This is a genomic window from Streptomyces sp. NPDC006487, from assembly GCF_042870555.1.
Taxonomy (GTDB): domain Bacteria; phylum Actinomycetota; class Actinomycetes; order Streptomycetales; family Streptomycetaceae; genus Streptomyces.
On the sequence record NZ_JBIAHN010000030.1, the window covers coordinates 1 to 56,915 of the forward strand.

Annotated in this window: 43 protein-coding genes and 1 riboswitch; of the genes, 21 read left to right on the forward strand and 22 right to left on the reverse strand. The window is 73.4% G+C overall.

The window, feature by feature from the left end; all coding sequences use genetic code 11:
- Nucleotides 1-295 precede the first annotated feature (295 nt).
- Nucleotides 296-1,627: an NAD(P)/FAD-dependent oxidoreductase gene (locus ACFYM0_RS36215; RefSeq protein WP_388509461.1), complete on the forward strand. Its 1,332-nt coding sequence runs from the start codon at nt 296-298 to the stop codon at nt 1,625-1,627.
- Between the two features lie 14 nt (nt 1,628-1,641).
- Here ACFYM0_RS36215 and ACFYM0_RS36220 read toward each other — a convergent pair whose 3' ends face one another.
- Together ACFYM0_RS36220 and ACFYM0_RS36225 are read right to left on the reverse strand one after the other, a co-directional pair.
- Nucleotides 1,642-2,835 carry a sensor histidine kinase gene (locus ACFYM0_RS36220; RefSeq protein WP_388509464.1) on the reverse strand — a complete coding sequence of 398 codons (1,194 nt, stop codon included), beginning with the start codon at nt 2,833-2,835 and terminating at the stop codon, nt 1,642-1,644.
- Complete coding sequence (locus ACFYM0_RS36225; RefSeq protein WP_388509467.1) at nt 2,832-3,488, reverse strand: response regulator transcription factor; 657 nt, start codon at nt 3,486-3,488, stop codon at nt 2,832-2,834. Before ACFYM0_RS36225 ends, ACFYM0_RS36220 begins: the two co-directional genes overlap by 4 nt.
- Before the next feature lie 232 nt (nt 3,489-3,720).
- Here ACFYM0_RS36225 and ACFYM0_RS36230 point away from each other — a divergent pair, with 232 nt between their 5' ends.
- The 5 genes from ACFYM0_RS36230 (at nt 3,721) to ACFYM0_RS36250 (ending at nt 9,976) form a co-directional block, all read left to right on the forward strand.
- Nucleotides 3,721-4,236 carry a hypothetical protein gene (locus tag ACFYM0_RS36230; protein ID WP_388509470.1) on the forward strand — a complete coding sequence of 172 codons (516 nt, stop codon included), beginning with the start codon at nt 3,721-3,723 and terminating at the stop codon, nt 4,234-4,236.
- Between the two features lie 2 nt (nt 4,237-4,238).
- Nucleotides 4,239-5,405 (forward strand): peptidoglycan-binding protein, encoded by a 1,167-nt coding sequence (locus tag ACFYM0_RS36235; protein WP_388509474.1) that lies wholly within the window; start codon nt 4,239-4,241, stop codon nt 5,403-5,405.
- Nucleotides 5,402-6,145, forward strand: a complete 744-nt coding sequence (locus tag ACFYM0_RS36240) for an ABC transporter ATP-binding protein (protein WP_388509477.1) — start codon at nt 5,402-5,404, stop codon at nt 6,143-6,145. The genes ACFYM0_RS36235 and ACFYM0_RS36240 overlap by 4 nt, the downstream gene beginning before the upstream one ends.
- 41 nt (nt 6,146-6,186) lie before the next feature.
- On the forward strand, nt 6,187-7,374 hold the full coding sequence (locus ACFYM0_RS36245) for an ABC transporter permease (RefSeq protein WP_388509480.1): 1,188 nt from the start codon (nt 6,187-6,189) through the stop codon (nt 7,372-7,374).
- 100 nt (nt 7,375-7,474) lie between these two features.
- On the forward strand, nt 7,475-9,976 hold the full coding sequence (locus ACFYM0_RS36250) for a protein kinase (RefSeq protein ID WP_388509483.1): 2,502 nt from the start codon (nt 7,475-7,477) through the stop codon (nt 9,974-9,976).
- A 95-nt stretch (nt 9,977-10,071) separates the two neighbouring features.
- Here the strand turns inward: ACFYM0_RS36250 and ACFYM0_RS36255 are convergent, their stop codons facing one another.
- The gene (locus ACFYM0_RS36255) at nt 10,072-11,118 is read right to left on the reverse strand and encodes a M4 family metallopeptidase (protein ID WP_388509486.1); all 1,047 of its coding nucleotides are present in this window, start codon (nt 11,116-11,118) and stop codon (nt 10,072-10,074) included.
- Nucleotides 11,119-11,374: 256 nt separating this feature from the next.
- Here ACFYM0_RS36255 and ACFYM0_RS36260 point away from each other — a divergent pair, with 256 nt between their 5' ends.
- The 3 genes from ACFYM0_RS36260 to ACFYM0_RS36270 all read left to right on the forward strand — a co-directional run bounded on the left by ACFYM0_RS36260 (nt 11,375) and on the right by ACFYM0_RS36270 (nt 14,390).
- Nucleotides 11,375-12,133 carry an RNA polymerase sigma factor gene (locus ACFYM0_RS36260; protein WP_388509575.1) on the forward strand — a complete coding sequence of 253 codons (759 nt, stop codon included), beginning with the start codon at nt 11,375-11,377 and terminating at the stop codon, nt 12,131-12,133.
- Nucleotides 12,130-13,041: a hypothetical protein gene (locus ACFYM0_RS36265; RefSeq protein WP_388509489.1), complete on the forward strand. Its 912-nt coding sequence runs from the start codon at nt 12,130-12,132 to the stop codon at nt 13,039-13,041. Before ACFYM0_RS36260 ends, ACFYM0_RS36265 begins: the two co-directional genes overlap by 4 nt.
- A gap of 233 nt (nt 13,042-13,274) precedes the next feature.
- Nucleotides 13,275-14,390, forward strand: coding sequence for a TDT family transporter (locus ACFYM0_RS36270; RefSeq protein WP_388509493.1), 1,116 nt, complete (start codon nt 13,275-13,277; stop codon nt 14,388-14,390).
- A 101-nt stretch (nt 14,391-14,491) separates the two neighbouring features.
- On the opposite strand, the gene ACFYM0_RS36275 is transcribed toward ACFYM0_RS36270, so the two are convergent.
- Genes ACFYM0_RS36275 through ACFYM0_RS36285 form a run of 3 tightly spaced genes read right to left on the reverse strand, consistent with a single transcriptional unit; the run spans nt 14,492 to nt 16,375 of the window.
- Nucleotides 14,492-15,157, reverse strand: coding sequence for a disulfide bond formation protein B (locus ACFYM0_RS36275; RefSeq protein WP_388509496.1), 666 nt, complete (start codon nt 15,155-15,157; stop codon nt 14,492-14,494).
- A 26-nt stretch (nt 15,158-15,183) separates the two neighbouring features.
- Nucleotides 15,184-15,342: a hypothetical protein gene (locus ACFYM0_RS36280; protein WP_388509499.1), complete on the reverse strand. Its 159-nt coding sequence runs from the start codon at nt 15,340-15,342 to the stop codon at nt 15,184-15,186.
- 31 nt (nt 15,343-15,373) lie between these two features.
- The gene (locus ACFYM0_RS36285) at nt 15,374-16,375 is read right to left on the reverse strand and encodes a LysR family transcriptional regulator (RefSeq protein ID WP_388509502.1); all 1,002 of its coding nucleotides are present in this window, start codon (nt 16,373-16,375) and stop codon (nt 15,374-15,376) included.
- A 109-nt stretch (nt 16,376-16,484) separates the two neighbouring features.
- Between ACFYM0_RS36285 and ACFYM0_RS36290 the strand changes: the two genes are divergently transcribed.
- The 3 genes from ACFYM0_RS36290 (at nt 16,485) to ACFYM0_RS36300 (ending at nt 19,433) form a co-directional block, all read left to right on the forward strand.
- Entirely contained in the window at nt 16,485-17,747 is a 1,263-nt protein-coding gene (locus ACFYM0_RS36290) for a VWA domain-containing protein (protein WP_388509505.1), read from the forward strand.
- Nucleotides 17,747-18,529, forward strand: coding sequence for a hypothetical protein (locus tag ACFYM0_RS36295; protein WP_388509508.1), 783 nt, complete (start codon nt 17,747-17,749; stop codon nt 18,527-18,529). Before ACFYM0_RS36290 ends, ACFYM0_RS36295 begins: the two co-directional genes overlap by 1 nt.
- A 130-nt stretch (nt 18,530-18,659) precedes the next feature.
- Nucleotides 18,660-19,433, forward strand: coding sequence for a class I SAM-dependent methyltransferase (locus tag ACFYM0_RS36300; RefSeq protein WP_388509510.1), 774 nt, complete (start codon nt 18,660-18,662; stop codon nt 19,431-19,433).
- Nucleotides 19,434-19,445: 12 nt separating this feature from the next.
- Here ACFYM0_RS36300 and ACFYM0_RS36305 read toward each other — a convergent pair whose 3' ends face one another.
- The 4 genes from ACFYM0_RS36305 to ACFYM0_RS36320 all read right to left on the reverse strand — a co-directional run bounded on the left by ACFYM0_RS36305 (nt 19,446) and on the right by ACFYM0_RS36320 (nt 27,615).
- Complete coding sequence (locus tag ACFYM0_RS36305; protein ID WP_388509513.1) at nt 19,446-23,111, reverse strand: SAV_2336 N-terminal domain-related protein; 3,666 nt, start codon at nt 23,109-23,111, stop codon at nt 19,446-19,448.
- Nucleotides 23,108-24,172, reverse strand: coding sequence for an AAA family ATPase (locus tag ACFYM0_RS36310; protein WP_388509578.1), 1,065 nt, complete (start codon nt 24,170-24,172; stop codon nt 23,108-23,110). Before ACFYM0_RS36310 ends, ACFYM0_RS36305 begins: the two co-directional genes overlap by 4 nt.
- A 93-nt stretch (nt 24,173-24,265) precedes the next feature.
- On the reverse strand, nt 24,266-26,353 hold the full coding sequence (locus ACFYM0_RS36315) for a hypothetical protein (RefSeq protein ID WP_388509516.1): 2,088 nt from the start codon (nt 26,351-26,353) through the stop codon (nt 24,266-24,268).
- The gene (locus ACFYM0_RS36320; RefSeq protein WP_388509518.1) at nt 26,350-27,615 is read right to left on the reverse strand and encodes a hypothetical protein; all 1,266 of its coding nucleotides are present in this window, start codon (nt 27,613-27,615) and stop codon (nt 26,350-26,352) included. Before ACFYM0_RS36320 ends, ACFYM0_RS36315 begins: the two co-directional genes overlap by 4 nt.
- Before the next feature lie 323 nt (nt 27,616-27,938).
- On the opposite strand from ACFYM0_RS36320, the gene ACFYM0_RS36325 reads away from it, so the two are divergent.
- Complete coding sequence (locus tag ACFYM0_RS36325) at nt 27,939-30,290, forward strand: immune inhibitor A domain-containing protein (RefSeq protein ID WP_388509521.1); 2,352 nt, start codon at nt 27,939-27,941, stop codon at nt 30,288-30,290.
- Between the two features lie 39 nt (nt 30,291-30,329).
- Here ACFYM0_RS36325 and ACFYM0_RS36330 read toward each other — a convergent pair whose 3' ends face one another.
- The 4 genes from ACFYM0_RS36330 to ACFYM0_RS36345 all read right to left on the reverse strand — a co-directional run bounded on the left by ACFYM0_RS36330 (nt 30,330) and on the right by ACFYM0_RS36345 (nt 35,122).
- Entirely contained in the window at nt 30,330-30,707 is a 378-nt protein-coding gene (locus ACFYM0_RS36330) for a VOC family protein (RefSeq protein ID WP_388509525.1), read from the reverse strand.
- Between the two features lie 58 nt (nt 30,708-30,765).
- Nucleotides 30,766-32,262, reverse strand: coding sequence for an NAD(P)/FAD-dependent oxidoreductase (locus ACFYM0_RS36335; protein ID WP_388509528.1), 1,497 nt, complete (start codon nt 32,260-32,262; stop codon nt 30,766-30,768).
- 223 nt (nt 32,263-32,485) lie between these two features.
- Nucleotides 32,486-34,078: an esterase/lipase family protein gene (locus ACFYM0_RS36340; RefSeq protein ID WP_388509531.1), complete on the reverse strand. Its 1,593-nt coding sequence runs from the start codon at nt 34,076-34,078 to the stop codon at nt 32,486-32,488.
- Nucleotides 34,079-34,162: 84 nt separating this feature from the next.
- Nucleotides 34,163-35,122, reverse strand: a complete 960-nt coding sequence (locus ACFYM0_RS36345) for an oxidoreductase (RefSeq protein WP_388509534.1) — start codon at nt 35,120-35,122, stop codon at nt 34,163-34,165.
- Nucleotides 35,123-35,709: 587 nt separating this feature from the next.
- Between ACFYM0_RS36345 and cbiE the strand changes: the two genes are divergently transcribed.
- The 4 genes from cbiE (at nt 35,710) to ACFYM0_RS36365 (ending at nt 39,007) form a co-directional block, all read left to right on the forward strand.
- Nucleotides 35,710-37,008 carry a precorrin-6y C5,15-methyltransferase (decarboxylating) subunit CbiE gene (cbiE, locus tag ACFYM0_RS36350; RefSeq protein ID WP_388509537.1) on the forward strand — a complete coding sequence of 433 codons (1,299 nt, stop codon included), beginning with the start codon at nt 35,710-35,712 and terminating at the stop codon, nt 37,006-37,008.
- A complete protein-coding gene (gene cobM, locus ACFYM0_RS36355; protein ID WP_266903575.1) occupies nt 37,005-37,754 on the forward strand; it encodes a precorrin-4 C(11)-methyltransferase in 750 nt (249 codons plus the stop codon). Before cbiE ends, cobM begins: the two co-directional genes overlap by 4 nt.
- Nucleotides 37,744-38,505, forward strand: a complete 762-nt coding sequence (locus ACFYM0_RS36360; protein ID WP_388509540.1) for a cobalt-precorrin-6A reductase — start codon at nt 37,744-37,746, stop codon at nt 38,503-38,505. Before cobM ends, ACFYM0_RS36360 begins: the two co-directional genes overlap by 11 nt.
- A 145-nt stretch (nt 38,506-38,650) precedes the next feature.
- On the forward strand, nt 38,651-39,007 hold the full coding sequence (locus tag ACFYM0_RS36365) for a hypothetical protein (protein WP_388509543.1): 357 nt from the start codon (nt 38,651-38,653) through the stop codon (nt 39,005-39,007).
- Between the two features lie 133 nt (nt 39,008-39,140).
- On the opposite strand, the gene ACFYM0_RS36370 is transcribed toward ACFYM0_RS36365, so the two are convergent.
- From ACFYM0_RS36370 to ACFYM0_RS36380, 3 genes are read right to left on the reverse strand one after another with little or no spacing between them, the layout of a single operon-like run.
- A complete protein-coding gene (locus tag ACFYM0_RS36370) occupies nt 39,141-40,628 on the reverse strand; it encodes a precorrin-2 C(20)-methyltransferase (RefSeq protein WP_388509545.1) in 1,488 nt (495 codons plus the stop codon).
- Nucleotides 40,625-41,272, reverse strand: coding sequence for a precorrin-8X methylmutase (locus ACFYM0_RS36375; protein ID WP_243338785.1), 648 nt, complete (start codon nt 41,270-41,272; stop codon nt 40,625-40,627). The genes ACFYM0_RS36370 and ACFYM0_RS36375 overlap by 4 nt, the downstream gene beginning before the upstream one ends.
- Nucleotides 41,269-42,630 (reverse strand): cobalamin biosynthesis protein CobG, encoded by a 1,362-nt coding sequence (locus ACFYM0_RS36380; protein WP_388509548.1) that lies wholly within the window; start codon nt 42,628-42,630, stop codon nt 41,269-41,271. The genes ACFYM0_RS36375 and ACFYM0_RS36380 overlap by 4 nt, the downstream gene beginning before the upstream one ends.
- A gap of 383 nt (nt 42,631-43,013) precedes the next feature.
- Nucleotides 43,014-43,095: riboswitch (cobalamin riboswitch) on the forward strand.
- A gap of 53 nt (nt 43,096-43,148) precedes the next feature.
- On the opposite strand from ACFYM0_RS36380, the gene cobN reads away from it, so the two are divergent.
- Both cobN and ACFYM0_RS36390 read left to right on the forward strand, forming a co-directional pair.
- Nucleotides 43,149-46,766, forward strand: coding sequence for a cobaltochelatase subunit CobN (gene cobN, locus ACFYM0_RS36385; protein ID WP_388509551.1), 3,618 nt, complete (start codon nt 43,149-43,151; stop codon nt 46,764-46,766).
- A 30-nt stretch (nt 46,767-46,796) separates the two neighbouring features.
- Complete coding sequence (locus tag ACFYM0_RS36390; RefSeq protein WP_388509553.1) at nt 46,797-47,270, forward strand: hemerythrin domain-containing protein; 474 nt, start codon at nt 46,797-46,799, stop codon at nt 47,268-47,270.
- A 31-nt stretch (nt 47,271-47,301) separates the two neighbouring features.
- Here ACFYM0_RS36390 and ACFYM0_RS36395 read toward each other — a convergent pair whose 3' ends face one another.
- A complete protein-coding gene (locus tag ACFYM0_RS36395; RefSeq protein WP_243338778.1) occupies nt 47,302-47,520 on the reverse strand; it encodes a hypothetical protein in 219 nt (72 codons plus the stop codon).
- A 233-nt stretch (nt 47,521-47,753) separates the two neighbouring features.
- Between ACFYM0_RS36395 and aroD the strand changes: the two genes are divergently transcribed.
- On the forward strand, nt 47,754-48,491 hold the full coding sequence (aroD, locus tag ACFYM0_RS36400; protein WP_388509557.1) for a type I 3-dehydroquinate dehydratase: 738 nt from the start codon (nt 47,754-47,756) through the stop codon (nt 48,489-48,491).
- Between the two features lie 211 nt (nt 48,492-48,702).
- Nucleotides 48,703-50,922: a germacradienol/geosmin synthase gene (locus tag ACFYM0_RS36405; RefSeq protein WP_388509560.1), complete on the forward strand. Its 2,220-nt coding sequence runs from the start codon at nt 48,703-48,705 to the stop codon at nt 50,920-50,922.
- Nucleotides 50,923-50,965: 43 nt separating this feature from the next.
- Here ACFYM0_RS36405 and ACFYM0_RS36410 read toward each other — a convergent pair whose 3' ends face one another.
- The 4 genes from ACFYM0_RS36410 to ACFYM0_RS36425 all read right to left on the reverse strand — a co-directional run bounded on the left by ACFYM0_RS36410 (nt 50,966) and on the right by ACFYM0_RS36425 (nt 56,453).
- Entirely contained in the window at nt 50,966-52,237 is a 1,272-nt protein-coding gene (locus ACFYM0_RS36410) for a GNAT family N-acetyltransferase (RefSeq protein WP_388509563.1), read from the reverse strand.
- A 72-nt stretch (nt 52,238-52,309) separates the two neighbouring features.
- Nucleotides 52,310-53,608 (reverse strand): YncE family protein, encoded by a 1,299-nt coding sequence (locus ACFYM0_RS36415; protein ID WP_388509566.1) that lies wholly within the window; start codon nt 53,606-53,608, stop codon nt 52,310-52,312.
- Between the two features lie 120 nt (nt 53,609-53,728).
- Nucleotides 53,729-54,892: an XdhC family protein gene (locus ACFYM0_RS36420; protein WP_388509569.1), complete on the reverse strand. Its 1,164-nt coding sequence runs from the start codon at nt 54,890-54,892 to the stop codon at nt 53,729-53,731.
- Nucleotides 54,893-54,989: 97 nt separating this feature from the next.
- Entirely contained in the window at nt 54,990-56,453 is a 1,464-nt protein-coding gene (locus tag ACFYM0_RS36425) for an NCS2 family permease (RefSeq protein WP_388509572.1), read from the reverse strand.
- Nucleotides 56,454-56,915: the final 462 nt, after the last annotated feature.

The window sequence follows — 56,915 nt, forward strand, 5'->3', positions numbered from 1 at the left end:
GGCCATGGACAGGACGTTCTCGAAGCCCAGGGACTCGGCGAACGCCTGACCCGGACCCCCCAGGTCCAGCTCCGCCGCGACCGAGGTCCGGCCGTGGGGGGGGGGGGGGGGGGGGGGGGCGCCCCCCCCCCCCCCCCCCCCCCCCCCCCCCCCCCCCCGCCCCGCCCCGGCCCCGCCCGCCCGGTCTCCGTGATCGGCACGATCTTGACAACCCTTCATGGGCATGACACCTGTGGGGTGCTGCACCACTCCCACTCCCGTCAGCGGCACCCACCCCGAAGGGGGCGATCAGCGCATGCCCATGCCTGAGAACGCGGAATACGACTACGACGTCGTCATCAGCGGAGCCAGTCTCGCCGGCAGCGCCGCGGCGATCCTGCTCGCTCGACGCGGGGTCCGCGTCGCCCTGCTGGAACGCCGCTCGGACCCCGAGGCGTACAAGGTGCTGTGCACCCACTCCATCACCGCCAACGCCCGTCCGGTGCTGGACGAACTCGGCCTCGCCCCTGCCCTGGAGGAGGCGGGAGCCCTCACCAACGCGGCCCGCTGGTACACCCGTTGGGGATGGATCACACCGAAGGCGGCGCCGGGCGGGCCCGCGTTGCCGTACGGGTACAACGTCCGGCGCAGCACCCTCGACCCCTTGATCAGGTCCCGCGCGGACCAGACCCCCGGCGTCGACCTGCTTCTCGGGCACCGCGTGACCGGGCTGCTCCGGGAAGCCGGACGGATCGCCGGGGTCCGCGCGTCGACCCCGCACGGCGAGCGCGAGATCCGGGCCCGCCTGGTCGTCGGCGCCGACGGAAAGGACTCGGCCGTGGCGGAGTTCGCCGGGCTCCGCACCTGGAAGTACGAGAACACGCGGTTCGGCTACCTCGCGCACTACCGCGGCCTTCCGCTGCCCGGCGGGGTCGGCCAGACCTGGTTCCTCGAACCCGACATGGCGTACGCGTTCCCGAACGACGACGGGGTGACGGTCATCGCGGTGCTCCCGGACAAGGAGAAGCTCCCGGCCTTCCGGGAAGACCTGGAGGGCAGCTTCTCCGCGTTCGTCCGCGCCCTGCCCGAAGCGCCGCCCATCGACTCCGCCGAGCGCGTTTCGAAGATCATCGGCGCGGTCGACTACCCCCTCCTCATGCGCAAGCCGACCGCACCGGGCCTGGCCCTCGTCGGCGACGCCGCCCTCACCGGCGACCCCCTGTGGGGCGTGGGATGCGGGTGGGCCCTGCAGAGCGCGCAGTGGCTGGCCGAGGCCGTCGCCCCGGCCCTGACCGGCCGGGGCAAGCTCGACAGATCGCTCGCACGGTACGCGCGCAGACACCAGTGGCGGCTTAGCGGCCACCAGCAACTGGCCGTCGACTTCGCCAAGGCCCGTCCGTTCAATCCCGTGGAGGAGCTGGTGTTCTCGGCGGCGGCCCGCGATGCGGCGATGGCGCGGCACATGCACCTGTTCGCCTCCCGCCTGATCGGCCCGGTGCGCTTCCTGAACCCCCTGACGCTGGCCAAGGCCGTGGTCGTCAACATCAGACATCGCGAGGCGCCCGTACCGCCGGACGCCCCGCGGGACGACTCACCGAACGGGTCACGGAACGGCCACGGCGCGCAGGACGCCCGGGAGACCGCCTGAGACGGCCCGGCCGATCAGCTCCCTTGTGCACCACGCCTGTTGCGGGCCGGCAGGAGGACGCGGACCGTCAGTCCCCCGCCCGGGCGGGGCGTGGCCGCGACCTCGCCGTGGTGCGTGGCGGTGATCGCCCGGACCACGGCGAGTCCGAGTCCGAACCCGCTGCCGCGCTCCCGGCCCTGGTGGAACGGCGCGAACAGGGCCGGAACCTCCTCCGGAGGCAGGACGGGGCCGGTGTTGGAGACCTCCAGGAACACCGTGCCGCCCGCGGCGCCGGTCGTGATCGCGGCGGTGCCGTCGCGGTGGTTGTGGCGTACCGCGTTGGCCAGCAGGTTGAGCGCGACCTGCCGGAGCAGTGCGGGATCCCCGTCCACCGGCGCGGTCCCCGCGTCGAGCGTGACCCGGACCCCGGCGCTGCGGGCCTCCTCGGCCAGCTCCCGCGTCGCGGCCCGGGCGGCGTCCGCCAGATCCGTCGACCGCAGCGCCAGCGCGGCGGTCTCGGCGCGCGCCAGGGTCAGCAGGGCTGCGATCAACCGCTCGATCCGCACGTTGGCGTCCAGCGCGCGGAGCACCGAGGGGCGCAGGTCGTCCGGGACCCGCCCCCGGGCCAAGGGGATCTCCAGCGCGGTGCGCAGTACGGTCAGCGGGGTGCGCAGCTCGTGCGAAGCGTGCGCGGTGAAGCTGCGCTGGGCCGTGAAGCTGCGGTCGAGCCGGTCGAGCATGGCGTCGAAGGTGTCGCCGAGTTCGCGGATCTCGTCGTACGGACCGTCCAGTGCGAGCCGCTCGTCCAGGCTGCTGCCGGTGCTGATCCGCCGTGCGGCCGCGGTCACCTGGTGGAGCCTGAGCAGGGAGCGGTGGCTCGCCCACCAGGCCAGCAGGGCGGCCAGCGCCGTGAAGACGGTGAGCAGCAGCACGGAGCGGGTCAGCAGGTCGCCCAGGATGGCGTTCTGGAAGTGGTCGAAGGCCCGTGCCGGGGTCGTGAGGACGGCCTCGGTGGATCCCGGGGGCAGGTCGGCGGGCGCCGGGTCGGGGAGCGGCGGTTCCGGAATCCCGACGGCCTGCGTGATGAGGTCGCGGTTGGCCTCGATGAGCTGGCGTGAGCTGAGCCAGTTCAGCGCCAGCACCCCGCAGCCGAGTACGGCGAAGACGGCCGTGGTCACCAGGGTCAGCCGGCCGCGCAGCGGCAGGCGGCCGGGGCCGAAGCGGCTCACAGCCGGTATCCGTAACCGGTGTCGTGCACGATCAGCGGCGGGTCGCCGATCTTTCGGCGCAGCGCGTGCACGGTGACGCGGACCGCCGTGGTGGCCGGGTCGAGTCCCGTGTCCCACAGCCGTTCCCGCAGCTCCTCGGTGGTGACCGGGGCGCCGTCCGCGGCCAGCAGCAGTTCCAGGACGCCCAGTTCCTTGGGCGTCAGGTGCAGCGGGCGGCCGTCGCGTTCGGCGACTCGGCGCACCGTGTCGAGGCTGATTCCGCGCCGGGTGAGCACGACCTCGGCCCGGCCGGGCGCGGAGCGGCGGCCGAGCGCACGCAGCCGGGCGACGAGCTCCAGGTAGGAGAAGGGCTTGGTCATGTAGTCGTCGGCTCCCTGGCCGAGGCCTTCGACCAGGTCGGACAGGGTGTCCGCGGCGGTGAGCATCAGGATCCGGGCGGGATGGCCCATCGCGGCGAGCGCGCGGCACACGGCGTCGCCGCCCAGTCCGGGCAGGTCCCGGTCCAGGATCACCACGTCGTAGTCGGCCTCGCCGGTCCGCCGGAGCGCCTCCAGGCCGTCGTGGGCGAGGTCGCAGAGCATCCCCTCGTCGCGGAGCCCTTCGGCGAGCATCACGGCCAGTTCCCGCTCGTCCTCGACAATCAGCACCCGCATCGCGTCCCGCTCCGTTCGCCCGTGCCGCCGCTGTTCCTTCCGGGCCGGCGCCGGAGACCAGCCTGCCCGCAGGCGGGTTAGCCGGTGGTTAGGCGCGCGATCACAGGTGGCTCACCGCGCGGCCCGTAGAACTTGGGCGTTCATCGGGAACGCCCAGGGAGTGTGGGACATGCGAAGCTCATCCGCCGCGATACGCGAACGGTCCGGACGAGGGCCACGAGGGCCACGAGGCGTGCGCGCGCTGCCCGCCGCGGCCGCCGCGGCGGTGGTGGTGCTGGCCCTGGCAGGCTGCTCGGCCTCCGCCCCGGTGCCCGAGGTCGCCGGAGGCGAGCGCGGGGGGCAGGTCAAGCCACAGGACGACAACGCGGTCCGCCGGGCCTGGGTGGACTGCATGCACCAGCAGGGGCAGACGAGCGTCGAGCAGGACAAGGACGGCAACATCGGCTTTCCGGCCGCGAGCACGGACTCGGGCATGCCGTCCGGGTACGACGCCGCCGCCCGGCTGTGCGACGAGAAGGTGCCCGGCATCCACCAGGTCCAGCAGGCCGACAACGCCAAGTTCCTGGAGATGGCCCGCAAGTGGGTCGAATGCGCGCGCAAGAACGGATACGCCGACATGCCGGACCCGGACCCCAAGGAGGGAACGGTCATCGTCCCGCGCGCCCTGTTCGACGCAGTCAAGTGGGATGCCGCCTCGCGCGCCTGCGAGGCAAAGTTCCCGCTGCCCGGCTACCGGATCGGTGAGTGAGCGTGACCCGCACGGTGGAGCCCCTTGAACCCCTCGAACCCCTTCGGACCGCGGCACCCGCGGAACCCGTAGCGCGCGGGAAGAAGCGCGGCAGGGTCCTCGTCCCGCTGCTGCTCGTCGCCGTGGTGGCCGGGGCCGGGGCTGTCGCCGTCGCCCGCCCGTGGGACCGCGGCACCGGGGGGACCGAGCGGGACGGCGTGGAGTACGGCCTCGCACCGGTGGAGCAGGGCTCGCTGTCCAGCAGCATCCAGCTCACCGGCTCGCTCGTGTACGACGCGCCCGCCCCCGTCCTCCCGGCCGCCAAGGGCACCCTCACGGGGCTCCCGGCCGTCGGCGCCCTCGTCAGGGCCGGACAGAAGCTCTACGAGGTGGACGGACAGCCGGTGGTCCTGATGGTCGGCGACCGCCCGATGTGGCGCGATCTGGGCCCCGGTGTTCCCGCCGGCTCCGACGTGGAGCAGCTCGAGCGCAACCTGCTCCGGCTGGGCCACGCCAAGGGACTCGGCCTGACCGCAGACCAGAAGTTCACCCCGGACACCGCCACCGCCGTGAAGCGGTGGCAGAAGTCCCTGGGTCTGAAGGAGACCGGCACGGTCCCCCTCGGCGGCATCACGATGCTGCCGCAGGAATCCGTACGCGTGCAGCAGGTCGGGGCGCAGCTCGGCGCGGCCCTGGGCGGTTCCTCGATCATGACCGTCACCCGCGAGGATCTCGTGGTCACCGCTCGGCCGGCCGAGAACCAGCTCTCCCGGTTCAAGCCGGACGGGCGGGTCCGGGTCAAACTGGCCGACGGCTCCGCCGTCGAGGGCCACATCCGTTCGCTGATCCGAGGCTCCGGCTCCGGCTCCGGCGGGGAGGACGGGTCCGGCGAGGGCCAGGGTCAGGGCGGAGCCAAGACCACCGTGACGATCGTGCTCGACGGCCAGGAACAGGCGCAGCGGGCGGGGCAGTCCGCGGTCACCGTCACCGTGGTGGGCGACACCGCCGAGCACGCGCTCATCGTTCCGGTCACCGCGTTGCTCGCCCTGGACGGCGGCGGCTACGGCGTACGGGTCTCCGACGGCCCCGCCCCCCGGCTGGTCAGAGTCCAGCTCGGCCTGATCGCCGACGCCAAGGCGCAGATCACCGGCGACGTCCGGCCCGGCGCGCAGGTGGTGATCCCGAAGTGACGGCTCCCCTCGCGGCGAACGCCGCCCCCGTCCTGGAGTTGTCCGCCATCGTCAAGGAGTACCCGGGCACGCCCCCACTGCGCGTCCTGCACGGCATCGACCTCACCGTCGAAGCCGGTGAACTCCTCGCCGTCGTCGGCCCGTCCGGCTCCGGGAAGTCCACCCTCCTCGCGCTGTTCGGCTCGCTCGACCGGGCCACCTCGGGCCGTCTCCGCTTCGAGGGCCGCGATCTGGCCGGTCTTTCCGACCGGGAGCTGGCCGCACTGCGGGCGCACCGGATCGGCTTCGTGTTCCAGCAGTTCTTCCTGCTGTCGGGGCTCACCACCGTCGAGAACGTCGCGACCGGGCTGCTGTACGCCGGGGCGCCGGTCTCCGAACGGCGCGCGCGGGCCGTCGAGGCGCTGCGCTCGGTGGGGCTCGGGCACCGGCTGGACCACCGCCCCGACCAGCTCTCCGGCGGCGAGAAGCAGCGCGTGGCGATCGCCCGCGCGCTGATCGGCCGTCCGGCACTGCTGCTCGCCGACGAGCCCACCGGGGCGCTGGACAGCGTTTCCGGCGCCGCCGTGGTCGAGCTGCTGCGCACCCTGAACGCGGACGGCACCACGGTGGTGGTCATCACCCACGACCGTGCGCTGGCCTCGTCGTTCCCCCGGCGGGTCGGCATCCATGACGGCCGCATCGAGTTCGACGAACGTGTCCCGGAGCCCGTCGGAGCCGGTCGGGAAAGGGCCGACCGATGAAGGGCCGAGCCGTGAAGGGCTCAGCGATGAAGGGCTCAGCGATGAAGACGCCTCGTACCCGGCTGCGCCCCACGGACCTGCTGCGCCTGGGCATGATCGGGCCGCGCACCCGCAAGGTGCGTACCGCCTTGTCCGCACTGGGCATCTCGCTGGGCATCGCCGCCGTGGTCGCCGTCACCGGCATCTCGAACTCCAACCAGCAGCACCTGCTGGCACGGCTGGACCAGCTCGGCTCCAACCTGATCACCGTGGCGCCCGGCAAGGGGCCCGACCAGCAGCCGGTGCCGCTCCCGCTCACCGCGGAGAAGATGCTCTCCGCCATCGCGCCCGTGCAGCGGACCACCGCCACCGGGGCCACCAAGGCCCAGGTGTACCGCAACGACCTGGTGCCGGCGCAGCAGACCGGCAGCCTCACCGTGCTGGCCGCGCGCCTGAACCTGCTGGAGGTGCTGCGCGCCGAACTGCACAGCGGACGTTGGCTGGACGCCGCGAGCGAGAACCTCCCGGTGACCGTGCTCGGCGGCCGGGCCGCCCAGCGCCTCGGCGTCACCGGGCCGGGCGAGCGGGTGTGGCTGGGCGGGCAGTGGTACCGGGTGCTCGGCCTCCTGGCCCCGAACGAACTCGCCCCCGAGCTGGGCACCGCGGCCCTGGTCGGCTGGCCCCAGGCGGTCGCCCACCTGGGGGCGGACGGGAGCGCCGCGACCGTCTACCTGCGGTCGCACTCCGAACGCGTGCCCCAGGTCCAGGCGGTGGCCGCGGCCAGTGCGAACCCCAGCACCCCGACCATGGTCGCGGTGAGCCGGCCCTCCGATCTCCTCCTGGCCCGCACCGAGACGGAGAACAGCCTCACCGCGCTCGTACTCGTCCTGGCGGGCGTGGCGTTGCTGGTGGGCGGCGTGGGGATCGCCAACACCATGGTCGTCGGCGTGATGGAACGCCGGGGCGAAATCGGGCTGCGCCGCGCCCTGGGCGCCCGGGGCGGCCAGATCTCGGCGCAATTCCTGCTGGAGGCCGTGCTGATGGGCTTCATCGGCGGAATGGGCGGGCTGCTCCTCGGCAGCCTGACCGTGTACGGCTACGCGCTGGTCCAGGGCTGGCCGGCGGCCATCCCGCCCTACACCCTGGTCGCCGGCCCCTCGGTCTCGGTGGGGGTGGCCGCGCTCGCCGGGCTCTACCCCGCACTGCGGGCCGCCCGGGCCTCTCCCACGGACGCCTTGCGCTCGGCGTGACGCATGCGGTTCGGCGCGTGCCCGGTGCCTTCACCTTGTGATTGCGCAGGTCCGGGGTAGGGTGCCGCCGACGGACGTACTCGGGTGGGCGGGACGGGACATGACACTGCGGGACGGGGATCCGCGCGCGATCGGCGGGTATGTCCTGATCGCCCGGCTGGGTTCCGGCGGGATGGGGACGGTGTACTCGGGGCGGGCCGCTTCGGGGCGGCTCGTCGCGGTGAAGCTGGTGCACCAGCAGTTCGCGGACGACCCGGAGTTCCGGACCCGGTTCCGGCAGGAAGTGGCCGCCGCCCGGCGGGTGAGCGGGGCCTTCACCGCCGCGGTGGTGGATGCCGACCCGGACGCGGAGCGGCCCTGGATGGCCACCCAGCTGGTGCCGGGGTGGACCCTGGGCGCGCGGGTGAAGGCGGACGGGCCGCTGCGCGGGAGCGAACTGCGCGTGCTCGCGCTGGGACTGGTGGAGGCGCTGCGCGAGCTGCACACCACCGGGGTGATCCACCGGGACCTGAAGCCCGACAACGTCATGCTGACGGACGACGGGCCGCGGGTCATCGACTTCGGGATCTCGCGGGCGGCCGGGCAGCAGACCCTGACCTCGACCGGGCAGATCCTGGGGACGCCGCCGTACATGTCGCCCGAGCAGTTGTCGGCTCCGGCCCGGGTGCGGGCCTCCTCGGACGTGTTCTCGCTGGGGTCGGTGCTGGTGTTCGCGGCGACCGGGCGGGGGCCCTTCGACGCGGAGTCGCACTACATGACGGCCTACCGCGTGGTGTCGGAGGCGCCGGACATCGCGGGGCTGGCCGATGCGCTACGGGCCGTGGTCGGGGCGTGCCTGGCCAAGGAGGCGGCAGACCGGCCGGGACCGGACGAGCTGTTGGCCGCGCTGGCACGGATCCCGGCGGCCGACTGGGAGAACCCGCACCGCGAGGACGGTGACCCGGACGGGGAGGACCGTAAACCCCGCGGAGCCGGTACCTGGACCGGCTCGCGGGCAGGCGCCGAAGCGGAGCCGGCGGCCGGTGCCGTCGCGCGAGCCGGCTCAAGGGCGGACGCGGACGGAACCAGGGGCCCCGCGGGCTCGACCGCCGCGCCCCCGGAGGGGGCCGAGGACCTCGAAGGGCTGCTCACCCGGCCGTCGGGGCCACCGACCGGCCCCGCCGCAGACCCGGCGGGCCTGCGGCTCCGGCGGGTGTCCGGGCCGCGCAGACGCGCCCTGCTCACCGGGCTGCTCGTGGCCTCGCTGCTGGTCGGCGGCGGCTACTTCCTGGGGTTCGCCCCGCGGGACGGCGGCACGCGGGACGACGCCAAGGCCCCCGCGTCGTCCACCGGGCCCTCCGTGTCCCCCGGCGCCTCCGGCCCCGCCACGCGTACGCCCTCCCGGCCGTCTGTCACCGGGACCCTGGCCCCCTACGTGGCCACCGACGGCGGCAGCCCGGCCGGCAGCCGGGCCTACGCGGACACGCCCGCCCGGCGCCCCGCCGGATGGCGGGCCTGGGACGGCGCGAAGGACGAGGGGGCCTGCGTGTACGCGGACTCCTCACTGGTGTGTACGCAGCCCCGTCCCGCCAAGGAGCTTCCGGGCGACGGACTCAGCCGGTTCAACGCGGCGACCGGCGAGCTCCTGTGGGGGCAGCTGCTGCAGGACTCCGTGGAAGGGCAGGCCCCCCTCGTGGCCCCCGGCGCGGTCACCGGCACCCACACGGTGATCGTGCCCGGCAGCAAGGCGTTCACCGCGCTGGACCTCGTCGACGGCACGCCCCGCTGGGAGTTCCCCACCAAGGAGAAGCTGAAGCGGGCGGTCCTGGACTCGGCCGGCAGCCGCGTGTTCGCCGTCTCCGCGTCCGGCACGGTCACCGCCCTGGAGACCCGGTACGGGAAGCTCCTGTGGCAGCAGGCTGTGTCCGGGTCCGAGGACGGTTACCCGGCGCTGCGCGTCGACGGGGACCGGGTGTACGTACAAGGGCGGACCCAGAAGCCCGACATGGGCTTCCAGACCTTCGTGACCGCCCTCGACGGGGCCACGGGCAAGAAGCTGCCGTTCGGGACGCCCCAGGACGGCACCCGCTTCGCGATGCCGGGGACGTGCGAGACCCGCGGACTGACGCTGGCAAGGGACTTGTACGAGGCCACCGTCTTCCTGTGCAGCAAGGAGAACGGAGCGGGCGTGCTGCGCGGTGAGCCGGCCCAGCGGCGGAGCGCCGACCTGCCGTACGCCGGAACGACCCTGTCCGGGCCCGCCGCGGCCGGGGACAAGGTGTACCTGATGGCGACCGCGGCGGGCGGCGAACCGGGCTTCATGGAGCTCAACCAGGAGTCCGGCGGCGCCGTGTGGCGGATTCCGCTGGCGAAGGAGTGCACCGACCCGGAGCGCCCGGAGGCCGCGAACGCGGTGGTGGTGACCGACGGGCTGGCGTACGTACGCTGCCGGACCGCGGGGGTGGTCATCGACCTGGCCTCCCGCAAGCAGACGGGCCGCTTCACCGTCCCGGGCGGCGTCCGCCCCGGGACGGACGGCCCGTCCGGCTTCCTGGTGGTGGGCGGAATCGTCTTCACTCCCACCGCCAAGGGGTGGTCCTCGGTCGAACCCTCCCCGGTCTAGGGTCGAACGGCAACGGGACGAGGCGATTCCCGGTGACCGGGCCTGGTCCCCGGTCCTCGGTCCCCGGTCCTCGGCCCTCGGTCCTCGGAGACTGCCTAGCCGATTCCGGGGATCCGGCGGTCCCTGAACGCCGTCCGGACTGCATCCGCGGCGCTCGTCCCGTACATGCTCCGCGCGGTGGCGATCGTGGCGAGCGCCGCGTCCCGGAAGCTGGTGTCGGGGGCGAAGTCGAACTGTGCGTTGACGATGATGCGGTCGGCCGTCCTGGCACCCAGGGCCCCGCGGATGTCGAGGAGGGCTCGGGACCAGATCTCGCCGTCCTCGTGCACCTCGCCGGTGCGGTCCGCGTAGACCTTGTCGCCGTCGATGCGGCGCAGGCAGTGCGGGGCCGCGCTGTAGCCGACCGAATCCCAGTCGGCCACGCACGCCGGGTCCGTCCCGCGCGGCCAGCCGCGGACGGCCGCGGCGTGGTCGCCGACCGAGACGGCCAGGTAGTCGCCGAAGGCCTCGCCTATCGCCCCGGCCTCCGGGGAAGTGCCGAAGCCGGGGACCTGCGCGTGGTGCACCGCGTGCCCGTACTCGTGGACGATGACCTCCGCGTCCTCGGCGTCGTCGACGCCGCCCTTGCCGAAGCGGATCTCGGCCTTCTTGTCGGTGAAGAAGGAGTTGTCGGCGCCCCACTGGTTGATGCGGACCGGCTGGGCGCGGTCGTTGGCCCCGGGCAGTTCGCTGCCGAAGCCGAGGCCTTGCAGGTACTCCTGCGCCTCGTTGACCCAGAAGTAGGCCATGACCTGCTCGAACCCGTCGTCGGCGCGGTTGTAGCGGCCCGCGTCCTGGGCGGCCGCGGGCGCTCCGGTCTCCGACCTGATGTACGCCCACCGGCCGGAGAGGGCCCCGCTGCCGTCCAGGTTGCGGAGCGCGGCCGAGGCGTAGGCGGAGTCGGGTACGGCGGCGGCCGAGTCCTTGGCGTCGACGAGCGTCTGATCACCGGTGGACTGGACGGGGTTCACCATGAAGACGCGCCCTTGGGGCAGACCCGACGCGGGCGCCGAGGCGTCGGCCGAGGCCGGTACGGCCAGACCGAGCAGGGTCAGGGACGCGATCACGGCAGCGGTACGGCCGCGGGAGGTACGGCGGGGCATGGACATCCTCCTGTGAGGGACGTGTGATGCCGGAAGAACGTGCGGGGTGAGGTGCGGACGCGATCCTTGCTCAACGTCCCCGCCTTTGACCAGCCCTGGAGCGAGCCAACTGATCCGCCGCGTCCCCCGGGCGACGGCGGCCGGGTTACGGCCGGGGCTACGGCGGGGCCGGAAGCGGGGCCGGAAGGCGGGCCGGAAGCCCGGCCGGAAGCGGGCCGTCGCGACCGGGATGAGACCCCGGCCCGTGTGGCGCATGATGTCCCGCGTGCACAGTGCGGAGGAGTTCGGCGGAGCCGACAGCGGAGCGGGCATACCGGGGACCCGGGGTGCCCCGGGAACCCAGGGCTCCCCGGGAGACATGACGAGCGCCGTCCTGGCGGCGCAGCAGGGGGACGAGGCGGCCTTCCAGGCCCTGTTCCGTGCGGTACAGCCCGTGCTCCTGCGCTACCTGACCGTCCTGGTCGGCGAGGACGCGGAGGACGTGGCGTCCGAGGCCTGGCTCCAGATCTCCCGGGATCTGGGCTCGTTCACCGGGGACTTCGACGGGTTCCGCGGCTGGGTGTCGACGATCGGCCGGAACCGGGCCATGGACCTGCTGCGGCGACGCCGCCGCAGGCCGGCCGTGAGCGTACCGGTCGAGTACCTGCACGACCGGGCGGCCACGGAGGACACCGAGGGGGCGGCGCTGACCACGATGGGGACCGGTGCGGCACTCGCCCTGATCTCCCTCCTGCCCCGCGACCAGGCGGAGGCCGTGCTGCTGCGGGTGGTCATGGACCTGGACGCGGCCGGCGCCGCGCGGGTGCTGGGGAAACGGGCCGGGGCGGTACGGATGGCATCGCACCGCGGACTGCGCAAGCTCGCCAAACTCCTCGAACAGCAGGCCACGGACGCTGCGGAGGCCGCGGGAAGCGGGGGCATACCGGGCGAACCGGGTGGTCCGGGGCGGTCCGAAGAAACTTCCGCCCCAGGAGTGACACCGACGACGGCTCCGACGCTGAAGGGCACGACATGAGCACCCACCGATCCCGCCGGATCGACCGCGCCACGGCCGAGCAGTTGCTCGCCGAAGCCCGGTCGCAGGCCTCGGGCACGCCGGGTGCGTCCGATATCTCCGAGTCGGCGGATTCGCGCGGCACCTCGGACCGTCACGAAGCCCTCGCGGGGCTGCTCGCCGCAGCCGCCGCTCCGGCGGGGAAGAACGAGCTGTCCGGTGAGCCGGAAGCACTCGCCATGTTCCGGACCGCTCGCCTCGCCGCCTCGGCCGTACCCGCATCCGTGCCCGCGTCCGGACCCGTACCGGCCTCCCCGAGGCGGTCGTTTCTGACCCCGGTGACGCTCCTCGGCGCGAAGGTCGCAGCCGCCGTACTGGCCGCCGCCCTCGGCGGTGTGGCCGTCGCGGCGGGCACGGGCAACCTCCCCACCCTCCTCGGCGGCGCCCCCGAGCACGGTCTCCCGGCCGCCTCCCCCACGCCCCACACCCTGGTCGCGGACGCGCCGCCCCCCGGAGAGTCCCCCGCACCGTCCCCCGGGGCGTCCGGCCGCTCGTCCGCGGCGGTGCCCGCGGACTTGGCCGAGCTGTGCCGGGCCTTCACCAGCGCCCCGGGGCCGCGCCCCGAGGAGGTCCTGGCCGAGAGGCGGTTCACCGCGCTGGTCGCGGCGGCGGGCGGCCGGTCCGGTGTCAGGGACTACTGCGCTCCCGTCCAGAGCGGCGAGCCGGAACCGGGTGCCTCCGCACCGGCGCGCAACCCGCGGGCCGCCACCCCCAAGCACCCCGGCAAACCCGATCCGAGCCGGCGTCCCGTCACTCCGGGGCCGAGCGCCGGACAGCACGGTCCGCGCACCCGCCCGCCGGGCCCCCCGAACACCGCCCCGTCCCCGCCCCGCCGGAACACCCCGACCGGGGACCCGACTGGGTCCTGAGCGCAAAGTCCTGGCTGCTGCGGGCGGCGGGCGCCATCAGCGTGCCGCGCGCCCCGGCCGTCTTCACCGTCGCCCGCCGGCACGTACGCGAGCGCCGGGTGCCGTAGAGCGGGAAAGCTCGGCCGCCGCGGCCTGCCGTACCTCCCGCTCCCCGTCGCCCCGCCGGCGCCCCGCGACCCCGTCCGCCAGGGCGCCGACTGGTCGGGGTGAGCGCGTCCGGTCACCGTTGACGTATGACGGCACCCTCCCGGACCGGTTCCTCACTCCCCGCCCTGACCGGATCCCGGGGCTCGCGCGTGCGACAGCTCGGCCCGAATTGGTACGCGAGCGTGATGGGCACGGCCATCGTGGCCAACGCCGGCGTGGCCCTGCCCTGGCACGTCCCGGGGCTGCGTACGGCGTGCACGATGGTCTGGGCCCTGTCCGCGGTGATGCTGGCGGTGCTCCTCGTCACCCGGACGGTCCATTGGGCCCGCCACGGCGACCAGGCGCGTGCCCATCTGCTCGATCCGACGGTGGCACCGTTCTACGGCTGCCTCTCCATGGCCCTGCTGGCGGTGGGGGCGGGCACGCTGCTGATCGGCAAGGACTGGATCGGGCTGGGCGCTGCCGTCGCCGTGGACGCGGTCCTCTACACGGCCGGCACGGCCGTCGGGCTGCTGGTGGCCGCCGCCATCCCCTATCTGATGGCGCTGCGGCACGAGCTGAAGCCCGGCAGCGCCTCACCGGTGTGGATCCTGCCCGTGGTCGCGCCCATGGTCGCCGCCGCGCTCGGACCGCTCCTGATCCCGCACCTGCCCGCCGGCCAGTGGCAGCAGGCCCTCCTGCTCGGCTGCTACGCGATGTTCGGGATGAGCCTGCTGGCGACGCTGTGCCTGCTGCCCATCGTCTTCGCCCGGCTGCTGGCGGGCCCGCGGCTGCCGCTCGCCCTCACGCCCACGCTCTTCCTGGTGCTCGGCCCGCTGGGGCAGTCCACGACGGCGGCGAACAATTTCGCCGATGCCGCGCCGCAGGTGCTCCCGGCCCCCTACGCCGAGGGCTTCAGGATGCTCGCGGTGCTTTACGGGGTGCCGACGATGGGCTTCGCCCTGCTGTGGTTCGCGCTGGCGGGCGCGGTGGTCCTGCGGGCCCGGCGCCAGGGCATGGGGTTCTCGATGACCTGGTGGGCCCTCACCTTCCCCGTCGGCACCTGCGTCACCGGCGCGGAGGGACTCGCGCGGCACACCGGGCTGGCCGCCTGCGCCTGGCTCGCGGGCGGGCTGTACGTGTTCCTCGTGGTGGCCTGGCTCACGGCCGGGATCCGGACGCTGCGCGGACTGTTCGCCGGGACCCTCGCCCCGGCCACGTAGCGGATCCGGGTCTGCGGGGTCCGGTCCTGCGGGGTCCGGGCCTGCCGATGCCCCGTGCCGGGGCGGATGGCCGGCCGGGGAATCGGCATGTGCAGGGGGGATCAGAAGAGGTCGGTGAAGAACTGGTAGCCGGTGGGGTCTCCGGGCATCTGCCAGTGGAATCCCTGCAGGAAGAAGCAGGCCACGAAGTTGCTGACGGCGAAGAACGCCAGGACAGCCGGGGTGAGGGTGGCGGCGCGGCGAAGGGCGGGCGAGCCGGCCGCGGCGTCCAGGGGTCCGGCCTGATCGGCCAGGACGAGGTTGACGCCGGCGGCGAGGGCGGCCAGGAAGAAGGTGATGGCGGCCCAGGTGTACAGGTGCAGGCCGAAGAGCGCGCCTGCGTACCCCGGGTCCCCGGGGGCGATGTGCATCAGTACCTGTGCGCCGGAGACGGTCCCGCCGACGAGGGCCGAGACGATGGCGACGCCCCAGCCGGAGGCGAACTCCCCGGTGGTCACCGGCCCCCTGCGGGAGCGGGCGATGATCATGGCGGGCCCGATGGCGCTGAGCAGCATGAACATCCGCTGCAGGAGGCACATGGGGCAGGGGTATTCCCACAGCCCGAACTGGAAGACGTAGGCGCCGCCGATGGTGGCGCACATGCCGAGGACGTAGGCGTGGGCGAACCAGAGGCCCAAGCGCCGGGTGAGCCCGTCGGTACGGGCCCCTGCGGGGGTGGCGGTGGTTTCGATGGGTGCGGTGGGTGCGGTGGGTGCGGCGATGGACATTCCTGCTCCTCCTCAGAAGCTCAGGCTCAGAAGCTCAGGTCGAAGGCGCGGTCGAGGTGGGGGAGGAAGGCGAGGAACGTGACGCTCAGTGTTCCCGCCCACAGCAGGAGACGTGTCCTGCCCGGCCCGTCACGGACCACCGCCAGAACGCATACGGAGATCAGGAGGAAGAGGATGGTGTACATGGTTTCCCTGCTTCATCGGAGGCTTACGCCTTCATCCTCCGGCGGGCAGTTCCGGCCCGGTAGCGGCAACGGATCGATGGATCCATAGAGCAGATCTATGACCTTCCGCCGCCTGTGCACCCGCGGCGAGCTGCCTGCGGGCCAGGGCGTACAGGTCCCGGGCCGGCCCGGTCGGACGCCGGCCGGTGGGCCAGACGGCGCGCAGCGAGCGGCCGAGTTCGAGACCGGTGACGGCCGGGGAGCGCAGGGTGCCGGCGGCCAGCTCGTCGGCGACGGCGAGCGAGCTGAGCACGGCGGGGCCGCCGCCTCCGGCCACGGCGGTCTTGATGGCGGTGGTGGAGGCCAGTTCCAGCAGGGCGGAGGGCTTCCAGTCGGGCAGGTGGGCCGTGATCGCGCGCTCGAAGGCGGTGCGCGTACCCGATCCCGGCTCCCGCTGGATCAGCGGGGCGGCGGCCAGTTCGTCGCGGGTGATGGCGGTGCGCCGTGCCCAGGGGTGCGTCGGCGCCACCACGACGAGGAGCCGGTCCCTGGCCACGGCATGGCTCTCCAGCCCCTTCGGCGCGCGGGGGCTCTCGATGAAGCCCAGCTCGGCGCGGCCGTCCAGGACGGCGCGGGCCACGTCGGCGGAGTTGCCCGATTCGAGGGCGACGCTGGTGGCGGGGTGCTGCGCCCGCAGCCCGATGAGCCACTTGGGGACCAGGTACTCGGCCACCGTCTGACTGGCCGCGACCTTCAGGTGGGAGCTGCGCCGTTCGCGCAGGGCGCCGATGCCGGCGTCCAGCTCGTGCGCCGCGTCGATCACGGTCCGGGCCCACTCGGCGATCAGTGCCCCGGCCGGGGTGGGCTTGGAGCCGAGCGAGGAGCGTTCCAGTACGGGCAGGCCGACGAGCTTCTCCAGGTAGCGGATGCGGGAGCTGGCCGAGGGCTGGCTGATGCCGTGCGCCTCGGCGGCCCGCCCCAGACTGCCGAGCTCGATGACGCTGAGCAGCAGGTCAAGGGCGGGCAGGTCGGGGACGCGCGGAGAGAGGGGCATAGAGCCATTCTATGGATGCACCGATCCGGCTCCGGTGCCGCCGCCGCCCGGCGGTCCGGGAACAGGTGCTCGGTTTGGCGGGTGCGGGGAATCTCAATACGATCCGGCGATGATCACTAGAAGATGGGTGAGGGCCAGTGCGTGCGGCCTGTTCGTCACCCTCGCTGTCGGGTTGTTCCCGTCAGGTGCCGCCGCCGGTGAGCCGGTGGCGAAGGAAGCGCCCAAGGTCGAGTTGGTGCTGGACGTCAGCGGCTCGATGCGGGCGCGGGACATCGACGGACAGACCCGGATGTCCGCCGCGAAACAGGCGTTCAACGAGGTGCTGGACGCCGTACCCGACGAGGTGCAGCTCGGCATACGGACCCTGGGCGCCAACTACCCCGGCCCTGACAAGAACCTCGGCTGCAAGGACACCAAGCAGCTCTATCCGGTGGGCCCCTTGGACCGGACCGAGGCCAAGACGGCGGTGGCCACGCTGGCCCCCACCGGGTGGACGCCCATCGGACCGGCGCTGCTCGGGGCCGCCGAGGACCTGAAGGGCGGCGACGCCACCCGGCGGATCGTGCTCATCACCGACGGCGAGGACACCTGCGCCCCGCTCGACCCCTGCGAAGTGGCACGGGACATCGCGGCCAAGGGCATCCACCTGGTCATCGACACGCTCGGGCTGGTTCCCGACGCCAAGACCCGCGACCAGCTGATCTGCATCGCCGAGGCCACCGGCGGTACTTACACCTCCGTGCAGCACACGGCCGAACTCTCGGGCAGGGTGAAGCAGTTGGTGGGCCGGGCGGCCACGCCGGTGGTCAATCCGGTGGCCACCGAGGGCGCCGAGCAGTGCGCGGGAGCACCGGAGTTGAAGCCCGGTCTCTACACGGACCGCGAGAGCTTCGGTGAGCACCGCTGGTACCGGGTCTCCGTGGCACCGGGCCGGGAACTGCGGGCCTCGGTCAGCATCGGGTCCGACCGCGCCGTGAACAACGACTACGGCGTGCTGCTGCGCGCCACGACGCTGAGCGGCCGGGAGATCGTACGCGGCCAGGAGGCCGGTGACGGGCGGACCGACCTGATCTCGTCCGGGCTGCGCTATCCCAAGGCCGGGAGCGCCGACGACGAGGAGCCGGCCGAGACCGTGTGTCTCCAGGTCAGCAACTCCTTCTCGGCGCCCGCCTCGGTGAAGACCACCCCGGGCATGCCGCTCGAGCTGACCATCGACGTGGTGGACGGCCCGGACGCGGCCTCCGACGTGGCCTCCTTCGGCCTCGGGCGCGGCTGGTGGCTGCTCGGCGCACTGGCGCTCACCGGCCTCCTCGCCGGACTGGTGTGGGGCTGGGTCTCCCGCTGGCGTATCGCGGTCTGGAGGACCAACTGATGAGTGCCCTGAGACATGACCGAAGCGTGCGACGCGCGCTGACCGCCGTTCTGCTCGTGGGCGGCGGCCTGCTCGGGGTGGCGGCCTCGCCGTCGCCGAGCCCGAGCGGCACCGGGAACGGTCCGACCGAGGCCGGAACGGCCTTCCGTACCGCCACCCCGCTCCAGTTGGGGCAGGAGGCCACGGCCGACGCCTCCACGGGCGACTACCTCTACTGGGTGCTCCCCCTGGACTCGGGCCAGCGCGCCACCGTGCGGGCCTCGGTCACCCTGCCCGCCGCGACGGGCCGGCACTCCGCCTCCACGTGGCAGCTCGACGTGTACGACGGCCTGCGCCGCCGCCAGCCCTGCATGTACGGCACGCAGACCGGTACGGCCGCCAAGGACGCCGCCGCCGTCGACCTGTCGTGCACCCTGCGCCCGGTCCGTTCGGGCGCCGATCAGTGGGCCAACGACCCGCTTCCGGGGGCCTATTACGTCCGGCTCACGGTCACCGACCTCGCGCAGGAGGACCTCGGCCAGCCGGTACGGGCACGCGTGCGGGCCGAGGCCAAGGACGTCGGCGGCGCCTACGCCGCCGACAACACCCTGGCCGTGCCGCTCGTCCCCGGCGCCGGCACGGCGTCCGGCGTCGCCCCGGCCGACGGCTGGTCGGGCACCTGGTGGTCGGACCGCTGGCTGTGGACGGCGGCCGGCGGACTGCTCGCCGCCCTCGCGGGCATCGGCGGCTACCGCCTGACGCGCGGCGCGGGCCGCCCGGGACGGGTACCGCCCAGCGCCTGATCCCGCCCGGGTGCGGGGCCCACTGGCCCCGCACCCGGGAAATCCGCGCAGCATCCACACGCCGGAGCCGTTGCCTCCCCCGGGATCCGCCGAGATGATGCGCCACACACGCACATGCGGGGGGCGGCACATGGACGACATGGACAGCGGTCAAGCACGGGGCGATCAGTACGACGACGAGTCGGAGGACTACGTCGCCTACTGGGAGGGGCGCGACTACGAACACGCGGCGGAGATAGCCGCGGTCAAACGACTGATCCGCGGCCGCCGTTACGGACTCGTCTGCGAAGTGGGCGGCGGGTTCGGCCGGTTGAGCCCGGTGCTCAAGGAGTACGCGGACCGGGTCATGATGTTCGACCCGAGCGCCAAGCACGTGGCCATCGCCGGCCGGCTGCTCGCCGACCAGCCCGGGATCACGGCGCACCACATGCGCCCCGGCCACCTTCCGCTGGACGACGGCTCGGCCGATCTCATCTCCATGATCCGCGTCATGCACCACCTGCCCGACCCCGGCCCCACGCTGCGCGAGATGGCGCGCGTGCTGAAGCCCGGCGGACGCGCCCTGATCGAGGTGGCCAACTCCGCGCACATGCTGAACAAGCTGCGCTACGCGAAGCGGCTGCGCGGGGTCCCGCGCGGGCCCGTGGACATCCGCTCCGCCGAGAAGGTGGCCGAGGGCAGCATCCCCTTCGTCAACCACCATCCCGACACCGTCGTAGGGCAGTTCACTGACGCCGGGCTGCGGGTCGAGGACAAGCTGTCCGTGTCCAACATGCGCAGCGGCCGGCTCAAACGGAGCGTGGGCGAGGACCGCCTGCTGGCGGTCGAGCAGCGCATCCAGAGCCCGTTGGCCGCCCTCAACTTCGGGCCCAGCCTCTTCTTCCTGCTCCGGCGGAGCGGGTAGCCGGCCGGCGGCTCAGGCGTCCGCTCCTCCATCAGCCGCGCCGCCCAGGGTGAACGTCGCGGCGCCCGACGGCGGCAGGAGCGTCCGCCACGCCTCGGGCAGCCCCGTGCGATCGGCGAAGGTCGCGTTCATGAACTCCCCGTGGTCCGCGAAGTCGGCCGCGTCGAAGGTCACCCGGTCCGCGAAGAACGTGCCTTTGAAGAAGGTCGGTCCGGCGAAGGTGGCGTGGTCGAAGGAGGCCCGGCCCTCGAAGCGGACCTGGTCGAACACCGCGCCGGAGCCCCAGACGGTGGACGCGAAGGTGGCGGGCCCCAGGAAGGTGGTCCGCCGCCAGTCGGTGTGGCCGTGGAAGACCGTGTGCACGAGGTCGGCGGCGCCTCCCACCCGCATCCGGCCCAGCCGCGCCCTGTCCCACACCTCGGCCCCGGTCATGTCCAGGTCTTGGGCGAACACGGCCTCCGCGAATCCGGCGTTGCCGTTGAAGTCCGCTCTGACGAAGCGCGCTTCACGGTCGAACACGGCCGCGTCGAAGGTCGCGCCGCGCCGGAAGTCGGTCCGGCCGAAGGAGGCACTTCCCCTGAAGTGAGCCGCTTCGAACGCCGCTTGGCCCTCGAAGACGGACCGGTCGAAGGAGACCCGCCCCCCGAACTCGCCCCCGGGCGTGGACCAGTCACCGGTGAAACGCGCCCGGTCGAAGAGGGCCCTGCCCATCCTCACCTGCCGCACCCCGGGCTCGCGCAGGGCGAGCAGCAGCTGGTCGAGCAGGTCGTCGCCGAAGGTGGTGCCCCGCAGGTCCACCTCCGAGCCCGGCCGCAGCCCGTGGAGGTACTCGGCCCGCTCCACCGCCGACACATGGGTGAGACAGCGCAGGCGGCCGGGCAGTCGGATGCCGATGCAGCCGCCCGGATCCGTCCGCGTGCCGCCGTACCCGCAGCGCGGCCAGCCGACGCCCGGGTCCTCGGTCCTCAGATCGGCATCGATCAGCGCCCGCCCCACCTCGGCGGCGGGGGCGGACCAGATCCACCCGCGCGGCTGCGTCCCCGTGTCCGCCAGCTCCTCGGCCGCGAGGGATTCCAGCCCGCCCACACCGAGCAGCGATTCGCCCTTCACGATGACGACCGCCGCCGGGTCCCGGGGGCCGGAAAGCGGCCCGGCGGTCTCCGGGCGGCCGACCAGCGCCCGGGACTCGTCCACGGCGGGCCCCCGCAGATCGGGCGTGAACCGTCCTCTGGACAGGGCCACCACCAGGGAGATCTCCCATTCGCCGGAGCCCGCGCGCAGCCGCTCCAGGGCCGCGGGGAGTGCGGTGAGGGTCCTCCCGGCCTGTGCGAGCGAGCCCGGATCCACCAGGGGAACGAACAACACCCCGTCGTCTCCCTGGGATCGGACCAGGCCGCCCTGGTCCACGTCCGCCTGCGCCCGCAGGAGGGCCTCGGTGACTTCCTCCCTCGCCGAGCGGCCGACCGGCCCCCGGTGCACGTGGATCCGTACCGCCAGGCAGACACCCGAGCGTTCGTCCCCGGTGCCCGTGTGCGCCGCCACGGCCGCCCGGAATGCGGGCTGCTCCAGCAGGGCCTGCCCCGTCAGGAACACCATCCGCTCCGGCAGCACCGTGTGCACGATGCCCGCCAACAGGCCGTTCCGGGAGACCGGGGCGCCCGCGTAGAGGGTCCAGGCCTCCGGTTCGGCGGAGAGCCGGACCAGCTCCCCGTTGCGCTCTCCCTCGTACGGGAGGACCTCGGCCGCCAGCGCCACCGCCTCGCCCTGATCGGTCGAGCCGTCCACGACGAGACGCTCCCCCGGGGCCGCGAACCCCTGCGCCCAGGCCGGCTCCGTCCAGTGCGCCGGGTCCACGAGGTCGACCTCGGAAACGAGCAGGACCACTTGGGGCGACGCCCCGTCCCCCCAGGCCTGGCGGCAGAGGAACTCCTGGTCCTCGACCCTGACCCAGGCGAAGTCGATCGGCCGCGGGGTCTGCACTGCCTCACCGACCGTCAGGACCAGCCGTGGCGACAACAGCACGCCCACCCCCATCGGCTCCCGCTGCGACTCGAGGCGGACCCGCACCACCCGGTCGGCCAGTCCCGACACCGGCCCGGCGGCCAGGGCGAACGGCAGAGCCCCCGGCGTCAGTTCCCGGCGCCCCCCGCCCCGGGGCCCGCGGCGGATCGCCGTGAAGTCCCGGCCGGTGCCGCGCGTGTGGGACATGTACTCCCACACGCGCCGACGCACCAACTCCCTTACGGCGGCGACGTCCCCGCGCAGCTGCGACCCGAGCAGGGCTTCCCGCACGCCCGGCAGGAACTCGAACTGGGCGGTGTCGGGCTCCTGTTCGCCGTCCCAGGGGGCTAGCAGGCCGCCCAGGGCGACTTCCGCGAGGTGTCCGTGCTCGGAGTCCCGCAGCAGGGAGCGGCGTACGAGGGTCATCACGGGCAGGGTGAGCGGTACGGCGGCCAGGTGGTCGGCGAGGCGCTGGGCCGTCGGCGAGGCACTCGCACGGAAGCGCTCCACCGCCTCCAGGGGGTCCGGGACGAACTTCGGGGACCCCGGTGTCCCGTACGGGCCCCCGCGCGCGGGTTCCGCGTCGAGGCGCAGGCACGCGAGCCGCCGCCAGCGGCCGTCGCCCGACACCACCCGCACCAGCCGGGCCAGGCTCCCGGAGGCGATGCCGACGACCGGGATCACCGCCCCGCCGCCGCGGGCCCGCCGGGCGATCGGGACCCGCTGCCAGGAGCGGGTGGCCGCCGCGGGCCGGTCCGCGCGCACGGCGAAGGGGACCGGCTGGACCGCCCCGCGCGTCCAGAGCCGCTCGGGCAGGACGTTCAGTACGGCCACTGCGTTGTGCGCCGACCACTGCCGGAGCACACCGCGCAGGGGGGCTTCGCGCCAGCCGTCGGCGACCGTGTCGGAGAGCACCAGGATCAGCCGCCGGCCCGCCGGGTCGACCAGCTCCAGGGGGTTGCGGGGCGGGCTGTCGCGATGGTGCGCGACCATGGGGGCGCCGCCGGGGCCGGTGCCCGTGAGCCGCCAGGTCCGCACGTCGCGGAAGACCCCGCTGCGGGTGAGGACTCCGCGCACCTCCTCCACCAGGTCGGACCAGAGCAGCATCGAGTGGTGGGAGTCGACGACCAGGGCCACGTCCAGCCAGCGGCTCTCGGCGGGGCGCAGGACCGGGGTGAGCACCATCCGCTCGATGCTGCGCTCGACGGTGAGCTGTTCGTCCAGCTCCTCCCCCGGGCCGCCGATGCTGCGGCGGCCGATCGGGCGCAGGGCGCGCATCAGGGCGAGCGGGTCGTCGAGGGTGGCGGCGCGCGGCAGCCGCACCGCCGTGCCCCGGCGCGCGGCCGGCGCGGGCGCGCCGCCCCGGGCGCCTCCCGCGGCCCGGCCGGCGGCGGGTTCCGCGGGGGCGTCGGGGGTGGGTGCGGGGGCGTCGGCCGCGGCGAAGTACTCGACGCCCGGTTCGACGGCGCCACCGCGCGTCGTGACGGGTGATTCGGTTCCCTCGGGCGCGGGTCGGGGTCCGCCCGCCGGAGGTGTCCCGGGGGGATCCGGGCGGGAGCCGGCCGCGTCCACCCGGGTCGCGAGCCACAGGATGTCGGCGATCTCCTCCGCTCCGACCCCGGGGCGGGGGCCGTCCTCGGCGCCCTCGGCCAGGGCGGCGAGGAGTTTCTCGATCACGCGGAGGGTCCGGTGAGGTGGTGCATGACGGTGGCGAGGAAGCGTTCGCGGTCGCCGGGGGCGGACCAGGCTCCGGCCAGCCGGAGCTGGATGGCGTTGAGGAGCTGGTCGGTGGCGAGGTCGCCGTCCTCGGCGCGTTCCAGGAAGCTCTGGACCAGATCGCGGTACTCGTCGCTGTTCTCGATGTCGACGCCGAGCCGGCCGCGCACGATGCGGGCCAGTTTGTCGGGTCCCGGCGGGTCCAGGTGGAGCCGGACGCAGCGGCGCAGGAAGGCGGGCGGGAAATCGCGTTCGCCGTTGCTGGTGAGGACGACGATGGGGAAGTACCGGCACTGGACGCGGCCTTGGGAGATCCGGACGACCTGCTCGGTGTCGTCGTCGGTGCCGATGGCGACGGTGGGGGCCTCCTTGACGAGGCGGGCGAGCTCGGGGATGACGAACCCGCCGTCCTCGAAGGCGGTGAGGAGGTCTCCGGGGAGGTCGATGTCGCTCTTGTCGATCTCGTCCACGAGCAGGACGCGGGGGCGGTCCTGGGGCAGGAGGGCCGTGCCGAGGGGGCCGAGGCGCAGGTAGCGGGCGATGGACGGTCCGCCGTCGGCCGGGGCGGGAAGGTGCCCGTGGGCCGCGGACGGTTCGGCGCCGGGCGTGCGCAGCTGCTCCAGCCCGGCCTCCTGGAGCCGGCCGATCGCGTCGTACAGGTACAGGCCGTCGCGCAGGACGGTGCGGCTGGTGACCGGCCAGTGCAGTACCGGCCCCAGGCCGAGGTCGGCGGCGATGCTGGAGGCGAGCGTGGACTTGCCGACACCCGGCTTGCCGGTGATCAGCAGCGGCCGGCGCAGGTGCAGGGCCGTGTTGACCACGTCCTTCTCCAGCTCGTCGGGTACGTAGCCCTCGCCGCGCCGCCAGGTGCGCTCCCAGGCCGGTCCCTCGCAGCCGGGAGCCGTGTACCCCGGGTCGGGGACGCCCTTGAAGTCGCGCCAGGGCGGTGGCGGTCCGGCTTCCAGCCTGGCCCGGCGCTCGGCGGCCTCACCGGTCCCTTGGTACAGCCACCAGTCCTTCACCACAGCCTCTGCCTCCATCGTCGGTGTCGCGGGCCGTCGCCGCGAGCGGTCATCGGGATCGGTGCGGATGCGAAGTCGGGAGCGGGAGCGGGTTCAAGCCAGGTTCCGCAGGGTGAGGGTGTCGTCGGGATCGTCCCACAGGAGGACCAACCGGTCTCCCCCCGGCGGCTGTCGGCGATCGCCGCCGGGGGCGCCCGCGCCCGCGACGGCGGCCGCCCGGCGCACCGCGCGCACGCGGGCGGGCAGCGCGAGCACGTCGAGTGCGCCGGGGTCGGGCGGCCGCCCGTCCTCGCCGGCCGGCACCAGCAGGGCGAGCAGGTCGTCCGCGGACCAGCCCGGAGCGGGGCCGCCCGGAGAGGGGCCCCGGTGCCATAGGGCCACCGGGACGCCGCCCTCCAGGACCGCCTCCACCACCGCCGCCGTCCGCGCCCCGGCCCTGGTGTGCGCCACCACGCACGCGGGCGCCGGTCCCGCGCCCAGCTCCATGCCGAGCCCGTCGGACGCGTCCGCGTCGGCCACCACGCGGACCGCCTCCGGGTGCCGGCCGCCCTGGGCCCACAGCCAGCGCCATTTGCCGCGCCATTCGGCGCCGCTGTACTCGCGCTCCTGCGGGCAGCGCACCACCACCTGGTAGAGCACCCCCAGGGGCCGGGTCCTCCTGCCCGGGCCGCGCGGGACCGGCCACTGGTCGAAGTCCAGGTCCAGCAGCTCGTACGGCACGTGGAACTCGATCCGCTCCACCGCACCGGCCGGCCGCCCTGCCTCCGCGTCGGCTCCCAGGGCCCTGTTCGCCGCCATGAGTTGCCCTACGAGTGCGTCCCGTACCGCGTCCAGCCGGACCGGCTCCCCCTCCGATTCCCAGATGTGCTCGGTCGCCTCCCGCCGCAGCCACATCCGGGCGAGGAATCCGTCCTCCCCGCCCGGCGGCGTCTCCAGCCGCACGTGCAGGGCCATCCTGCGCGGCGGCGGGGGCGGGGGCGGCAGCGCGGGCAGGCCCAGGCGTTCGCGGGTGACGCGCACCCAGTCGCGCAGCCCGGCCGCCCACCGCTCGTCTCCCGCCGCGCCCTGCTCTCCGAGGAACCGCACGAAGGGCACCGGGAGCGGCATCCCGGCCGGCCCGCCGTGGCGTTCGTCGAGGTCCTGGGCCACCTCCAGCAGGGTGTCGCCGGGCAGTCCGCCCCGGGCGGGGGCCGCGCAGCCGGCCGCCTTGAACGCCCACAGGTAGGCCTCGTAGGCGCAGCGGGGCAGGTCGCGGTCCGCGAAGAGCTCGCCGAGTCCGTCCCAGGCGGCCTGGTCGAGGCGGCCGGCGCGCGGTGGCGGCATGCCGGGGAGGTCGTCCTCGAGGAAGGAGCAGGCGTCCCAGTCACGGTCCACGACGAACTGCGGGAGCTGCCAGCCTTCGCCGCGTTCGCGCAGGCCGAGGAAGGTGCGGTGGATGGAGCGGGCGGTGTCGGCGAGCCCGGAGACGGCCTCGCGCACCGGGCGTTCGCCGAGTTCGGCGAGGAGTTCCTCGGTGAAGCGGCCCGCGCCGCGCTCGGCGTCGTTCTTCGCGGCCTCGCCCTCGCGGGAGGCGTACAGCCGGAACTGGCGCCGCCCCGGGACGGTGGCGCCGCCGCCGTAGTCGCTGGTGCCGAAGTTCCACCGGGCGTCGCGGGGTGCGTCGACCCGGCAGGCGTCCACCAGGGCGGCCTGGTACCGGAAGAGCTCGCGCTTGACCAGATTGGTGCGCCACCAGCGCAGCGCGGAGTCGAGGTTGAGGTGGCGGATCTGGCCGGGCCGGGCGTCCGCGGAAGGCAGCATCAGTTCACCGCGGCGCGGTTCCGTGTAGCCGTGTCCGGCCCAGAAGATGACGAGCAGATCGCCTTCGCACGCGGGGAGTTCGTCGAACAGCACCGATTTCACGTTCGCCTCCGTGGCCGGACGGTGCGTGGTGCGCAGGGAGCGCAGGGCGGCGGAGGCCGACCAGTCGAGCGAGTCCGGGTCGTCGAGCGGGGACAGCAACAGCCTTACGTGGCCCGGCGGCACCTCCCCCGGTCCGGTGAGCCAGCGGGCGAACCGCAGGGCGTCGCGGGCCGGACCGCGCAGGTTCCAGTGGCGGCTCACGTCGTAGCTCTCGACCCCGGCGACGAGCGCGAAGGTGCGCGGCCCCAGGTCGGCGGGCAGGAGGTCGAGGGGATTCACCCGATCTCCGCTTCGGCCACCGCCTGTTCGATGCGTGCGTAGAGGGCGTCCTGTTTCCAGTAGGCGCTGTGGCAGGCCGGGAAGGGCTGGCGGCTGGCGATCTCCTGGTCACTGACGCGCGGGTCGCCGGGGAAGACGGGCTCGGCGAGGTAGGACAGCACGTCCTGGCGGTCGTAGACGTTGAGCCAGCGCGGGAAGGCGTACGGGAGCCTGGTGCCCGGCACGATCCCGGCCAGTGCACCGAGTTCGTGGAGGAAGGGTGCCTGCGAGCCGACGGTGACGAGCAGTTCGACTCCGGGTACCGGCTCGCCGCGGGCGGCCGCCAGGGCGAGGAGGTCCACGAGGGCGATGCCGCCGAGGCTGTGCCCGATGAGCACGGTCGGCCCCGGCTCGGCGGTGATCCGCTCGTGCAGGAACGCGCGGAGGTCGGCGCCCCGGGCCTGGTAGCGCAGGATGTCGCCGAGGGCGGGGGTGGCCCCGACGGTGAGGGAGCCGCGCCAGGCGTTGAGCAGCGGCTGGGTGGTGACGCGCAGGGCGAGCCGGCCGAGGACGGCGGCGGCCCGGGCGCCGGGGACCCGGGCGTCGCCGCCGAGGCGGGTGGTGATCAGCTCGACGAGGCGGTCGCGTTCGGCTCCGGTGCAGTCGGCCTCGGCTCCGGCCGAGGCGAGGGCGGCGGCGGTCACCGCGCGGGCCAGCGCCTTGGCCAGCTCCCGGGCCTGCGGCTGGCCGGTGGCGCGGGCCCCGGCGCGGGCGGCCTCGGCGGAACGGAAGACGGTCTTCAGGGCGGCGGGGAATCCGGCGGCGAGGCCGGTGCCGAGCAGTAACGCGGCCTGTTCGCCGCCGTCGGGGACCCCGGAGACCTCGGCGAGCAGGTCCAGTACGTGCTCGCCCGCGGACTGGACGCCGGGCATGGCGAAGCCGTCGTCATCGGGCGCGCCGTCGGGCCGTCCGTCCGGGTGGCCGTCGGCTCCGGTGTCCCAGCCCGCTTCCGCCAGCACCCGCAGCTCGCAGAGCGGGTCGGCGATCAGCAGCCCCCACTCGGCGATCTCCTCGTCGTCCGGGCCGGGGGCCGCGCCGGGCGCGCTCAGTCCGGGTACGGAACGGCCGTGAGCGCTCAGGGCGGCCCCGTACCGTTCCCCCCAGAAGCAGGAGTCGACGGCCGCCCCCGGGAACCGGGCGGTCAGCCGGTCCCGGACCAGGGCGAAGAGCAGGTCGTGCCGCTCGCGCCGCACCCCCGTGCCGTGCACAAACAGAAAACGCATCGCGGCTCCGCCCCCTCGCACAGTCGTCCCCGCTCGGCACGATAGCGCCGTGCGGCGAACGGGGCCCTCGGAACGTCGAGTTCGGGGGCCGGAGCGGACGCCGGACCGCACCGGGCATCAGCCCTGGCCGCACGCGGCCGTCCGCCCCACTCCCCCGCCTCGCCGCGCCCGGCCCTCGCCCGGTCCTCGCTCGACCCTCGCCCGGCCTCCGGCCGCACCGGGCGTCCACCCCTCCCACACCTATCAATCACCTGTCACATGTGAAATATTACTCCCGCTTCGGCCGACCCGGCCGACCGGAACCTCCAGAAAGGTCAGCTACCTTGCGCAGACTCGCTGCGGTGGGAGCGGCGATATCCATCGCCCTCCTCGCCGCCCCCGCGCTCGCCGCCACCGCACCCCCGACCCCGGCCCCGACCCCCGCCGGGCAGCAGCAACAGGCCGATCAGCAGCAGGCCCGGCAGGCCGCCGCCCCGCCGCCCGCACCCCTGGAGCTCCAGCGCCAGGCCCTGCGCCGCCAGGCCCTCGAAGAGGTGGCCGCCGGCCGTCCGGGGGGCCTGCGCGCCGAGGCCGACGGCAGGTTGCCGCGCCTCGCCAAGATCGGCAAGCGGTACGTCGAACTGGCCCGGGAGCGCAAGGACAAGGTCTTCGTGATCCTCGCCGAGTTCGGCGACCAGGTGGACAACACCACCGAGTTCGAGGGCAAGCCGCGCTTCGGCGGCACCCCGGGCCCGGCGCACAACACGATCGGCAAGCCTGCCGCGGACGACAACCACACCCTGTGGCGCAGGGACTTCGACCGGTCCTTCTACCAGAAGCAGTTCTTCTCCACCGATCCACAGTCCGCGTCCCTGCGCGCCTACTACCGGCTCCAGTCCTCCGGCCGGTACGACATGGACGGCATGGTGACCGACTGGGTCAAGCTGCCCTGGAACGAGGCCCGTTACGGCACGGACAACTGCTCGGAGTCGGGCCAGTGCCGGAGCAACTGGGACATGATCCGGGACGCCACGGACTCCTGGTACAAGTCCGAGCGCGCAAAGGGCCGTACGCCCGAGCAGATCAAGGCCCAGCTCGCCGAGTACGACGTGTGGGACCGCTACGACGCCGACCACGACGGCAACTTCGACGAGCCGGACGGCTACCTCGACCACCTCGTCGTCGTCCACGCGGGCAAGGACCAGACCTGGGGCGGCGGTACGCAGGGCAAGGACGCCGTGTGGGCCCACCGCTGGTTCGCCTACTGGAACCAGGCCGGCAGCGCGGGCCCGGAGGGCAACAAGGCGGGCGGCGCCCCGGTCGGCGACACCGGCATCTGGGCCGGGGACTACCTGACCGGCGGGGAGAACAGCGGCGCGGGCCTCTTCGCGCACGAGTTCGGGCACGACCTGGGCCTGCCCGACCTGTACAGCTCGGACGGGGACAACAGCGTCAACTTCTGGTCCTTGATGTCCTCGGCGTCCTACCTGGGCAAGGGCCGCAATTCCACCGGAGAGTTCCCGGGCGACCTCGACCCCTGGAGCAAGCTGCAGCTCGGCTGGCTCCGGTACACGGAGGCCGACGCGGGCCGCACGACGCGGGCGACGCTCGGGGTGTCCGGCTACAACACCGAGGATCCGCAGGCCATGCTGGTGCACCTGCCGCCGTCTTCGACCACGACCGAGCTGGTCGATCCGTACGCGGGCGCCAGCCAGTGGTGGAGCGGCACGGGCGACTTCATGGACAACACGCTGTCCCGCACGGTCGACCTTTCGGGGATCGCGGCCGGGACGGCGGCCCGCCTGGACGCCCGCGTCTGGTACGACATCGAGCAGGACTTCGACTACCTGACCGTGGAGGCCTCCACCGACGGCGGGACCGCCTGGACGGCACTGCCGGGCACGGTGGACGCCACGCCGATCGGGGCGAAGGGGATCTCCGGCACCTCGGCGGGCTGGACGCAGCTCTCGATCCCGCTGACCCGATTCAGCGGCACATCGGTCCAGTTGAGGCTGCGCGTCACCTCGGACAGCAACACCCACGGCAAGGGCGTCACCTTCGACGACATCCGCGTCACGGCGGGCGACGGCGACGCCCGGGAGCTGCTGCGCGACGGGGCGGAGCAGGGCGCGAACGGCTGGACGGCGGTCAAGTGGTCGCGTACGGAGGGTCGCACGGGCAGCGAGCAGCACCCGCGTGCGTACTTCGTGGAGAACCGCCGCTACACCGGCTACGGCAGCCTGCTGCGGACCGGTCCGTACAACTTCGGCTTCACGGGCGACAAGGTGGAGTTCTACCCCTACCAGCAGGGCGTGCTGGTCTGGCTCTGGGACACCGCGTACAGCGACAACACCACCAAGGCGCACCCCGGCGGCGGCATGCTGCTGCCCGTCGACTCCCGCCCGGAGCCGCTGACCCACCCGGACGGCACGCTCCTCAACGCGCGTGCGCAGACCTTCGACGCACCCTTCTCCCTCGGGAAGAGCGACCGGATCGTCCTGCACAAGGCGGGCGCACCGACCGTGATCCCGGCCCGGAGCGGCGTACCCGTCTTCGACGACCGTTACGGGTCGTACTGGAACGCGGGGCTGCCACAGCTCGGGGTCAAGGTGCCGGACACCGGGACCCGGCTCACCGTGGTCAAGGAGGCCGCGGGCGGGGCTCTGACGACGGTGCAGCTCAGCCCGTCGAAGTGACCGTCCCGGACTGAAGACGGGGCCGGCGGGGGCCGCGGGTCAGTGGCGCACCAGACAGAAGGGGTGCCCGGCCGGATCGGCGTAGACCCGCCAGCCCTGGCCGGCCCGGTCCCCGTCCAGCAGGGTGGCCCCGCAGGACAGAACCTCCGCATGGGCCGCGTCCAGGTCCGCGACGGCGAAGTCCAGGTGGAGCTGCTGGGGCCGGGCCGGGTCCGGCCAGCGGGGCGGCCGGTGGTCCTCGGCGTACTGGAAGGCGAGGACCTGGCCGGCCGGGAGGTGCAGGGTCGCCCAGGTCGCATCGGTCGCCCAGCGCCGGTCGGGACGGTTGACCTCACCGCCGGCCAGGCACCGGTAGAACGCGGCCAGCGCCGCCGGATCGGGACAGTCCAGCACCACGCACTGCAGCTCGGCGATCATGGGCCGATCCTAGGGGGTGTCCTTCGGATCGGGCCAGGCAAGATCCGAAAGAGACGACCTAGGCGTTCCGGCGCTCGCGCAGCTCCGCCGGCGGGCCGTGGTGGGCCGGGTAGGCCGTGGTCTCCGGGGTGGCCGGGAGGTGCCGCTTGGACAGGACGCGGAACATCGTGACGGGGTCGAGCAGGGTGCCCGGCGGGCTGGTCAGCGACAGCACGCCGAAGAAGCGGGAGGCTATCGCCTGATCGGTGTTGGCTCCCGCCATCACCCGGGACATGTAGCGCTGCAGGATCCGCGTGGCCCGGTCCGGCGGCGGCCCCTCCGTCACCGGGTACCGCATGTCCTCGCTGGTGGCGATCTGCCAGGGCACGGCGGCCGCCGCGAGGGTCCGGCGCTGGATCCGCCGGGAGGCCGCGGCGATCTGCCCCGGGTCCAGGGCGCGGATCTCCTTGGCCAGGGCCTCCGCGGCGAGCGCGGCGACCGTCATCCCGTGCCCGTACACGGGGTTGACCCGGCAGGCCGCGTCGCCGAGGACCACGAACCCGTCCGGCCAGCGCTCCAGGCGCTCGTAGTGCCGCCATTCGTTCATGTTGTTCCGGAAGGCGGTGGGCGAGGACAGCGGGACCGCGTCCCGGATGGCGTCGTACAGGGCCGGACTGCGCAGGCTCCGGGCGAACGGAAGGAATTCCTCCTCCCGCGTGGGCGGGGCGTGTTCGCCGTTGCCGACCAGGGTTACCAGCCAGCGGTCCCCGTCCAGCGGCATCAGCACACCGCCGCGCGGGAGTTCGGGCCGGCCCTGGACGTACATGCCCTGCCAGCGCCGGCCCGGATCCTCAGGGATCTTGAAATAGCGGCTGGAGTACCCGAGATGGGAGTCGTATCGGGTGACCGCCGGAGCCGGGTGGCCGAGTGCCGTGAGCCAGGCCGGGGCCTTGGAGGAACGGCCGGTCGCGTCGACGACCAGACGAGCGGCCAGCCGCTCGCCGCCTCGCAGTTCCACGCCGGTGACCGTACGGCCGTCCGGCCCGGCCACGAGCCCGGTGGCGGCCGTACCGGCCCGGACCCGGACACGGGCGTTGCGGAGCACTTCCCCGCGCACCGTCGAGTCGAGCAGCTCCCTGCTCGCCAGCAGGACTCTGGCCCCGTTCACCGGCCCGAACCAGTCGGCCGGGCTGAGCCAGAGGAAGTCGCGCGGCGAGTCGAAGAGGCCCGCCCCCGCCGCCACCAGCTTGTCGGTGATGCCCGGCAGCATCAGCTCGATCAGCTCCGCACCCCGCGACCACAGGATGTGCGCGTGCCGGGACTGGGGTATCCCGGGGCGCAACACCGGCTCACCCTGCGGCAGTTCGTCCCGCTCTATCAGGGTGACCCGGGAGAACCGCATCGCGAGCACCCGCGCGGCCAGCAGCCCGGCCATGCCCGCACCGAGGACCACCGCATGGTCCTCGGCACGGTGCTCGGCGCGGTGCTCGACGCTTCGCTCGGCGTGCGGATCGGCCTGCGCATCGGTGTGCGGGCCGGTGGTACGTAGGTGGTTGTCCGTCGTGTCGTCGTCCATGCCGCCGAGTGTGGCGGGGACGGGCCGCCCTGGTCAGGGCCCGGACGGGGCGCCCGGAGGCTCGACGGGGGCGGACGGGCTCATACCGGGGCGCGCCCCCTCGGGGCCTCGGTCCTCACCTCGGTCCTCACCTCGGTCCTCACCTCGGTCCAGACCTCGGTCCAGACCTCGGTCCAGACCTCGGCCCGACCTCGGTCAGCCCTCGGCCGGGACCTCCGCCGGATCAGGGGCAGAGGACCGTCCAGGTGACCTTCACGTGCCCTCCGTCGTCCCCGCGGAACTCGCTGGTACGGGTCCCCGGCTGATCGGTGTAGGGATCCCAGGCCACCGTGCCCCGGGCGACCAGGTCGTCGGCCGAGGAGGCGTCGTAGTCCCAGAGGAAGACGCCGATCTCGAACGGGCCCGGCCCGTACGTGGTCCCCGACCCGACGCTCTGGTGGAAGTACGGGTCCGGGTTGGTGCGGTTGCCCTGGTTGGGGAAGGTCGACGGGGCCGAGCCCGAGCGCGACCACACGGCGGTGCGCGCACCTTCACCGGTCCGGACCGTGATGTCCCCGTAGAGGGCGGGGCGGGTCGTGCCGTCGTCGAAGTAGGTCAGTTCCGCCTGGTCCACGCGGACCCGGCAGGCGGGGACGCCCTGCACCGGGGTCACGGTGTAGGTGACGGAGGCCTCGCCGCCGTCCACTCCGTTCGTCTTCGCGGTGAACCGGCCGAAGCCGAGCGCCGGGTCCCAGTGGACGCGGCCGGCGGCCATCACGTCGTCGTTGTTCCCGGCGCTGTAGTCGGCGTCGACGAGGTAGGCGGTGACGGTCGCCCGGCCGGTGAAGACCTGACTGCGGGTCGAGTCGTCGAGTCCGAACCAGGGGTCGTGATCGGGAAAGGCGGTGGCGCCGGACCGGTCGCGACGCCAGAGGGAGCGGGCGGTCCCGTCGGTGGTCAGGGTGAGCCCGTCGTAGAGCTCGGGCCCGCTCTCACCACTGGAGGTGAACCGCGCCGAGTCGACGGTGATCCGGAACGGACCGGTCTTCAGGTCGACCTGGCTCACCGGATCCTTGGAGAACTCGGCGACGATCTGCCGCCGGACCCAGTCGTTGCCGAGCAGCCCGTAGTGCGAGGGACAGCCGCTGTCGCCCACGGGCAGGACGTGGTTGACGGCTCCGGCCAGTTCGGTGGAGCGCGGGGCGCGGCTGTCGCCGGGCGGGATCTGCTGGTCGCAGGTGGAGCTGAAGGTGGTGTAGCGGGTGGCGCCCGGGGTTTCGTCTCCCGCGTTGAGGGCGTTCAGGAAGGGGCTGCCGGGGGTCATGTCGGCGAGCGAGGCCGCGTGGATGTCGCAGAAGGTGGCGAAGGGCCCGCACGGGGCGGCGTCCCCCGCCCCGTGGTTGGGTCCGCCGAGCGAGACCCAGGCGCGGACCCGGGAACTCCCGCCGTCCTTGAGGTACTTGCGCGTCAGCAGCGAGCCCATGCTGTGTGCGACCACGTCGACGGGGCGGCTGCCGAACCGTTCGGCGAGGAAGGCGCCGAAGCGGGCGGCGTTCGAGTCGTTGGTGGCGGCCCAGTCGTAGCCGAATTCGGCGAGGTCACTGGAGAGCCACCCCTGGGCGTGCAGGTAGTCCTCCAACCCGTCGAGGGAGGCCGCGGTGTCCCCGAAGCCGTGGACGAGGACGACCGGCGTACGGCGCTCCGCGCGGTCGACGCCTTCGGCGGCCCGCGCCGTCGGGGCGATGAGCAGAGCGGCCACCAGCGCCGCGGCGAGGGCCGCGGCCAGGGCGACGAGCATCGGGAACAACAGGGGCACGGGCAGGGCGGATCTGCGCATGGCTCTCCCAGGGGATCCGGCGTGACACGACTCGGACTCGACAGCCTGAAGTGACTGGCGAGTAGCAAGTTAGCCCCCGGGGATTCAGCGCGATAGAGACGTGTACGAGACTCCGGTGAGCTTTTCGGAGGCACCCCAGAGCCGTTCGCCGGACTTGTCGTCCAGGGTCCATTTCGCCCGCCGGGAGCGGACGGGCGCACCGCGCAGGCCGAGCCGCGGCCCGATGAACTCGTCGGGCCGGACCCCGGGCGCGGTGGCCGCGTACAGGGTGGGCAGCGCGCCGGAGGCGGCGGACTGCGCGATGACGGTGTTGCCGATCGCGTTCCCGAGAGCGGTGGCGGCCGCGGTGAACCGCGAGCCGAGGGTCGTCCCCGCCTGCGGGGTCGCCCCCACGTGGAGGTTGGTGGCGGCGTAGCCGGGGTGGGCGGCGGCCGCGACGACCTCGGATCCGGCGGCCGCCAGGCGGCGGGCGAGCTCGTGGGTGAAGAGCAGGTTCGCACTCTTGGAGCGGCCGTAGGCGATCCAACGCCGGTAATCGCGCTGGCTGTTCAGGTCATCGTGTGCCACGTCCCCGAGGGCGTGGAAGCTGCTGGAGAGGTTGACGATCCGGGCCCCGGGCGGGGCGGCGAGGAGCCGGGGCAGCAGAAGCCCGGTGAGGGCGAAGTGGCCGAGGTGGTTGACCCCGAACTGCGTCTCGAAGCCGTCGGCGGTCCGGCCGTACGGCAGCGCCATCACGCCGGCGTTGTTGACGAGCAGATCAAGGCTGCCGTTCCGGCGCCGCCCGTACGCGGCCGCGAACTCCCTCACGGAGGCCAGATCGGCCAGGTCCAGCGCCATGAACTCCACGTCGGCGCCGGACACTTCACTCCGCAGGGCGACCTCGGCCGCCCGCCCCCTGGCCGCGCTCCGGCAGGCCAGCACCACCGCGGCGCCGCGGCGGGCGAGTTCCCTGGCGGCGGCGTAGCCGATCCCGCTGTTGCCTCCGGTGACTATGGCCGCGCGCCCGCTCTGATCCGGCATCCGGCTTGCCTTCCAGCCCGCCATGGCGGCTCCTCCCGTCCCGGCGGCCCCCACGGCCCACCGGCCCCCGCACCCTACTCCCGGCGCCCTGCCCGGAACACGGCCCCGCCGTCGGCCGCACGCCACCGCTGCGCGGGCCGAAGTCCCCTACCCGACCTTCCCCCGTTCCCCGGGCTCCGCCCGGACCCCCACGCCTCAAACGCCCGCGGGGCTGGAAGCCGCGATCCTCCAGCCCCTCCGGCGTTTGAGGAGCGGGGGTCCGGGGGCCGGCCCCCGGCAACGGCGCCGCACGCGGCAACGGGTCCGGGGCGCAGCCCCGGGGAACGGGCGAAGGGCGGGTAGGGGACCCCGCCCCGCAGGGCCCGCACACGCAGGCCTGCCCCGGCCACCGGCGCACCCGGGGTCCGGGGGCACCGGCGGCCGGGGGTCCGGGGGCCCGGAGCCCGGGGGTCCGGGGCGGGGGGCCCGGGGGTCCGGGGGCCCGGAGCCCGGGGGTCCGGGGCGGGGGGCCCGGGGCGGGGGCCCGGAGCCCCGGGCCCGCCCGCCAGGGCGAAAGGGTGGGCCCAGTAGGCTGCGGGTCCACCCGCTTCCAGTACCCCGAGGTCCACCCCGTGAGCTCCGCACCGCCCCCCGTACCCGTGTCGGTCGTCGGCCTCGGCGCCGACGGCTGGGACGGACTGACCGCCCCCGCCCGGGCCGCTCTGGTCGGGGCCGAGGTGCTGATCGGCGGGCCCCGGCAGCTGGACCTGCTCCCCCTCGGGGAATGCGGTGGTGCCCGGGTCGCGTGGCCCAGCCCGCTGCGCCCGGCCGTGCCGAAGCTGATGGCCGAGCACGCGGGCCGCCGCATCGCGGTGCTGGCCAGTGGTGACCCGATGTTCTACGGGATCGGCCGCGCCCTGTCCGAGGAGCTCGGCCCCGACGCCCTGCACGTCCTGCCGCACCCCTCCTCCGTCTCGTACGCCTGCGCCCGCCTCGGCTGGCCGGTGGAGGACACCGAGGTGGTCACCGTGGTCGGCCGCCCGGTGGCCCGGCTCGCGGCCGCGCTGTACGAGGGCCGCCGGGTCCTGGTGCTGAGCGCCGGAGCACCGACCGCGAACGAGATCGCCGCTCTGCTTCGAGAGCGGGGCTTCGGACCCAGCCGGATGCGCGTCCTGGAACAGCTCGGATCCGAGCACGAGGACGCGTACGAGGGCCTCGCCCGGAGCTGGGAACACCCGCCCGGCGACCCCCTCAACGTGATCGCCGTCGACTGCCGCCGCGACCCCCGCGCCGGGACCCCCCGGCTCGGCGCGACCCCCGGCCTGCCCGACGCCGCCTACGAGCACGACGGCCAGCTCACCAAGCGCCACGTCCGCGCCGCGACCCTCTGCGCCCTCGCCCCGGCCCCCGGGGAACTGCTGTGGGACATCGGCGGCGGCTCCGGCTCCATCGGCATCGAGTGGATGCGTACGCACCCCTCCTGCCGGGCGGTGACCGTGGAGCGGGTGAAGGAGCGGGCCGCGCGCATCACCCGTAACGCGGCCGCCCTCGGCGTGCCCGGCCTGCGCGTGGTCACCGGCTCCGCGCCCGACGCGCTCGCCGGGCTGCCCGCCCCCGACGCGGTGTTCATCGGCGGCGGCCTGACCGCGCCGGGCCTGCTCGACGCGGCCTGGGAGGCACTGGCCCCCGGGGGCCGGCTCGTGGTCAACACGGTCACCCTGGAGTCGGAGGCGGTCCTCACCGACCGCTACCGGCGCCACGGCGGCGAGCTGGTGAAACTGGCCGTCGCGCACGCCGTGCCCGTCGGCGGTTTCACGGGCTGGCGCCAGGCGATGCCCGTCACCCAGTGGACGGTCACCAAGCCGTACCCGTCCCACCCGGCCCACCCGCACTCCCAGCCCAACCCCGAAATGGTGGATCAGACGATATGACCGTGTACTTCATCGGTGCGGGCCCCGGCGCCGCCGACCTGATCACGGTGCGCGGCGCCCGGACGCTGGCCGCCGCCCCCGTCTGCCTGTACGCCGGCAGCCTGGTCCCGCGCGAACTGCTCGCCGAATGCCCTCCGGATGCCCGCCTGATCGACACGGCGCAGCTGAACCTGGACGAGATCATCGCCGAGTGCGTACGGGCCCACGCGGCCGGCCAGGACGTGGCCCGGCTCCACTCCGGCGACCCCTCCGTCTTCAGCGCCGTCGCGGAACAGATGCGGCGCCTCGACGCGGCCGGCATCCCCTACGAGGTCGTCCCGGGCGTCCCCGCCTTCGCCGCGGCGGCCGCCGCGCTGAAGCGGGAGCTGACCGTCCCCACCGTCGGCCAGACCGTGATCCTGACCCGGATCTCCCAGCAGGCCACCCCGATGCCGCCCGGCGAGGACCTCGCCACCCTGGGCCGCAGCGGAGCGCTCCTCGTCCTCCACCTGGCCACCCGCTATGTCGACCGGGTCGTGGACGAACTCCTGCCGCACTACGGGGCCGAGTGCCCGGCGGCGGTGGTCGCGATGGCCAGCCGCCCCGACGAGCTGATCCTGCGCGGGACGCTGGCCGACATCGCCGCCCAGGTGAAGGAGGCCGGGCTGGTCCGCACGGCCGTCATCCTGGTGGGCCGCACCCTGGGCGCGGAACAGTTCCGCGACAGCCACCTGTACTCCGCCGAGCGCGACCGGCATGCGTGTTGATCCGGCCGCCCCGGAGCCGCACGTCCTGATCCTCGGCGGCACCACGGAGGCCCGCCGCCTCGCGGAGGCGCTGGCCGCCGCCCACGGCTCCCCCCGGGTGACCACCTCCCTGGCCGGCCGGGTCGCCGCCCCGGTGCTCCCGCCCGGCGAGACCCGGATCGGCGGCTTCGGCGGTCCGGACGGGCTGGCGGCCTGGATCGGCGCCCACGGGGTCACGCACCTGGTCGACGCCACGCACCCCTTCGCGGAGCGGATGAGCTTCAACGCGGCCGCGGCGGCCGCCCTTTCGGGCGTGCCGCTGCTCGCGCTGCGCCGCCCCGGCTGGACCCCGGGCTCCGGGGACGACTGGCACTTCGCGGACTCCCTCACCGAGGCGGCGGCGCTGCTCCCGGAGCTCGGCTCCCGCGCTTTCCTGACCACCGGCCGGATGGGCCTGCACAGCTTCGCGCACCTCACCGAGCCCTGGTTCCTGGTGCGTTCGGTGGATCCCCCGGCCGCGCCCGCGCCGCCGCGCCTCGAAGTCCTGCTCGCGCGCGGCCCGTTCACCCTGGCCGACGAACGGGACCTCCTGGCCCGCCACCGCATCGACCTCCTGGTCACCAAGGACAGCGGCGGCTCGGCCACCGCCCCCAAGCTCACGGCCGCCCGCGAGGCGGGCATCCCGGTCCTCGTCGTCCGCCGCCCACCGGTGCCGGAGGGCGTCCCGCAGACCGGCTCCGTGGACGAGGTGCGGACCTGGCTGTCCGGCTGAGGGGTGAGGGCTGAGCGGGTCCGTGGCGCGGACCGGCATCCCGCCACGCCGAGGGATCACGGAGGATCGATTCGCCGCTCGGAGCCCTCCTAGGGTCGTGCCCGCACTGACCGACCCGCCCCCACGGAAAGGGATCCACTCCCTCATGAAGCTCCGCACCACCGCTGCAGCCGCCATGGCGGCCTTCGCCCTGATCCTGTCGCTGCCCGGCTCGGCCTCCGCCGCCGAAGGCTACTTCCACTACAAGTACGTCGACGGATACGCGCAGGAGCAGCACGTGACCCTGCACGACCCGCACAGCGGCAAGTGCGTCAACCTCTACGCCGTCGGCGACGACGAGGTGCAGCCCGGCTACGGCCCGCACAACGACACGGACTCCGCCGTGGTCGTCTACACCGGGGCCAACTGCCAGGGCCCCGAGTGGAAGCTGCGCGCGCACGGCAACCCGGCGCGCGACGACCTCCTGGTCCGGTCCGTACGCTTCGCGGTCACCCCCGGCTAGCGGCCGGAACCCCCTGCAGCCGACCGGCCCCGCCGGGCTTCTGCCCGGCGGGGCCGGTCGGGCAACCGGACGTCGGCGAAGCCCCTCCGCCCGTGGACGGGAAGTGGTCGTGCACGGCCTCAGTCGTCCCGGATCACCCGTAGCGGCGCGGGGTCCACGTCACCCGCGACCCGTCGGGCCGCTCCGTGACCTGGGTCTGCGAGGAACCGATCAGCAGGATCGTCCGCATGTCCACCTCGGACGGCTCCAGTTCGGCCAGCGTGACGATGCGGACGGACTGCTCCGACCCGCCCACGTCGCGCGCCACGACCACCGGGGTCTGCGGTGCGCGCAGCTCCAGGAGCAGTTCGCGGGCCTGCGCCACCTGCCAAGTGCGGCTGCGCGAGCCCGGGTTGTACAGGGCCAGTACGAGATCGGCCGCGGCGGCCGCACGCAGTCGTTCCGCGATGACCTCCCAGGGCTTGAGCCGGTCCGAGAGGGAGATGGTGGCGTAATCGTGGCCGAGCGGGGCTCCGGCCGCGGCGGCCGCCGCGTTGGCGGCCGTCACCCCGGGCAGTACCCGTACGGGCACGTCCTTGTACTCGGGCTGCCCCGCGACCTCCAGGACCGCGGTGGCCATGGCGAAGACCCCGGGGTCGCCGCCGGAGACCACGGCCACCCGCTTGCCGCGCCGGGCGAGGTCGAGGGCGAACTCGGCGCGCTCCGACTCGACCTTGTTGTCCGAGCCGTGCCGGATCTGGCCCGGCTTGACCGGGACGCGGTCCAGGTAGGTCGTGTATCCGACCAGCACCTCGGCGTCGGCCAGCACCCGCCGGGTCTCGGCGGTCAGCCAGAGCGGTCCGGCCGGGCCGGTGCCGACGACGGCGACCTCGCCGGGTCCGGACGGCACGCTGCCGGGGTTCCCGATCCGGCTGGGCACCACGGCGACGGCGAAGTAGGGGACGGAGTCGGGGTCGGTGTCCGCCAGGACGCCGGTCCGCTCGCCCGCCATCGTGGCGCGCTCCACGTAGCGCGCCTCGGCGAGCCGGCCGCTGTTCTCCATGGCCCGCCGGATCGCGGGGAAGGTGCGGCCGAGCTTCATCACGACCGCCGAGTCGGTGGCGGCCAGGCGGGCCGTGAGCTCCTCCTCGGAGAGGGTGCCGGGCAGGATCGTCAGCACCTCCTCGCCCTCCACGAGCGGGGTGCCGAGCCGCGCGGCGGCGGCGCTCACCGAGGTCACCCCGGGGATCACCTCGGTCTCGTAGCGGTCGGAGAGCCGCTTGTGCATGTGCATGTACGAGCTGTAGAAGAGCGGGTCGCCCTCCGCGAGCACGGCGACGGTGCGGCCGGCGTCCAGGTGGACGGCGAGCCGGGCGGCGGAGGCCTCGTAGAACTCCTCCATCGCACCCTGGTAGCCGCCGGGGTGGTCGGTGGTCTCGGTGGTGACCGGGTAGACCAGCGGCTCCTCGATGTGGTCGGCGCGCAGGTGCTTCGCGGCGATGGAGCGGGCGATCGAGCGGCCGTGGCGGGCGGAGTGGTACGCGACCACGTCCGCCTCCGCGATCACCTCGACGGCTCGCAGCGTCATCAGCGAGGGGTCGCCGGGCCCGAGCCCCACTCCGTAGAGTCGTCCGGTGCTCATTCGGCCACGCTCGCGATGGCGTTGACGGCGGCGGCGGCCATGGCGCTGCCGCCGCGCCGGCCCCGGACGATCAAGTGGTCGAGCGCGGAGGGGTGTTCGGCGAGGGCGTCCTTGGACTCGGCGGCGCCGATGAACCCGACGGGGACCCCGATGACCGCGGCGGGGCGCGGTGCGCCCTCCTCGATCATCTCCAGCAGCCGGAAGAGCGCGGTCGGCGCGTTCCCGACGGCGATCACCGAGCCCTCCAACAGGCCCCGGTCCCGCCAGACTTCGAGGGCGGCGGCGCTGCGCGTCGTGCCCATCTTCGCGGCGAGCTCCGGCACGGCCGGGTCGGAGAGGGTGCAGATCACCTGGTTGTCCGCGGGCAGCCGCTTGCGGGTGACCCCGCTGGCGACCATCTGCACGTCGCACAGGATCGGGGCCCCGGCCTCGAGGGCGGCGCGCGCCCGCAGGACGACCTCGGGCGAGTAGCCCAGGTCCCGGGTCAGGTCGGTCATCCCGCAGGCGTGAATCATGCGCACCGCGACCTGGGCGACCGAGGCGGGCAGCCCGGAAAGGTCCGCCTCGGCGCGGATCGTGGCAAAGGACTGGCGGTAGATCTCGGCGCCGTCCTTCTCGTACTCGAACACGGTGTACTCGCTCATTTCTTCACTGCGTCTTCGGACACTCGGGGTTGGCTGCGCGCGTCGGCGACGGCCTGGGCAAGTTCGTGGGACGGCACCGGGCGGCCGTCGAGCCGGTACCCGTCGGGGGTGGCTACGAGGTCGACCCAGGCGGTGCCGCGCGGATGGCCGCACCGGCGCTCGCACCCGGACCAGTGGACGGGGTGCACGGGGTGCACGAGGTGGACGGGGTGCACAGCGGCTCCGGCAGCCCCGTCCGGCGCCGCACCACCCGCGTCCACGACGGCCCGCGCGTCGGCGCGCACGTCGGACAGCGCCTTGGCGCAGCCCGGCCGTCCGGTACAAGCGGTGACGGATTCCCAGGGGCCGTCGGGCGCGACGGACAGTCCGGCGGCCACCAGCCGTGCGTAGCCGTCGACGGGCCGCCGGGTGCTCGCGCGGGGCAGCACGATGCTCCGCCACGGGGTGATCCGCAGTTCGCCGTCGTCTCCGCCGCTTCCAGCGGCGACACGGACCAGCACCCGCCACTGGTCGGCGGTGAGCCGGCCGAGCGGGGGCAGGACGCACAGCGGGGTCCGGTCACCGGTGCCGGGCCCCCAGGGCCTGGGTGGCGGAGCGTAGGGCCAGGTGACCTCGGGAGCGACGGCCGCCGCGATGCCGGCCGCCCCGAGCCGTACAGCGAACTCCCCTGCGTCCAGGGCGTGTTCGGCGGGCAGTTCGGACACCCGCCAGGCCCGGGTGCCGGCGGCGTCGGCGGAGTCGAGGAAGTACTCGGCCGCGAGCAGCGCAGCCCGGGGCGCGTCCGTGGCGTCCACCTCCACGGCGTCGGGGGCCGCGCCGAGCCGGACCAGTGCCCGGCCCCGTGGCGCGCCGAGCAGGGTGACATCGGGGTCGAGCGCGGCAACGTCCCCGCGCCCGTCGTCGAGGGCGAACAGGAACCGCCCGGACAGGTCCGCGGCGCGGGTGCTCGCGCACAGCAGCCGGTCCAATTCCCCGACCCAGGGGGTCACATGGGGCCGCTCGGGGCTGAGGATCCCCGACATCGGGGTCGCCACGATGTTCCGTACCCGCTCGTGGCCGGGGGCGGGCAGCAGCCCTGCCCCGTGCAGCAGGTCCGCCAGCCCCGCGCCGCAGCCTTCGGCGAGCCCGCGCAGCTGCACGTTCCCGCGCGAGGTGAGTTCCAGGTGCCCGTCCCCGAACCGGTCGGCGGCGAGCGCCAGCACCGAGGCCTGCCGGCCGGTCAGCAGACCCCCCGGGATCCGGACCCGCGCCAGGTACCCGTCGTCGGCGGCATGCAGGCGCAGCGCGCCGGGGCAGGCGTCGCCGCGATCCCGTATGACGGGTTCGTCCCGCGCTGTGGCGGAGGGGGGCGTGGGCATGGCGGCGAGCATACCCACGATTCTGCGCCCGCCCCCTGTGTCGATCACCACCCCGAACCAGCCACCCCCGACCGAACCCGATCCCACCCGACCCACCCCACCGACGCCCGCCGGATCCAGCCCCGCCGGCGTTTGAGGCGCGGGGCCCGGGGCAGAGCCCCGGCAGCGGCGCCGCACCCGACCGCACCCCCGACCCAGGACCCGGACCCCGGACCCGACCGCACCCCCGACCGCACCCCCGGCCCCAGACCCGGCCCCGGCCACCGCCCCAGACCGGGCCCCGGCCACCGCCCCGGACCCGGCCCGAGACCCCCGCTCACCAGCCCCCTAAGATGTCCCCAAGGCGGCCAACAGGCCCGCCATCGCCGAGGACGGCGACATGGGAGGAAGCCCGGTGCGAATCCGGCGCGGTCCCGCCACTGTGAATCCGCGCGGCCCCGGCCGCACCGGATGAGTCAGGAACTCCCGCCGTCCTCACTGCCCGGGGCGCGGAAACCCCGAGGAAGGCCTGCCGCCGCATGATCCTGCTGCTGTCGACGTCCGACACCGATCTGCTCAGCGCCCGCGCAGCGAACGCCGGGGACGCTCCCGTCCCGTACCGGTTCGCGAACCCCTCCCGCCTTCCCCTCGACGACCTCCCCGGTCTCCTCGACGGCGTCACCCTGGTCGTCGTACGCCTCCTCGGCGGCCTGCGCGCCTGGCAGGACGGCCTCGACCTGCTCCTGGCCCCCGGCCAGAACCGCCCGGTGGTCGTCCTGACCGGCGAACAGGCCCCCGACGCGCAGCTGATGGAAGCCTCGACCGTCCCGATCGGCATCGCCGCCGAGGCGCACGGCTACCTCGCCCACGGCGGCCCGGCCAACCTGGAGCAGCTCGCCCGCTTCCTCTCCGACACCGTGCTGCTCACCGGCCACGGTTTCGACCCCCCGGCGGCCTCCCCCACGTGGGGCCCGCTGGAGCGCACCCCTCAGCGGACCGAGGGTCCCCGGATCGCGGTGCTCTACTACCGCGCGCACCAGATGAGCGGCAACACCGCCTTCGTGCACACCCTCTCCGAGGCGATCGAGGCCCACGGCGCGCAGGCGCTCCCCCTCTACGTCTCCTCCCTCCGCTCCCCGGAGCCGGAGCTGATCGAGCAGCTCGCGTCCGCCGACGCGATCGTCACCACCGTCCTCGCCGCCGGTGGCACCAAGCCCGCCACCGCTTCCGCCGGCGGTGACGACGAGTCCTGGGACGCCGGCGCCCTGGCCGCCCTCGGCGTGCCGATCCTGCAGGCCCTGTGCCTGACCGGCTCCCGGTCCGCCTGGGAGGAGAACGACGAGGGCCTGTCCCCCCTCGACGCCGCCACCCAGGTCGCCGTACCGGAGTTCGACGGCCGCCTGATCACCGTCCCGTTCTCCTTCAAGGAGCTGGACGAGGACGGGCTGCCCGCCTACGTCGCCGACCCCGAGCGGGCCGCCCGCGTCGCCGGCATCGCGGTGCGCCACGCGCGCCTGCGCCACATCGACCGCCGCGACAAGAAGATCGCCCTGGTCCTCTCCGCGTACCCGACCAAGCACTCCCGCATCGGCAACGCGGTCGGCCTGGACACGCCGGCCAGCGCCGTGGAGCTGCTGCGCACGCTCATCGCGGGCGGCTACGACTTCGGCCCCGTCGAGGACGTCCCGGGCCTGGTCTCCGGCGACGGCGACGAGCTGATCCGCGCCCTGATCGAGGCCGGCGGCCACGACCAGGACTGGCTCACCGAGGAGCAGCTGGCCCGCAACCCGGTCCGCATCCCGGCGGCCGACTACAAGCGCTGGTTCGCGGAGCTCCCGGCCGATCTGCGCGAAAGCGTCGAGCGGCACTGGGGCGAGGCCCCGGGCAACATGTTCGTGGACCGCTCGGCCAATCCCGAGGGCGACATCGTGCTGGCCGCCCTGCGCCGCGCCAACCTGCTGATCCTCATCCAGCCGCCGCGCGGCTTCGGCGAGAACCCGATCGCGATCTACCACGACCCGGACCTGCCGCCCTCGCACCACTACCTGGCCGCGTACCGCTGGATCCAGGCCCGCGCCGAGGACGGCGGTTTCGGCGCCGACGCGATGATCCACCTGGGCAAGCACGGCAACCTGGAATGGCTGCCGGGCAAGAACGCCGGCCTGTCGGCGTCCTGCGCCCCCGACGCCGCGCTCGGCGACCTGCCCCTCATCTACCCGTTCCTGGTCAACGACCCGGGCGAGGGCACCCAGGCGAAGCGTCGGGTGCACGCCACCCTGGTCGACCACCTGGTGCCGCCGATGGCGCGCGCGGAGTCCTACGGCGACATCGCCCGCCTGGAGCAGCACCTCGACGAGTACGCCCAGATCTCCGCGATGGACCCGGCGAAGCTGCCCGCCATCCGCGCCCAGATCTGGACCCTGATCCAGGCCGCGAAGCTGGACCACGACCTGGGTCTGGAGCAGCGTCCCGACGACGACGGCTTCGACGACTTCCTCCTGCACGTCGACGGCTGGCTGTGCGAGATCAAGGACGCCCAGATCCGCGACGGCCTGCACGTCCTGGGCGGCGCCCCGACCGGCGACGCCCGCGTCAACCTGGTCCTGGCCATCCTGCGCGCCCGCCAGATCTGGGGCGGTACGACGGCCCTGCCGGGTCTGCGCGAAGCGCTCGGCCTCGACGAGTCCGCGGCCACCCGCACCACCGCCGACGAGGCGGAGGAGACGGCCCGCGCGCTGGTCCAGGCGATGGAGGACGCGAACTGGGCCCCGGAGGCGGTGACTTCCGCGGCCGCCGGCTTCTCGGCGGACGTGGCGGCCGTACTGGACTTCGCGGCCCGCGAGGTCGTCCCGCGCCTGGCCGGCACCACCGACGAGATCACCCACGTGGTCAGCGCCCTGGACGGCGCGTTCGTCCCGGCGGGCCCCTCCGGCTCCCCGCTGCGCGGTCTGGTCAACGTGCTGCCGACCGGCCGCAACTTCTACTCGGTGGACCCGAAGGCCGTCCCCTCCCGCCTCGCGTGGGAGACCGGCCAGGCCCTCGCCGATTCCCTCCTGACCCGTTACCGCACGGACAACGGCGAATGGCCCGCGTCCGTCGGCCTGTCCCTGTGGGGCACGAGCGCGATGCGCACCTCGGGCGACGACGTGGCCGAGGCCATGGCGCTGCTCGGTGTCCGCCCGGTCTGGGACGAGGCCTCGCGCCGCGTCACCGGCCTGGAGCCGATCCCGCTCGCCGAGCTCGGCCGGCCGCGCATCGACGTGACCCTGCGCATCTCGGGCTTCTTCCGCGACGCGTTCCCGCACGTCATCGGCCTGCTGGACGATGCCGTACGGCTGGCCGCCTCGCTGGATGAGCCCGCGGCGGACAACTTCGTACGGGCCCACGCGCAGGCCGACCTGGCCGTGCACGGGGACGAGCGGCGGGCCACCACCCGCATCTTCGGCTCGCGCCCGGGCACGTACGGCGCGGGCATCCTGCAGCTGATCGACTCCCGCGACTGGCGCACCGACGCCGACCTCGCGGAGGTCTACACGGTGTGGGGCGGGTACGCGTACGGCCGCGGTCTCGAAGGGCGGGCGGCGCGCGAGGAGATGGAGACCGCCTACAAGCGGATCACGGTCGCGGCGAAGAACACCGACACCCGTGAGCACGACATCGCCGACTCCGACGACTACTTCCAGTACCACGGCGGCATGGTGGCCACCGTCCGCGCCCTGCGCGGCACGGCCCCCGAGGCGTACATCGGGGACTCGACCCGGCCCGAGACGGTCAAGACGCGCACGCTGGTCGAGGAGACCTCCCGCGTCTTCCGCGCCCGCGTCGTGAACCCGAAGTGGATCGAGGCGATGCGCCGCCACGGTTACAAGGGAGCCTTCGAGCTCGCGGCCACGGTCGACTACCTCTTCGGCTACGACGCCACGACCGGCGTGGTGGCCGACTGGATGTACGACAAGCTCACCGAGACGTACGTCCTGGACCCGGAGAACCGCGCCTTCCTGGAGGAGGCCAACCCCTGGGCCCTGCACGGGATCGCGGAGCGGCTGCTGGAGGCCGAGTCCCGCGGCATGTGGGAGAAGCCGGACCCGCAGGTCCTGGAGGCGCTGCGCCAGGTGTACCTGGACACGGAGGGCAACCTGGAAGGCGAAAGCGACTAACCGGGCACCGGCTGGATCAGACTGAGCCGCATGTGCCATTACTGCGGCTGCCGCGAGATCCCCCTGATCAAGGAGTTCATCGCCGAGCACGAGGCGGTGACGAACGCGGCCGGCGACGCCCTGCGCGCCCTGGACGCGGGGGACCTCCCGAGGGCGCGCACCCTGGTCACGGAGATGACGGCCGTCCTGCTCGCCCACTGGAGGGGCGAGGAGGACGGCCTGTTCGCCGTCATGGAGCAGGACCCCGAGTACGCCCCGTACATCGCGGCGCTGGTCGGGGAACACCGCGAGCTGGCGGCGTTCCTGGCCGGCGCCGACGTTGCGGACCCGGCGGACGCCGAGGCCCTGCGCCGGGCGGTGGAGGAGCTCCACCACCACATCGCGAAAGAGGAGGACGGCCTCTTTCCCGCTTCCCTCACCGCCCTGACGGGCGACGACTGGGACCTGTCCATCAAGGCCTGGCGCACGGCCCACCCCGGCGGTGACCTGAGGCCCGCCGGGTAGCCGGGGCGCCCCGGCGGCCCCCCGCCCGTTTCTACTTCGTGGTCTGGTTCAGCGCCACCAGGGCCTGCGCCCAGCGCGCGTACTTCAGCTGGCCGAAGTCGGCGACGGTCTTCACGCCGAAGGCTTCGAGCAGCAGCTCGCCGTCCTTGTCGGTGACGCCCTTGAGCGCGGCCACCGGCGCCGCGAGCACCTCCGCGAGCGGCTTGTCGGCCCACGCCTTGTCCAGCACCTTGTCGAGGTCGATCGCCATGAGTCTCTCTCCCGGAACTCGAAAGTATGAACTGATGGCACAAATCTAGAACAATCGGACAAACAACTCGGGGTGCGACACCCCCTCGGCCGGCCGGGCCGGACACCCGCCCCACCGGGGGCGGCCCGAGGGGCGGGCAGCCCCGCTCACCCCGGGCGATTCCACGTATAATCCGCCCCGTTCCCCCTGCACTTCGCGTCGGATATCGGAATCGAAAAGGCTGTGACCAAGAAATGAATTCACTGCGGGCGCTTCTCGACGGCGGGATTCCGCTGGTGGCCGTCAGCTTCGACGACAGCGAAACCGAGCCGCGCGCCCACGCCGCGAAGAGCGCCGGCGTCGACGTGGCCGAGCTGCGCGTCGACCGGTACGCGGCGACCGGAACGGACCATGTCCTGGCCCAGGTGGACGAGTTCAAGACGCTGCCGGTCCTGGCCACGATCCGGTCCGCCCGCGAAGGCGGCGAGTGGAAGGGCACCGAGGCGCAGCGGCTCGAACTGTTCCGCGCGCTCGCCCCTCAGGTCGACGCCGTGGACATCGAGCTTTCCTCCGGGGAAATCCTGTCCGAGGTGATCGAGGCCGCCCACCGTCACGACACGGTGGCGCTCGTCTCCTATCACAATTTCGAATTCACTCCGGCCACCGAGGAACTCCAGGCCGTCATCGACGACGCGAAGAGCGCCGGCGCCGACGTGGTCAAGGTGTCCACGATGGTGCGTTCCGAGGACGACGTACGACGGCTGGCCTCGCTCCTGCTGCGCGCCGGAGCCGAGGACACCCGGCTGATCGTCATCGCCATGGGCGAGGCCGGGGCGGTCTCCCGCGTCTTCTTCCCCGCCCTCGGGTCCCGGATCACGTACTCCTTCTTCGGCGCCAGCTCCGCCCCGGGCCAGCTCGACTTCCCCGAGACCTTCGGCCTGTTGCGCAAGTTCTACCCGGCGTTCGACGAGCGGAAGGCCGCCGGGGCCTGAGCCCCCGCGCCGGGGAGGGCCACCACCTCCCCGGCCGCCCCCCGCCGCACCTCCCCCATCCCTTTACCGGTCACCAGCCCCATCCGTCGCAGAACGCCCCACACGCCACCTGATGAAGTGAACTCCCCCTTATCCCACCGGCAACACGGGTAGTGCCCTGCTGATCTCGTGAGGAATCAACGAGACAGTCAGACGAAAGGCCCACCCTGCCGTGACGCAGCCGTTTCAACTGCCGGATTTCTATGTGCCTTATCCGGCGCGACTGAACCCCCACCTGGAGGACGCCAGGGTCCACACCAAGAAGTGGGCCCGCGACTTCGGGATGCTGGAAGGTTCCGGCGTCTGGGAGGAGAGCGACCTCGACTCGCACGACTACGCCCTGCTCTGCTCGTACACCCACCCCGACTGCGGCAGCGAGGCGCTGTCCCTGGTCACCGACTGGTACGTGTGGGTGTTCTTCTTCGACGACCACTTCCTGGAGATGTACAAGCGCTCCCAGGACCGCGCGGGCGCCAAGGCCTACCTCGACCGGCTCGGCGCCTTCATGCCGATGGACCTGGCCGACGGTTTCCCCGAGGCCACCAACCCGGTCGAGGCCGGCCTCGCCGACCTGTGGGCCCGTACCGTCCCGGCCATGTCGATGGACTGGCGGGAACGGTTCTCCCTGTCCACCAAGAACCTGCTCGACGAGTCGATGTGGGAGCTCGCCAACATCAACATCGGGCGGGTCTCCAACCCCCTCGAATACATCGAGATGCGCCGCAAGGTCGGCGGTGCGCCCTGGTCGGCCGGCCTCATCGAGTACGTCTCCGCGGAGGTTCCGGCCCGCGTCGCGCACTCCCGTCCCCTCGGCGTGCTGCGCGATGCCTTCTCCGACGCCGTGCACATCAGGAACGACATCTTCTCCTACCAGCGCGAGGTCTCCGAGGAGGGCGAACTCTCCAACGCCATCCTGGTGCTGGAGACCTTCCTGGGCTGCAGCACCCAGGAGGCCGCGGAGGCCTCCAACGACCTCCTCACCTCCCGGCTCCAGCAGTTCGAGCAGACCGCACTCGCCGAACTCCCCCAGCTCTTCGCCGACCACGCCATGAACCCGGCGGAGATCGCCGCCGTCCTCGCCTACGCCAAGGGGCTCCAGGACTGGCAGTCCGGCGGCCACGAGTGGCACATGGTCTCGAGCCGATACATGAACAAGGAGGCCCGGGCGACCGCTCCGCTCACCCTGCCGTTCATGCCCTCGGGGCTGGGCACCACCGCGCTCGACCTCCGCTCGATCCTCGCCCCCCGCGCCCTGGAACTGCGCAAACGCTCCTTCACCCACGTCCCCTTCGAACCCACCGGCCCGTCGATCGTCCCCGACATCTACATGCCGTTCCCGCTGGCCCTCAGTCCCCACCACGCCCGCGCCCGCGAGGAGTCCGTCGCCTGGGCCAGGGAGATGGGCCTGATCGATCCGCAGCCCGGCGACCCCGGCTCGGCGATCTGGAACGAGGAGAAGCTGCGCGGCTACGACTTCGCGCTCTGCTCCGCGGGCATCGACCCCGACGCCACCCCCGAGGCCCTGGCCCTCAACGCCTGCTGGCTGACCTGGGGCACGTACGGGGACGACTACTACCCGGTGGTCTTCGCCCAGTCCAAGAACCTCTCCGCCGCCAAGGCCACCACCGCGCGGCTCGTCGCCATGATCCCGGTGGACCACGCGGAGCAGCCGGTGGGGCTGACCGCGATGGAGCGGTCCATCGGCGACCTGTGGGTGCGCACCAGCAAGGACATGACCCCCGAGGTCCGGGCCGAGTTCCGGGCCACCCTCGTGAGCATGCTGCAGAGCTGGCTGTGGGAGATGGAGAACCAGATCCAGAACCGCATCCCCGATCCGGTGGACTACGCGGAGATGCGCCGGCACACCTTCGGCTCGCACCTCACGATGTACCTGTGCCGGCTGGGCCAGGCGGGCCGGGGCATCCCCGACGACATCTACGCCTCGGGCACCATCCGCTCCCTGGAGAACGCGGCCGCCGACTCCGCGTGCCTGATGAACGACATCTTCTCGTACCAGAAGGAGGTGGAGGTCGAGGGCGAGGTGCACAACTACGTGCTCGTCACCCGCAACTTCTTCGACATCGGGTATGAGGAGGCGCTGCACATCTGCCACTCGCTGATGACCCAGCGCACCGAGGAGTTCGAGCACATTGTGGCCAACCAGCTGCCGCTGCTCTACGAGGACTGGAAGCTGGACGCCGGGGCCCGGGCCGGACTCGACGCGTACGTCGGCGAGTTGAAGGACTGGCTGGCCGGAATTCTCAACTGGCACGAGAAGACGGTCCGTTACCGCGAGGAGGACCTGCACCGCCTGGGTGACGGGATCTCCACCGGCGTCCTGAGCTCCGGCTTCGGCATGTCGGCGGCCCGGATCTCCCTGCCCACCCGCTGAGCCGGGGCCGTGGCGGGGGCCGTCCTCCCCCGCCACGGCCCCTTCAGAACTCGTCCGCCGTATGCGGCAGCAGCGTGGTGCGCAGCCCCGCGTCCAGGGCCGCCGCCGCGCCGGGCGTGTGCTCCACCACCAGTGCGGCCGCCACCAGTTCGACGGCCCGGGTCCCGCCGAGGTAGCAGGCCGCGAGCTCCCGTACGTCCAGGGTCAGGTCCGGGTCCCGGTCCGCGGCGGGCTCGTACGCCGCCCCGTCCGGCCCGGCCTTCAGGAGGAACCGCCCCGCGTTCGCGGGCAGCCGTACGTCGGTCAGTTCGAGTACGAGTTCCACGCGCGCGGCCCACGAGCGCCCGGTCAGTGCCGCCGCCACGTCGACCAGCCGCAGCCAGAGCGCCGGGAACACGGCGGTGACCCGGACCTGGTCCCGGTCGGCGGCGAAGTGCAGCAGCGGGTCGTCGGCCGGCCGGCCCCACGCGGTGACCCGGCCGGTGAGGTCGAGGGAGGCCACGCACTCCCACAGGGCGGCGGCCACCTGCGGGGTGTCGGCCTCCAGTTCGTCGACCCGGACCAGGCCCGGGGTCCGCGCGGCCCCGGTGTTCTCCGTGCTCGAATCGGGTTTCGTGCGGTAGAGGACGTACCCCGCGATCGGCTCGCCCGGCTCCCCCAGGACGATGATCCGGGGCGGGCTGAGCTCCTCGTCCTCCTCGTCCTGCTCGGTGAGCCACTCCTCGGTCCAGCGCCGGTCGCTGCGGGTGGGCCGCCCGGCCCGGACGGCGCGGGCCGCCTCGTGGTACGGGCCGACGACGGCGAGCACGTCCTTGAGGTCCGCGGGGTCCGCGGGGTCCGCGGGGGCGACCAGCCGCAGCGGCCGCCGGTCCGCCTCGATGCGCAGGGCCAGCGGCCGGGTGGAGTCGATCTCGATGGTGGCGCCCTGGGTGGCGCTGCCGTAGCCGAAGCGCCCGTAGATGGCGGCCTCGGAAGCCCACAGGGCGGCCACGGGGCTGCCGGCCTCCCCGGCCCTGCGCAGCATCTCGCCCATCAGGGCGGTCAGTACGCCGCGCCGCCGGTGGGTGGGGGCGACCGAGACGAAGGTGAGCCCGGGGCAGGGCAGGTCCGCCCCGGGCACCGAAAGCCGGAAGGCGTGCGCGGCCATGAAGCCGACCATCGCGTCGCCGTCGTAGGCCCCGATCCGCGTGCAGTGGCTGAGCAGCTCGTGGTGCCGCTCGCGCCCCTCCTTCTCGGGACGGTCGTGGAAGACCAGGTACGCGAGCTCCAGAGCGCGGTCGATGTCTGCCTCGGGCACCTCGCGGATCTCCACCATGATCAGGAGATTAATCGGTCATGGCGGACCAGTCACTTCATAAGGGGCGGATTCCCGCCAGGCTTGTCCGGGTCAGCGCGCCGCGGGCCCCGTCCAGTCCGCCGGAACGTGCCCGATCCGGACCCGCTGCGGGTGGTCGCCGACGGGTACGGACACCCGCTTGGTGCCGGTCGCGAAGTCGATGGCCGTGACCTGGTCGGCGCCGCTCTCGGAGATCACGCAGCCGGAGCCGTCGCCGTCGACGGTGGCCCAGTACGGCTTGGCGGCGGGTACGAGCGGCCCTTGCTGCAGGGTGGCCCGGTCCACGACGGTCACGTAGTCGTCCATGGTCCCCGCGATGCACAGCTTGGCACCGTCCGGGCTCATGGACATGCCGTGGTGGCGGGAGTCGTTGACCCAGGTGGTGCGGTCGGTGCTGGTGGCGGGGTTCTCGGGGAGGGTCTTGATCCGGGTGATGCGGTCGGCGGCCACGTCGTACTCGACGAAGCCGTTGAAGAACGACACCTGGAAGTAGAGCTTCGACTCGTCCGGGGCGAAGGACATGGGCCGCACCGCGTCGGACAGGTCGGAGCGGCCGAAGGCGTCCAGGCGGGCCCTCATGTCGATCACCCGGACCGGGCGGAGGGTCTGCGCGTCGGCGACCGTGATCCGGCGGTCGCCCTTCGTCCAGTCCAGCCAGGGCGCGTCGAGGGCGGAGGTCACGTCACCGATGGAGCTGTTCCACAGGAAACGGCCGTCCCGGGTGAAGGTGTTCTCGTGCGGCTTGTCGCCGGTGGCGAAGGATCCGACCTGGCGGCCGTCGGCGATGTCGAGGACGTGCACGGTGTTCGCGGTGGAGGCCGAGACCGCCACGCGAGTGCCGTCCGGGGAGACCGCCATGTGGTCGGCCCGGTAACCGGCCACGGGGAAGCGCCAGTTGATCCGGCCGGTGCGGACGTCGATGGAGACGACGTCGGCGAAGCTGGGGCGGGAGGCGACGACGGCGGAGCCGTCCGGGGTGGTGTACATGTCGTCCACGAACTGGTCGTGGCCCTCGCCCGCGGTGGCCCGGACGCCCAGGAAGTAGGCGAGTTTCACCGGGTTGAGGTAGATCTCCCGGAGCCGCTCCTCCTTGTCCGGGACCATGTTGATCCGGCCCACCTTGGCCAGGTTTCCGGTGGAGGCGAGGACGTCGGCGGTGCCCTCCCAGTTGTTGCCCACGAACAGGACCTCGCGCGGGGCCGGGCCGGTGGCCCCCGCACCCGTAGGCAACCCGGCGCCCGCCGCGGGCGCGGGACCCGCCGCGAGGGCGGCCAGCGCCAGCGCAGCCACGGCCGCCAGGGCCGGCAAGGTCGTCAAGACACCGCGGTTACTCGTTCGACTGGCAGGCATCCGGTCAACTCCGTTAGAGGGAGACGCTGTTACCGGCCGGTAAGATAGGCGGAACAACGAAAGGGCGCAACCCCCACGGGGTTGCGCCCTTTCCACACCGTGCTACAGCCCGTCACCTCTTCAAGCGACGGAACCGATCCTGCTGATCACCGTGTTCGCGACGTCCGGGTGGATCGGGATGTGCGCGCCGGTCAGGGCCGCGCCCGTGCCGCCGCGCCGGTTGGCGACGATCTCGGCGGCGATGGACAGCGCGGTCTCCTCCGGCGAGCGGGCCCCCAGGTCCAGACCGATCGGGGAGCGCAGCCGGGCCAGCTCGAGCTCGGTCACGCCGACCTCGCGGAGCCGCTTGTTGCGGTCCTCGTGGGTGCGGCGGGAGCCCATGGCGCCGACGTAGGCGACGGGAAGTTTGAGTGCCAGTTCGAGGAGCGGGACATCGAACTTGGCGTCGTGCGTGAGGACGCACAGGACCGTCCGGCCGTCGACCGTACCGGCGGAGGACTGCTCCTCCAGGTAGCGGTGCGGCCAGTCGACCACGATCTCGTCCGCTTCGGGGAACCGGTTCTTCGTGGCGAACACGGGCCGGGCGTCGCACAGCGTCACCCGGTAGCCGAGGAACTTGCCGATCCGCACGAGGGCGGAGGCGAAGTCGATGGCCCCGAAGACGATCATCCGGGGCGGCGGGACGCTGGACTCGACCAGCACCTTGAGCGGCTCTCCGCAGAGGCGGCCGTCGGCGCCGATCTCCAGCACGCCGGTCTTGCCGGCGTCGAGCATGGCCCGCGCCTCGTCGGCGATGGCGCGGTCCAGCTCGGGGTGGCCGCCGAACCCGCCCTCGTAGGAGCCTTCGCCCCGGACGAGTACGGCGCGGCCCATGAGCTCGGCCGGGCCCTCGGCGATCCGGGCGACCGCCGCCGCCTCCCCCCGGGCGGCGGCGGCCAGCGAAGCCGCGAACACCTCCCGGGCGGGAGAGCCCACGGAAACCGGGGTCACCAGGATGTCGATGATTCCGCCGCAGGTCAGGCCGACGGCGAAGGCATCGTCATCGCTGTACCCGAAGCGCTCCTGGACGGTCTCGCCGTCCTCGAGCGCCTGCTGGCACAGCTCGTACACCGCACCCTCCACGCATCCGCCGGAGACCGAGCCGATGGCCGTGCCGTCACTGTCGACGGCGAGGGCCGCTCCGGGCTGCCTGGGTGCGCTCCCGCCGACCGCCACGACCGTGGCGACGGCGAAGTCACGTCCCTGCTCGACCCACCGGTTCAGTTCTTCGGCGATGTCCAGCATTGCGGCCTCCTCGGAGGGGTTCGGTTTCCAGTATCGGATACGTGGAGGGTGCGGTCGTGCGCTGCGGATCAGGCCCGTCGGACCTGGTCAGGTCGGCTCAGCCGACGCCGAGCCAGCTCTCGATCGGGTGGAGGGCGAAGAAGACCAGGAAGATTCCGGTCAGCGCCCACATGAAGCCGCCGATCTCACGGGCCTTGCCCTGAGCGACCTTGATGGCGACGTAGGAGATGACACCCGCGGCGACACCGGCGGTGATCGAGTACGTGAAGGGCATGACCACGACGGTCAGGAAGACCGGGATCGAGGTCGAGCTGTCGGCCCAGTCCACGTGGCGGGCGTTCTGCATCATCATCGCGCCGATGACGACCAGGGCCGCGGAGGCGACCTCACCCGGGACGATCTGCGTGATCGGGGTGAAGAAGAGGCAAGCGGCGAAGAAGAGGCCGGTGACCACGGAGGCGAGGCCGGTACGGGCACCCTCACCGACGCCGGTGGCGGACTCCACGAAGACGGTCTGGCCGGAGCCACCCGCGATGCCGCCGATGGCGCCACCGGCACCGTCGATGAACAGCGCCTTGGACAGGCCCGGCATGCGGCCCTGCTCGTCGGCGAGCTTGGCCTCGGTGCCGACGCCGATGATGGTGGCCATCGCGTCGAAGAAGCCGGCGAGCACCAGGGTGAAGACGATCATGCCGACCGTCATGTAGCCGACGTCGCCCCAGCCGCCGAAGGAGACGTCACCGAAGAGCGAGAAGTCGGGCGCCGAGACCGCGGAGCCGCTGAGCTCCGGCGGGCCGTTCTTCCAGGCCTTCGGGTCGATGTCCACGATGGCGTTGAGGATCGCGGCGAGGACGGTGCCACCGACGATGCCGATCAGGATCGCGCCGGGCACCTTGCGGGCCTGGAGCATGAAGATGGCGATCAGGGTGATGGCGAAGAGCAGGACGGGCCAGCCGGAGAGCTCACCGGTCGCGCCGAGCTGGACGGGGGGCATGAACTCCCCGCCGTTGCCGACGAAGCCCGCCTTCACGAAGCCGATCAGGGCGACGAAGAGGCCGATGCCCATGGTGATGGCGTGCTTGAGCGCGAGGGGTATCGCGTTCATGATCATCTCTCGGAGGCCGGTGACGACCAGGAGACAGATCACGACGCCGTAGACCACGCACATGCCCATGGCCTGCGGCCAGGTCATCTGGGGGGCCACCTGCGAGGCCAGCACGCCGGACACGGAGAGACCGGCGGCGAGCGCGAGCGGGACCTTGCCGACGAAGCCCATGAGGAGCGTCGTGACGGCCGCGGCGAACGCCGTGGCGGTGATGATCGCCGAGGCGGCCATCTTGTTGCCGTCGACGTCCGCGCCCGAGAGGAGCAGGGGGTTCAGCAGGAGGATGTAAGCCATGGCCATGAAGGTCGTGATACCGCCACGAACTTCGTTGCCGACCTTGGATCCGCGCTTGCTGATGTGGAAGTACCGGTCGAGCCAGGACTGACCGGCGGGGGTCGGAGAGCCTTCTCCGGCCTCCTCCGCACTGGTCTTGGGCTCTACAGAGGACTGGGTCATGGTGCCTAACTCCCAAGGTTCAAAGGGGCACCCGCATAAAGATTGGAGACACGGGATTTGGGAAAACGCGTTTGGCTGCACGACCCGGGGTGACGGCCCGAGGCGACGCAAAAGGTGCACTGCGTGTACTGCGGGTACTGCGAGGGTTCTGCGGTACGGCTGGTACTCCTGGTGTCACCTGGGGTAGGCGGTGCACCGGGGGGTACTACGGGGGGTTACTGCCGGTGAAACTTGACCGCGAGCGGTGCGGTACTGATGACTCCGGACTTCGTGCTCCGGGCGGTGCGACTGGAAGTGTGACGTTCCCGTGTCGCACCACCCGGAAATCTGGGGGGGTGCGGGGGGGGCGGCGCCCCCCCCCCCCCCCCCCGCGCGCCGGCCCCCGGCCGCGGGGGGGGGGGGGGGGGGGGGGTTTTTATAAAAAACCGGGGCCCCCCCGCGGGCCCCCCGGAAGGCCCGGGG

Coding starts and splice junctions, on each gene's coding strand:
- ACFYM0_RS36215 (WP_388509461.1), top strand. CDS start 296: ATGCCCATGCCTGAGAACGCGGAATACGACTACGACGTCGTCATCAGC.
- ACFYM0_RS36225 (WP_388509467.1), bottom strand. CDS start 3,488: ATGCGGGTGCTGATTGTCGAGGACGAGCGGGAACTGGCCGTGATGCTC.
- ACFYM0_RS36245 (WP_388509480.1), top strand. CDS start 6,187: ATGAAGACGCCTCGTACCCGGCTGCGCCCCACGGACCTGCTGCGCCTG.
- ACFYM0_RS36250 (WP_388509483.1), top strand. CDS start 7,475: ATGACACTGCGGGACGGGGATCCGCGCGCGATCGGCGGGTATGTCCTG.
- ACFYM0_RS36255 (WP_388509486.1), bottom strand. CDS start 11,118: ATGCCCCGCCGTACCTCCCGCGGCCGTACCGCTGCCGTGATCGCGTCC.
- ACFYM0_RS36260 (WP_388509575.1), top strand. CDS start 11,375: ATGTCCCGCGTGCACAGTGCGGAGGAGTTCGGCGGAGCCGACAGCGGA.
- ACFYM0_RS36265 (WP_388509489.1), top strand. CDS start 12,130: ATGAGCACCCACCGATCCCGCCGGATCGACCGCGCCACGGCCGAGCAG.
- ACFYM0_RS36270 (WP_388509493.1), top strand. CDS start 13,275: ATGACGGCACCCTCCCGGACCGGTTCCTCACTCCCCGCCCTGACCGGA.
- ACFYM0_RS36275 (WP_388509496.1), bottom strand. CDS start 15,157: ATGTCCATCGCCGCACCCACCGCACCCACCGCACCCATCGAAACCACC.
- ACFYM0_RS36280 (WP_388509499.1), bottom strand. CDS start 15,342: ATGTACACCATCCTCTTCCTCCTGATCTCCGTATGCGTTCTGGCGGTG.
- ACFYM0_RS36285 (WP_388509502.1), bottom strand. CDS start 16,375: ATGCCCCTCTCTCCGCGCGTCCCCGACCTGCCCGCCCTTGACCTGCTG.
- ACFYM0_RS36290 (WP_388509505.1), top strand. CDS start 16,485: ATGATCACTAGAAGATGGGTGAGGGCCAGTGCGTGCGGCCTGTTCGTC.
- ACFYM0_RS36295 (WP_388509508.1), top strand. CDS start 17,747: ATGAGTGCCCTGAGACATGACCGAAGCGTGCGACGCGCGCTGACCGCC.
- ACFYM0_RS36300 (WP_388509510.1), top strand. CDS start 18,660: ATGGACGACATGGACAGCGGTCAAGCACGGGGCGATCAGTACGACGAC.
- ACFYM0_RS36320 (WP_388509518.1), bottom strand. CDS start 27,615: ATGCGTTTTCTGTTTGTGCACGGCACGGGGGTGCGGCGCGAGCGGCAC.
- ACFYM0_RS36330 (WP_388509525.1), bottom strand. CDS start 30,707: ATGATCGCCGAGCTGCAGTGCGTGGTGCTGGACTGTCCCGATCCGGCG.
- ACFYM0_RS36335 (WP_388509528.1), bottom strand. CDS start 32,262: ATGGACGACGACACGACGGACAACCACCTACGTACCACCGGCCCGCAC.
- ACFYM0_RS36340 (WP_388509531.1), bottom strand. CDS start 34,078: ATGCGCAGATCCGCCCTGCCCGTGCCCCTGTTGTTCCCGATGCTCGTC.
- ACFYM0_RS36345 (WP_388509534.1), bottom strand. CDS start 35,122: ATGGCGGGCTGGAAGGCAAGCCGGATGCCGGATCAGAGCGGGCGCGCG.
- cobM (WP_266903575.1), top strand. CDS start 37,005: ATGACCGTGTACTTCATCGGTGCGGGCCCCGGCGCCGCCGACCTGATC.
- ACFYM0_RS36360 (WP_388509540.1), top strand. CDS start 37,744: ATGCGTGTTGATCCGGCCGCCCCGGAGCCGCACGTCCTGATCCTCGGC.
- ACFYM0_RS36365 (WP_388509543.1), top strand. CDS start 38,651: ATGAAGCTCCGCACCACCGCTGCAGCCGCCATGGCGGCCTTCGCCCTG.
- ACFYM0_RS36370 (WP_388509545.1), bottom strand. CDS start 40,628: ATGAGCACCGGACGACTCTACGGAGTGGGGCTCGGGCCCGGCGACCCC.
- ACFYM0_RS36375 (WP_243338785.1), bottom strand. CDS start 41,272: ATGAGCGAGTACACCGTGTTCGAGTACGAGAAGGACGGCGCCGAGATC.
- ACFYM0_RS36380 (WP_388509548.1), bottom strand. CDS start 42,630: ATGCCCACGCCCCCCTCCGCCACAGCGCGGGACGAACCCGTCATACGG.
- cobN (WP_388509551.1), top strand. CDS start 43,149: ATGATCCTGCTGCTGTCGACGTCCGACACCGATCTGCTCAGCGCCCGC.
- ACFYM0_RS36390 (WP_388509553.1), top strand. CDS start 46,797: ATGTGCCATTACTGCGGCTGCCGCGAGATCCCCCTGATCAAGGAGTTC.
- ACFYM0_RS36395 (WP_243338778.1), bottom strand. CDS start 47,520: ATGGCGATCGACCTCGACAAGGTGCTGGACAAGGCGTGGGCCGACAAG.
- aroD (WP_388509557.1), top strand. CDS start 47,754: ATGAATTCACTGCGGGCGCTTCTCGACGGCGGGATTCCGCTGGTGGCC.
- ACFYM0_RS36410 (WP_388509563.1), bottom strand. CDS start 52,237: ATGGTGGAGATCCGCGAGGTGCCCGAGGCAGACATCGACCGCGCTCTG.
- ACFYM0_RS36415 (WP_388509566.1), bottom strand. CDS start 53,608: ATGCCTGCCAGTCGAACGAGTAACCGCGGTGTCTTGACGACCTTGCCG.
- ACFYM0_RS36420 (WP_388509569.1), bottom strand. CDS start 54,892: ATGCTGGACATCGCCGAAGAACTGAACCGGTGGGTCGAGCAGGGACGT.
- ACFYM0_RS36425 (WP_388509572.1), bottom strand. CDS start 56,453: ATGACCCAGTCCTCTGTAGAGCCCAAGACCAGTGCGGAGGAGGCCGGA.